At 65.1% G+C, this 51,375-nt stretch carries 77 protein-coding genes (2 of these 77 running past the window's edge); 51 read left to right on the top strand and 26 right to left on the bottom strand.

The genetic code is table 11. The features are described from left to right. From RCO38_RS13660 to RCO38_RS13765, 22 genes are all read right to left on the bottom strand, one after another. Nucleotides 1-73, bottom strand: partial view of a DUF4224 domain-containing protein gene (locus tag RCO38_RS13660; RefSeq protein ID WP_308328877.1) — the start only. 158 nt of this gene lie to the left of the window's left edge; only the first 73 of its 231 coding nucleotides appear in the window; the start codon lies at nucleotides 71-73; its stop codon lies beyond the left edge, outside the window. 13 nt (nucleotides 74-86) lie between these two features. Continuing rightward, nucleotides 87-368 carry a hypothetical protein gene (locus RCO38_RS13665; RefSeq protein ID WP_308328878.1) on the bottom strand — a complete coding sequence of 94 codons (282 nt, stop codon included), beginning with the start codon at nucleotides 366-368 and terminating at the stop codon, nucleotides 87-89. A 257-nt stretch (nucleotides 369-625) separates the two neighbouring features. After that, nucleotides 626-829: a hypothetical protein gene (locus RCO38_RS13670; protein WP_308328880.1), complete on the bottom strand. Its 204-nt coding sequence runs from the start codon at nucleotides 827-829 to the stop codon at nucleotides 626-628. Beyond that, nucleotides 826-1,098, bottom strand: coding sequence for a hypothetical protein (locus tag RCO38_RS13675; protein ID WP_308328881.1), 273 nt, complete (start codon nucleotides 1,096-1,098; stop codon nucleotides 826-828). The genes RCO38_RS13670 and RCO38_RS13675 overlap by 4 nt, the downstream gene beginning before the upstream one ends. 70 nt (nucleotides 1,099-1,168) lie before the next feature. Next, nucleotides 1,169-1,426: a hypothetical protein gene (locus RCO38_RS13680; protein WP_308328882.1), complete on the bottom strand. Its 258-nt coding sequence runs from the start codon at nucleotides 1,424-1,426 to the stop codon at nucleotides 1,169-1,171. After that, the gene (locus RCO38_RS13685) at nucleotides 1,423-1,695 is read right to left on the bottom strand and encodes a hypothetical protein (protein WP_308328883.1); all 273 of its coding nucleotides are present in this window, start codon (nucleotides 1,693-1,695) and stop codon (nucleotides 1,423-1,425) included. Before RCO38_RS13685 ends, RCO38_RS13680 begins: the two co-directional genes overlap by 4 nt. 451 nt (nucleotides 1,696-2,146) lie before the next feature. After that, on the bottom strand, nucleotides 2,147-2,716 hold the full coding sequence (locus tag RCO38_RS13690; RefSeq protein ID WP_308328884.1) for a J domain-containing protein: 570 nt from the start codon (nucleotides 2,714-2,716) through the stop codon (nucleotides 2,147-2,149). Further along, complete coding sequence (gene rdgC / locus RCO38_RS13695; RefSeq protein WP_308328885.1) at nucleotides 2,716-3,870, bottom strand: recombination-associated protein RdgC; 1,155 nt, start codon at nucleotides 3,868-3,870, stop codon at nucleotides 2,716-2,718. Before rdgC ends, RCO38_RS13690 begins: the two co-directional genes overlap by 1 nt. Before the next feature lie 11 nt (nucleotides 3,871-3,881). Further along, the gene (locus RCO38_RS13700; RefSeq protein WP_308328886.1) at nucleotides 3,882-4,586 is read right to left on the bottom strand and encodes a hypothetical protein; all 705 of its coding nucleotides are present in this window, start codon (nucleotides 4,584-4,586) and stop codon (nucleotides 3,882-3,884) included. 75 nt (nucleotides 4,587-4,661) lie between these two features. Next, the gene (locus RCO38_RS13705; RefSeq protein WP_308328887.1) at nucleotides 4,662-5,045 is read right to left on the bottom strand and encodes a DUF7694 domain-containing protein; all 384 of its coding nucleotides are present in this window, start codon (nucleotides 5,043-5,045) and stop codon (nucleotides 4,662-4,664) included. Beyond that, nucleotides 5,042-6,739, bottom strand: coding sequence for a DNA cytosine methyltransferase (locus tag RCO38_RS13710; RefSeq protein ID WP_308328888.1), 1,698 nt, complete (start codon nucleotides 6,737-6,739; stop codon nucleotides 5,042-5,044). Before RCO38_RS13710 ends, RCO38_RS13705 begins: the two co-directional genes overlap by 4 nt. Next, a complete protein-coding gene (locus RCO38_RS13715; protein ID WP_308328889.1) occupies nucleotides 6,733-6,939 on the bottom strand; it encodes a hypothetical protein in 207 nt (68 codons plus the stop codon). Before RCO38_RS13715 ends, RCO38_RS13710 begins: the two co-directional genes overlap by 7 nt. Further along, complete coding sequence (locus RCO38_RS13720) at nucleotides 6,939-7,631, bottom strand: hypothetical protein (protein WP_308328890.1); 693 nt, start codon at nucleotides 7,629-7,631, stop codon at nucleotides 6,939-6,941. The genes RCO38_RS13715 and RCO38_RS13720 overlap by 1 nt, the downstream gene beginning before the upstream one ends. After that, the gene (locus tag RCO38_RS13725; RefSeq protein ID WP_308328891.1) at nucleotides 7,628-9,346 is read right to left on the bottom strand and encodes a YqaJ viral recombinase family protein; all 1,719 of its coding nucleotides are present in this window, start codon (nucleotides 9,344-9,346) and stop codon (nucleotides 7,628-7,630) included. Before RCO38_RS13725 ends, RCO38_RS13720 begins: the two co-directional genes overlap by 4 nt. A 19-nt stretch (nucleotides 9,347-9,365) precedes the next feature. Next, complete coding sequence (locus RCO38_RS13730; RefSeq protein ID WP_308328892.1) at nucleotides 9,366-9,659, bottom strand: KTSC domain-containing protein; 294 nt, start codon at nucleotides 9,657-9,659, stop codon at nucleotides 9,366-9,368. Between the two features lie 24 nt (nucleotides 9,660-9,683). Further along, nucleotides 9,684-10,709, bottom strand: coding sequence for a hypothetical protein (locus tag RCO38_RS13735; protein WP_308328893.1), 1,026 nt, complete (start codon nucleotides 10,707-10,709; stop codon nucleotides 9,684-9,686). A 111-nt stretch (nucleotides 10,710-10,820) separates the two neighbouring features. Beyond that, nucleotides 10,821-11,078, bottom strand: a complete 258-nt coding sequence (locus RCO38_RS13740; protein WP_308328894.1) for a hypothetical protein — start codon at nucleotides 11,076-11,078, stop codon at nucleotides 10,821-10,823. Next, nucleotides 11,075-11,494 carry a hypothetical protein gene (locus RCO38_RS13745; protein WP_308328895.1) on the bottom strand — a complete coding sequence of 140 codons (420 nt, stop codon included), beginning with the start codon at nucleotides 11,492-11,494 and terminating at the stop codon, nucleotides 11,075-11,077. The genes RCO38_RS13740 and RCO38_RS13745 overlap by 4 nt, the downstream gene beginning before the upstream one ends. Nucleotides 11,495-11,680: 186 nt before the next feature. Continuing rightward, a complete protein-coding gene (locus tag RCO38_RS13750; RefSeq protein WP_308328896.1) occupies nucleotides 11,681-12,067 on the bottom strand; it encodes a DUF2335 domain-containing protein in 387 nt (128 codons plus the stop codon). A gap of 61 nt (nucleotides 12,068-12,128) precedes the next feature. Next, a complete protein-coding gene (locus RCO38_RS13755; protein ID WP_308328897.1) occupies nucleotides 12,129-12,365 on the bottom strand; it encodes a hypothetical protein in 237 nt (78 codons plus the stop codon). A gap of 223 nt (nucleotides 12,366-12,588) precedes the next feature. After that, nucleotides 12,589-13,146, bottom strand: a complete 558-nt coding sequence (locus RCO38_RS13760) for an OB-fold protein (protein WP_308328898.1) — start codon at nucleotides 13,144-13,146, stop codon at nucleotides 12,589-12,591. 30 nt (nucleotides 13,147-13,176) lie between these two features. After that, the gene (locus RCO38_RS13765) at nucleotides 13,177-13,863 is read right to left on the bottom strand and encodes a LexA family protein (protein WP_308328900.1); all 687 of its coding nucleotides are present in this window, start codon (nucleotides 13,861-13,863) and stop codon (nucleotides 13,177-13,179) included. A gap of 78 nt (nucleotides 13,864-13,941) precedes the next feature. On the opposite strand from RCO38_RS13765, the gene RCO38_RS13770 reads away from it, so the two are divergent. Next, on the top strand, nucleotides 13,942-14,202 hold the full coding sequence (locus tag RCO38_RS13770) for a transcriptional regulator (protein ID WP_308328901.1): 261 nt from the start codon (nucleotides 13,942-13,944) through the stop codon (nucleotides 14,200-14,202). Nucleotides 14,203-14,207: 5 nt separating this feature from the next. Here the strand turns inward: RCO38_RS13770 and RCO38_RS13775 are convergent, their stop codons facing one another. Then, on the bottom strand, nucleotides 14,208-14,408 hold the full coding sequence (locus RCO38_RS13775; RefSeq protein WP_308328902.1) for a hypothetical protein: 201 nt from the start codon (nucleotides 14,406-14,408) through the stop codon (nucleotides 14,208-14,210). A gap of 180 nt (nucleotides 14,409-14,588) precedes the next feature. On the opposite strand from RCO38_RS13775, the gene RCO38_RS13780 reads away from it, so the two are divergent. The 50 genes from RCO38_RS13780 (at nucleotide 14,589) to RCO38_RS14025 (ending at nucleotide 49,253) form a co-directional block, all read left to right on the top strand. Further along, nucleotides 14,589-14,960 (top strand): hypothetical protein, encoded by a 372-nt coding sequence (locus RCO38_RS13780; RefSeq protein WP_308328903.1) that lies wholly within the window; start codon nucleotides 14,589-14,591, stop codon nucleotides 14,958-14,960. Further along, on the top strand, nucleotides 14,957-15,667 hold the full coding sequence (locus RCO38_RS13785; protein WP_308328904.1) for an HNH endonuclease signature motif containing protein: 711 nt from the start codon (nucleotides 14,957-14,959) through the stop codon (nucleotides 15,665-15,667). Before RCO38_RS13780 ends, RCO38_RS13785 begins: the two co-directional genes overlap by 4 nt. A 27-nt stretch (nucleotides 15,668-15,694) precedes the next feature. Further along, entirely contained in the window at nucleotides 15,695-18,229 is a 2,535-nt protein-coding gene (locus RCO38_RS13790) for a DNA methyltransferase (RefSeq protein WP_308328905.1), read from the top strand. Further along, nucleotides 18,220-18,726 carry an HNH endonuclease gene (locus RCO38_RS13795; protein WP_308328906.1) on the top strand — a complete coding sequence of 169 codons (507 nt, stop codon included), beginning with the start codon at nucleotides 18,220-18,222 and terminating at the stop codon, nucleotides 18,724-18,726. The genes RCO38_RS13790 and RCO38_RS13795 overlap by 10 nt, the downstream gene beginning before the upstream one ends. Beyond that, nucleotides 18,726-19,556, top strand: a complete 831-nt coding sequence (locus tag RCO38_RS13800) for a hypothetical protein (protein ID WP_308328907.1) — start codon at nucleotides 18,726-18,728, stop codon at nucleotides 19,554-19,556. The genes RCO38_RS13795 and RCO38_RS13800 overlap by 1 nt, the downstream gene beginning before the upstream one ends. After that, a complete protein-coding gene (locus tag RCO38_RS13805) occupies nucleotides 19,553-20,023 on the top strand; it encodes a hypothetical protein (RefSeq protein ID WP_308328908.1) in 471 nt (156 codons plus the stop codon). Before RCO38_RS13800 ends, RCO38_RS13805 begins: the two co-directional genes overlap by 4 nt. A 324-nt stretch (nucleotides 20,024-20,347) precedes the next feature. Then, nucleotides 20,348-20,707: an endonuclease gene (locus tag RCO38_RS13810; RefSeq protein WP_308328909.1), complete on the top strand. Its 360-nt coding sequence runs from the start codon at nucleotides 20,348-20,350 to the stop codon at nucleotides 20,705-20,707. After that, the gene (locus tag RCO38_RS13815; protein ID WP_308328910.1) at nucleotides 20,704-21,198 is read left to right on the top strand and encodes a recombination protein NinB; all 495 of its coding nucleotides are present in this window, start codon (nucleotides 20,704-20,706) and stop codon (nucleotides 21,196-21,198) included. Before RCO38_RS13810 ends, RCO38_RS13815 begins: the two co-directional genes overlap by 4 nt. 37 nt (nucleotides 21,199-21,235) lie before the next feature. Then, nucleotides 21,236-21,817, top strand: coding sequence for a hypothetical protein (locus RCO38_RS13820; RefSeq protein WP_308328911.1), 582 nt, complete (start codon nucleotides 21,236-21,238; stop codon nucleotides 21,815-21,817). Between the two features lie 55 nt (nucleotides 21,818-21,872). Continuing rightward, nucleotides 21,873-22,082: a hypothetical protein gene (locus RCO38_RS13825; protein ID WP_308328912.1), complete on the top strand. Its 210-nt coding sequence runs from the start codon at nucleotides 21,873-21,875 to the stop codon at nucleotides 22,080-22,082. Nucleotides 22,083-22,204: 122 nt separating this feature from the next. Continuing rightward, a complete protein-coding gene (locus tag RCO38_RS13830; protein WP_308328913.1) occupies nucleotides 22,205-22,393 on the top strand; it encodes a hypothetical protein in 189 nt (62 codons plus the stop codon). A 9-nt stretch (nucleotides 22,394-22,402) separates the two neighbouring features. Then, nucleotides 22,403-22,960 carry a terminase small subunit gene (locus RCO38_RS13835; protein ID WP_308328914.1) on the top strand — a complete coding sequence of 186 codons (558 nt, stop codon included), beginning with the start codon at nucleotides 22,403-22,405 and terminating at the stop codon, nucleotides 22,958-22,960. Continuing rightward, the gene (gene terL / locus RCO38_RS13840) at nucleotides 22,911-24,446 is read left to right on the top strand and encodes a phage terminase large subunit (protein WP_308328915.1); all 1,536 of its coding nucleotides are present in this window, start codon (nucleotides 22,911-22,913) and stop codon (nucleotides 24,444-24,446) included. The genes RCO38_RS13835 and terL overlap by 50 nt, the downstream gene beginning before the upstream one ends. Nucleotides 24,447-24,451: 5 nt before the next feature. Next, nucleotides 24,452-25,873: a DUF1073 domain-containing protein gene (locus RCO38_RS13845; protein WP_308328916.1), complete on the top strand. Its 1,422-nt coding sequence runs from the start codon at nucleotides 24,452-24,454 to the stop codon at nucleotides 25,871-25,873. After that, on the top strand, nucleotides 25,870-26,700 hold the full coding sequence (locus RCO38_RS13850) for a phage head morphogenesis protein (RefSeq protein WP_308328917.1): 831 nt from the start codon (nucleotides 25,870-25,872) through the stop codon (nucleotides 26,698-26,700). Before RCO38_RS13845 ends, RCO38_RS13850 begins: the two co-directional genes overlap by 4 nt. Beyond that, nucleotides 26,697-27,866 carry a DUF2213 domain-containing protein gene (locus RCO38_RS13855; protein WP_308328918.1) on the top strand — a complete coding sequence of 390 codons (1,170 nt, stop codon included), beginning with the start codon at nucleotides 26,697-26,699 and terminating at the stop codon, nucleotides 27,864-27,866. The genes RCO38_RS13850 and RCO38_RS13855 overlap by 4 nt, the downstream gene beginning before the upstream one ends. 4 nt (nucleotides 27,867-27,870) lie before the next feature. After that, nucleotides 27,871-28,365 carry a structural cement protein Gp24 gene (locus RCO38_RS13860; RefSeq protein ID WP_308328919.1) on the top strand — a complete coding sequence of 165 codons (495 nt, stop codon included), beginning with the start codon at nucleotides 27,871-27,873 and terminating at the stop codon, nucleotides 28,363-28,365. A 2-nt stretch (nucleotides 28,366-28,367) separates the two neighbouring features. Next, on the top strand, nucleotides 28,368-29,402 hold the full coding sequence (locus RCO38_RS13865; RefSeq protein WP_308328920.1) for a DUF2184 domain-containing protein: 1,035 nt from the start codon (nucleotides 28,368-28,370) through the stop codon (nucleotides 29,400-29,402). A gap of 2 nt (nucleotides 29,403-29,404) precedes the next feature. Continuing rightward, on the top strand, nucleotides 29,405-29,674 hold the full coding sequence (locus tag RCO38_RS13870; protein WP_308328921.1) for a hypothetical protein: 270 nt from the start codon (nucleotides 29,405-29,407) through the stop codon (nucleotides 29,672-29,674). A 3-nt stretch (nucleotides 29,675-29,677) separates the two neighbouring features. Continuing rightward, entirely contained in the window at nucleotides 29,678-30,037 is a 360-nt protein-coding gene (locus tag RCO38_RS13875; RefSeq protein ID WP_308328922.1) for a DUF4054 domain-containing protein, read from the top strand. 1 nt (nucleotide 30,038) lies between these two features. Beyond that, complete coding sequence (locus RCO38_RS13880; RefSeq protein WP_308328923.1) at nucleotides 30,039-30,497, top strand: hypothetical protein; 459 nt, start codon at nucleotides 30,039-30,041, stop codon at nucleotides 30,495-30,497. Then, the gene (locus RCO38_RS13885; protein ID WP_308328924.1) at nucleotides 30,494-30,847 is read left to right on the top strand and encodes a hypothetical protein; all 354 of its coding nucleotides are present in this window, start codon (nucleotides 30,494-30,496) and stop codon (nucleotides 30,845-30,847) included. Before RCO38_RS13880 ends, RCO38_RS13885 begins: the two co-directional genes overlap by 4 nt. Then, complete coding sequence (locus RCO38_RS13890) at nucleotides 30,847-31,377, top strand: phage neck terminator protein (protein ID WP_308328925.1); 531 nt, start codon at nucleotides 30,847-30,849, stop codon at nucleotides 31,375-31,377. Before RCO38_RS13885 ends, RCO38_RS13890 begins: the two co-directional genes overlap by 1 nt. After that, nucleotides 31,374-32,849: a DUF3383 domain-containing protein gene (locus tag RCO38_RS13895; RefSeq protein ID WP_308328926.1), complete on the top strand. Its 1,476-nt coding sequence runs from the start codon at nucleotides 31,374-31,376 to the stop codon at nucleotides 32,847-32,849. The genes RCO38_RS13890 and RCO38_RS13895 overlap by 4 nt, the downstream gene beginning before the upstream one ends. A 15-nt stretch (nucleotides 32,850-32,864) precedes the next feature. After that, nucleotides 32,865-33,305, top strand: a complete 441-nt coding sequence (locus RCO38_RS13900) for a phage structural protein (protein WP_308328927.1) — start codon at nucleotides 32,865-32,867, stop codon at nucleotides 33,303-33,305. Further along, nucleotides 33,302-33,706: a phage tail assembly chaperone gene (locus RCO38_RS13905; RefSeq protein ID WP_308328928.1), complete on the top strand. Its 405-nt coding sequence runs from the start codon at nucleotides 33,302-33,304 to the stop codon at nucleotides 33,704-33,706. Before RCO38_RS13900 ends, RCO38_RS13905 begins: the two co-directional genes overlap by 4 nt. A gap of 47 nt (nucleotides 33,707-33,753) precedes the next feature. Continuing rightward, on the top strand, nucleotides 33,754-33,891 hold the full coding sequence (locus tag RCO38_RS13910) for a DUF6889 family protein (RefSeq protein ID WP_308328929.1): 138 nt from the start codon (nucleotides 33,754-33,756) through the stop codon (nucleotides 33,889-33,891). Further along, nucleotides 33,888-35,708: a hypothetical protein gene (locus tag RCO38_RS13915; protein WP_308328930.1), complete on the top strand. Its 1,821-nt coding sequence runs from the start codon at nucleotides 33,888-33,890 to the stop codon at nucleotides 35,706-35,708. Before RCO38_RS13910 ends, RCO38_RS13915 begins: the two co-directional genes overlap by 4 nt. Beyond that, on the top strand, nucleotides 35,708-36,304 hold the full coding sequence (locus RCO38_RS13920) for a phage baseplate protein (protein ID WP_308328931.1): 597 nt from the start codon (nucleotides 35,708-35,710) through the stop codon (nucleotides 36,302-36,304). The genes RCO38_RS13915 and RCO38_RS13920 overlap by 1 nt, the downstream gene beginning before the upstream one ends. Further along, nucleotides 36,301-36,615 carry a phage baseplate plug family protein gene (locus RCO38_RS13925; protein WP_308328932.1) on the top strand — a complete coding sequence of 105 codons (315 nt, stop codon included), beginning with the start codon at nucleotides 36,301-36,303 and terminating at the stop codon, nucleotides 36,613-36,615. Before RCO38_RS13920 ends, RCO38_RS13925 begins: the two co-directional genes overlap by 4 nt. A 1-nt stretch (nucleotide 36,616) precedes the next feature. Beyond that, nucleotides 36,617-37,489: a phage protein gene (locus RCO38_RS13930; RefSeq protein ID WP_308328933.1), complete on the top strand. Its 873-nt coding sequence runs from the start codon at nucleotides 36,617-36,619 to the stop codon at nucleotides 37,487-37,489. A 2-nt stretch (nucleotides 37,490-37,491) separates the two neighbouring features. Continuing rightward, on the top strand, nucleotides 37,492-38,169 hold the full coding sequence (locus RCO38_RS13935; protein ID WP_308328934.1) for a Gp138 family membrane-puncturing spike protein: 678 nt from the start codon (nucleotides 37,492-37,494) through the stop codon (nucleotides 38,167-38,169). 2 nt (nucleotides 38,170-38,171) lie between these two features. Beyond that, nucleotides 38,172-38,528, top strand: a complete 357-nt coding sequence (locus RCO38_RS13940) for a hypothetical protein (RefSeq protein WP_308328935.1) — start codon at nucleotides 38,172-38,174, stop codon at nucleotides 38,526-38,528. Beyond that, nucleotides 38,525-39,685, top strand: a complete 1,161-nt coding sequence (locus RCO38_RS13945) for a baseplate J/gp47 family protein (RefSeq protein ID WP_308328937.1) — start codon at nucleotides 38,525-38,527, stop codon at nucleotides 39,683-39,685. Before RCO38_RS13940 ends, RCO38_RS13945 begins: the two co-directional genes overlap by 4 nt. Continuing rightward, nucleotides 39,682-40,392, top strand: coding sequence for a DUF2612 domain-containing protein (locus RCO38_RS13950; protein WP_308328938.1), 711 nt, complete (start codon nucleotides 39,682-39,684; stop codon nucleotides 40,390-40,392). Before RCO38_RS13945 ends, RCO38_RS13950 begins: the two co-directional genes overlap by 4 nt. 77 nt (nucleotides 40,393-40,469) lie before the next feature. Continuing rightward, a complete protein-coding gene (locus tag RCO38_RS13955; RefSeq protein ID WP_308328939.1) occupies nucleotides 40,470-41,174 on the top strand; it encodes a hypothetical protein in 705 nt (234 codons plus the stop codon). A 12-nt stretch (nucleotides 41,175-41,186) separates the two neighbouring features. Then, nucleotides 41,187-41,624, top strand: coding sequence for a hypothetical protein (locus tag RCO38_RS13960; protein WP_308328940.1), 438 nt, complete (start codon nucleotides 41,187-41,189; stop codon nucleotides 41,622-41,624). A gap of 2 nt (nucleotides 41,625-41,626) precedes the next feature. Further along, the gene (locus RCO38_RS13965) at nucleotides 41,627-42,136 is read left to right on the top strand and encodes a hypothetical protein (protein ID WP_308328941.1); all 510 of its coding nucleotides are present in this window, start codon (nucleotides 41,627-41,629) and stop codon (nucleotides 42,134-42,136) included. Beyond that, nucleotides 42,133-42,402 (top strand): holin, encoded by a 270-nt coding sequence (locus RCO38_RS13970; protein ID WP_308328942.1) that lies wholly within the window; start codon nucleotides 42,133-42,135, stop codon nucleotides 42,400-42,402. Before RCO38_RS13965 ends, RCO38_RS13970 begins: the two co-directional genes overlap by 4 nt. After that, complete coding sequence (locus tag RCO38_RS13975) at nucleotides 42,395-42,577, top strand: hypothetical protein (protein ID WP_308328943.1); 183 nt, start codon at nucleotides 42,395-42,397, stop codon at nucleotides 42,575-42,577. Before RCO38_RS13970 ends, RCO38_RS13975 begins: the two co-directional genes overlap by 8 nt. Continuing rightward, nucleotides 42,574-42,783, top strand: coding sequence for a DUF7940 domain-containing protein (locus tag RCO38_RS13980; RefSeq protein WP_308328944.1), 210 nt, complete (start codon nucleotides 42,574-42,576; stop codon nucleotides 42,781-42,783). Before RCO38_RS13975 ends, RCO38_RS13980 begins: the two co-directional genes overlap by 4 nt. Further along, nucleotides 42,780-43,322, top strand: coding sequence for a lysozyme (locus RCO38_RS13985; protein WP_308328945.1), 543 nt, complete (start codon nucleotides 42,780-42,782; stop codon nucleotides 43,320-43,322). Before RCO38_RS13980 ends, RCO38_RS13985 begins: the two co-directional genes overlap by 4 nt. A gap of 1 nt (nucleotide 43,323) precedes the next feature. After that, nucleotides 43,324-43,653, top strand: a complete 330-nt coding sequence (locus tag RCO38_RS13990; RefSeq protein WP_308328946.1) for a hypothetical protein — start codon at nucleotides 43,324-43,326, stop codon at nucleotides 43,651-43,653. Continuing rightward, a complete protein-coding gene (locus RCO38_RS13995) occupies nucleotides 43,650-43,889 on the top strand; it encodes a hypothetical protein (RefSeq protein ID WP_308328947.1) in 240 nt (79 codons plus the stop codon). The genes RCO38_RS13990 and RCO38_RS13995 overlap by 4 nt, the downstream gene beginning before the upstream one ends. 5 nt (nucleotides 43,890-43,894) lie before the next feature. Then, nucleotides 43,895-44,362 (top strand): hypothetical protein, encoded by a 468-nt coding sequence (locus RCO38_RS14000; protein WP_308328948.1) that lies wholly within the window; start codon nucleotides 43,895-43,897, stop codon nucleotides 44,360-44,362. Beyond that, entirely contained in the window at nucleotides 44,359-46,272 is a 1,914-nt protein-coding gene (locus tag RCO38_RS14005; protein WP_308328949.1) for a hypothetical protein, read from the top strand. The genes RCO38_RS14000 and RCO38_RS14005 overlap by 4 nt, the downstream gene beginning before the upstream one ends. Next, a complete protein-coding gene (locus RCO38_RS14010; RefSeq protein WP_308328950.1) occupies nucleotides 46,273-47,721 on the top strand; it encodes a hypothetical protein in 1,449 nt (482 codons plus the stop codon). Nucleotides 47,722-47,726: 5 nt separating this feature from the next. Then, nucleotides 47,727-48,341, top strand: a complete 615-nt coding sequence (locus tag RCO38_RS14015; RefSeq protein ID WP_308328952.1) for a hypothetical protein — start codon at nucleotides 47,727-47,729, stop codon at nucleotides 48,339-48,341. A 16-nt stretch (nucleotides 48,342-48,357) separates the two neighbouring features. Then, nucleotides 48,358-48,906, top strand: a complete 549-nt coding sequence (locus RCO38_RS14020) for a hypothetical protein (RefSeq protein WP_308328954.1) — start codon at nucleotides 48,358-48,360, stop codon at nucleotides 48,904-48,906. 101 nt (nucleotides 48,907-49,007) lie between these two features. Beyond that, nucleotides 49,008-49,253: a hypothetical protein gene (locus tag RCO38_RS14025; protein ID WP_308328955.1), complete on the top strand. Its 246-nt coding sequence runs from the start codon at nucleotides 49,008-49,010 to the stop codon at nucleotides 49,251-49,253. 219 nt (nucleotides 49,254-49,472) lie between these two features. Here RCO38_RS14025 and RCO38_RS14030 read toward each other — a convergent pair whose 3' ends face one another. The 3 genes in view from RCO38_RS14030 to RCO38_RS14040 are tightly spaced (at most 52 nt apart) and all read right to left on the bottom strand, a layout consistent with a single transcriptional unit that may run on beyond the window. After that, nucleotides 49,473-50,378, bottom strand: coding sequence for a DMT family transporter (locus RCO38_RS14030; RefSeq protein WP_308328956.1), 906 nt, complete (start codon nucleotides 50,376-50,378; stop codon nucleotides 49,473-49,475). Nucleotides 50,379-50,430: 52 nt separating this feature from the next. Next, nucleotides 50,431-50,964, bottom strand: coding sequence for a methylated-DNA--[protein]-cysteine S-methyltransferase (locus RCO38_RS14035; protein WP_308328957.1), 534 nt, complete (start codon nucleotides 50,962-50,964; stop codon nucleotides 50,431-50,433). Beyond that, a protein-coding gene (locus RCO38_RS14040; protein WP_308328958.1) for a DNA-3-methyladenine glycosylase 2 family protein crosses the window boundary here: on the bottom strand, nucleotides 50,951-51,375 show its end. Its footprint extends 1,120 nt past the window's final position; 425 of the gene's 1,545 nt are visible here — the last part of the coding sequence; its start codon lies off the right edge, out of view; the stop codon is at nucleotides 50,951-50,953. The genes RCO38_RS14035 and RCO38_RS14040 overlap by 14 nt, the downstream gene beginning before the upstream one ends.

The following is a 51,375-nucleotide window of genomic DNA, read 5'->3' on the forward strand; positions in this document are numbered from 1 at the left end:
TCTGCAGCTGGCGCGACGGGGTGCGATAGCCCGTGATGGCTTCGATCTCTGAGTCGCTGAGTTGGGTTGTCATCGCGTTCCTTCGGTCATCGCAGGAGGCCTGCGAAGGGGTTGGCCATGCGGAATCGACCGCGCTTGCCGTTGCGGTAGGCCGACACCAGGGACTGGTCGACGCCGAGGTCCTTGCCGATGGACACCCCAGACTCCGTGCTGCCCATGATTCGCATGTAGGCGTCGTCGCTGATCTTCCCGAGCTTGCGGATCTGGGTGGCCGAGATCTTGGCGGCCCGCGCTGCCTGGTTGGTGTTCTTGCGCGACCGCTCCAGCATCTTGGCCTTCGGCAGCTCTTTGGTGTGCTCAGGGTTCACGCATGCTGTGTTCTCGCAGCTTGTGCTGGCGACGCGATTGGTGCGGGCAGGCTTGCCCTTCCATTCGAGGATCAGCGCACGCACAGGCCGGCGCTCGCCTCGATGGCGCATCATGGGCACCCCGCCGCTCGTGAATGGGCCGTGCCACTCCCAGCAGGCGCCACACTCTTTGCTCCTGGCCTTGATGGCTTCCAACAGGTAGGGTCCCGACAGCTTTTCGGGCGGCCCGATGAAGTCCTTCTTCCTTGGTCTTGCGCTCATTTCCTGTGCTCACATCCCGCGCACTGCGGGTCGTTGGGGTTGTGCTTCGTGTACTGGCAGTCGGTGGTCATGACGTGCGGGACCTTGACCATCCGAGGCGTGCGCGTGTCTGCGTCCGGACGGCTGGCGGTGTAGCCGTCCAGGGCCATGTGCCACTCGCGGAAGGGTGGGCGGTTGTGACAGCCGTGCGCCTTGCTCAAAACGGAACTCCGTCGCAGTCGTCGGCGCACTCGCCGCGCTTGCCGCAGGCCGGGCACGGCTTCGGGCGCCAGCTTTCCAGCAGCTTCCACTTGACCCACCGAAGGCGCTCGACCATCCGAAGGTGCCGTGTGTCGCCCACGCGGTCGGAGTAGGTCGTGTCAGGAGCTCCGCACCGCTCGCAGGGCATCGTCCCGCTGCCGTGGTGCTCGGCTTCGTAGATCGGACTGCACCCGAACCACCAGCAGATCGCCTTGGAAATCAGCTTCATTCGGTCCTCATCAACAGGTTGAGCGCCCAGTCCGCAGCCTTGCGGAAGCGCGGTTTCTCAGTCGGGTGGCTCATGCAGACTTGCATCTGCTTTCCCTCCAGTCCTTGACGCGCTGCCGGGCCTGCTGCATGCGTGCAAGAGCCTGCTCACCGTGGCCGAACAGCTCACACAGGCGCGACAGTTCTTCGATGGCGTCAAGCAACGGGCTTTCCGGTGGCGGCTGTAACCCCATGCGGCCGCGGTTGCTGTAGTTCACTTCCATCTTGTAGCCGTCGCTGCTGGTGTAGTTGATGGTCACGCTGCTGCGTTTGATGGTCGGATCGCTCATTCGCTCCACCTCGGTAGGTTCTTGGGCCAGAGGCCCATGCTCTCGACTTTGTGCCGCGTCCGCCGGGCGTATTCGGCCTCGATCTGGCGGCGTTGCTCTTTGGGGTAGATGCGCGCAGTCCCGATGTCGTGGTGGCACTGAGCGCACCCGGGCCAGCCCAGGCGGCAATCCGACTTGATGCCTGTCCCCTTGCCCTCGTCGGAGTGGCAGAACTGGCTGCGCGGCGGGTGGCCGCATCGCTCACACGGCAGGGACCGAACCACGTTCATGTACCCGGCGTGCTGGATCGGGCTTTCCTTCTCTACCGCCTCGCTCCCACCATCCGCCCGCGCGAAGCTGGCAGACCGGCGAAGGTGCGCAGGGACTGGCGTGTGCACCGTGGGCACCCGCTCCAGCTTAGGCTTTCTGAACGTGGAGCGGGTCAGCATGCGGCCTCCCTCGAACGCGAAAATCCACCGCAGTACCTTTTCACTGCTTCCTGTGACGATGCGCCTGCTGCCGCCGTTCGGAGCGCGCAGCGGACACTGAAAGGAACCAGGAAGTGCAGTTCATCGACAAGGGCAGATATGCCGACCCTCTCCCGCGATTCCGGCGCATAGCCGTGACCAAGCAAGGCCGTGCCAGGCTGCGCGAACTGCTCGCTGACCGAGAGACGCCGGCAGAAACGAGGGAGAAAGTGAGGCGGGCGCTCGCGCCTTGGGCTGGCGTGGTCTAACCGGTTCATGCCGCGGCCCTCAGACCTTCGTCACGCGCCTTGTTCACCGCGGCCATCGCTTCGGCGCTGCCGCCCTTATCCGGGTGGTTCTCGCTGGCCAGCTTGCGGTACGCGGCGTTGATCTCGTCCCGGCTGGCCTGCGGCGTCACGCCCAGGATCTCGAACCACTGCTTGCCGGGCGGCGCCGGCAGGGCCTTGAACCCGGTGAACGTGGCGCGCACCAGCGCCAGGGTGCCGTGCCGCAACTCCACGCGGCGCGCTTCGATGATGTGGTGGATCGCCTGCAGGTTGCTCTCGACGCTGGTGTAGCGGTCGACCGCGATGCAGATGCCCAGGCCGTCCCAGGTGAACCACACCGCAACGCCGGGGTCAGCCGGCTTCTGCGCGCCCAGTGTGACGTTGCTGCTGATCACCAGGTTCTCCAGCTTCTTGCCGCTGTCGCTGGCGAACAGGCGCAGGCTGTCCTGCACGTTCTTCAATGCGGCGGTGATGCTGGTCTTGAACCGGCCGGCCTCTCGGTACTTTGCGCGCGGGAACTGCTGCGGCCAGGTCAGCGGGTATGCGTTGATGGTCATCAGGCACCACCCTTCACCAGCACGTCGCGCAGGCCTGCAGCCGTCATGTGCGACACCACGCCCAGCGCTTCCAGGTCTTCCAGCAGTCGGGCGGCGCGGTTGTAGCCAATCTGCAGCTTGCGCTGGAGGTAGCTGATGCTTGCCCTGCCTTCTGCGACCACAATGGAGCGGGCCTGCTCCAGCAGCGGGTCGGGCTGGCCATCGGTGTAGGTGGTCACGCCGGAAGCCTCTGCTGGCGGCAGTGTTGCTCCCGGCTGGATCTCCCCACCCAGCGCCGACACCAGCGCCGGGATCAGCTTGGACAGTTCCCCGGTGGCCAGCACCACGTCGGTGTCGAATCCACTCTCTTCGTCGCTGGGACGGTCATTGAACACGCCTTCGAGGAAGGCCAGCTTCTTGAGCTGCATCGACTCGGTGAGCACGAAGCCGATGCGGCCTTCCCAGCTCATGGCGGCCCAGAGCGGCAACTTGCCCTCGGCGATGTGCTTGCGCACCTCGTCGGTCAGCAGGTGGTGGCGGTTGAACTTGACCACCGACTTCTCTTCGTCGGCGCTGCGCAGCTCGCAGGCGCGCTCGACGTTGAAGCCTTCGGGCCAGTCGGTTTCCGGCTCGGTGCTGGCCAGCCAGGCGGCCATCGCACCTTGCGGAGTCCTGGCGGTCTGCAGCAGCGTGAGTGACAGCCCGTCGAAGGCCCGGACCAGCGCTGTGATCACCTCGTCATTCTTGCCCTGGCTGCTGGCGTCGGTCATCAGCAGGCCGGCAGTGCGGTCGATCCAGACCAGCACCGCGGCCTGGCGGGGGAAAGCCTGGGGCAGCAGGGCGGCCAGCGCATCCTCGCGCAGCTCCTTCGTTTCCTTCTTGCCTGGCTTGCGGCCGGTGGTGGCCTCGATGTGGTCAGCGGCTTCCTGGGCCTTGGCCTTGACCGATGCGCTGGGCACGCTCTTCGTCTCGATCATCAGCTTGAGGATCAGTTGGCCTGCCACGGACTCAACCAGGGCGCCGTGCTCTTCGCCGCGCGGCGGCACCCAGCCGACCGACTTGTCTTGCGACGGGCTGCAGGGGACGAACTTGGCGGCGTCCAGCGCCTCTTCCATTGCGGTCAGTTCAGGCGTCCAGCCGGCGCCGATGCGGTAGATCGTGAGGTTCTTGAACATGGCGGCTCCGATCAGTCGTATTGCTCGGCAGACAGGCTTTCGAGGTCGTCGTCGTCCATGTCGATTTCCAGCGTCGTGCGGCCGACGTAGAAGGCCATGATGGTGGCGTCGAACCCACCCACCACGTTCGGCAGGGATGCTGGCGTCACGTTGGTGCCCTCGAAGCGCAGCGAGTAGACGCGGCCATCCTTGTCCACCGCCAAGCGATAGTCCGCCCGGTACTTCATTCCCTCGCGGTCTGTGTGGCGTGAGCTGCTGTTCGGCCGCTCCTCCTGGTCGAAGTAGATGTAGGTCGTTCCGTAATCCGTGGCTTCCATATAGGCATAGAACGGCTCGTGACGCTCCTTGTGCAGCCCGTCGCGCAGCGTTGCGGCGAACTCGGACAGCTTCATGCGCTCCGGGATGTTGGGCAGCAGGCTGCTGGTGGCGCGGTTGATGGCTGCACTGACGCTGGCGTTGTTCACATCGCCGACCAGCTTCTGGATGGCAGCGTTCAGGATGTGGGCGAACTTCATGGCCTCGTCTTCCCGCAAGCCGTGCGGGATCGCCGCCTTCAACTGCTCGGTCACGGCCTTGCGGAACTCGGACTTCCAGCCCGTGGCTTCCTCGATGGCGTCGCCGATGGCCTTTCCGATGTGCTTGTCCAGGATCGGGTTGATGGTTTCGGGCTGCAGGGCGCGCTGCAGTGCGCCTTCAAAGTCGATGGTGATGTTCATGATGTGTGTCGGTTGGGGTAGAAAAAGCGGCCCAGGGTCTGGTGTTCGGCTGGTTGGTGGCTGGGCCGGGGGAAGTCAGACCAGCGTCCCAATCTCTGGGATGCCGACCATGAGCTGGGGCGGTGTCGGGATGACCCGGCCGTCTGTTGGCCGCCAGAGGTGCAGACAAAAGCTGTGGTTGTTCACCCACTGAGAACGCGGCTGGTGAAGCTGCATCACACAGTCCTCGTCGTCCCAGAACAAGGACTTCACCTTGCACATCAGTTCCCAGCTCGGGCACTGGTCCGGCAGGCTCACGGAGACGTGTTCCCATCCGCCCATGTCGCTGGCGATGACACGCAACGGATCGCGCCCAGGCCGCGTCGGGATGAAGAACGCGCCGTTGTTGCCGTGCTGCTCTTGCGTCGTGCGGAACTGGCCGGTGGTGACGCGGTATTTCTCGGGGACTTTGAAGCTCATGCTGCTGCCCTCATGGCTTGCGCCTCGGTGTAGTTCGCTGCTACCAGCGCGCGGGCCAGTGGCGGGCACACGCTGTTGCCGCACATTCGCACCTGGGCGGTTTTTGTGAGCGGGCGGCCGTCGGCGCCCTTGTCGATGGCGTAGGACTCCGGGAAGCCCTGGGCGCGGTACAGCTCGCGCGGGGTGAGCATGCGCAGGCCTATGTCAACGATGGCGTAGGGCTCGCCCTTGACGGTGACGATCCCGAAGCGGTCCTTCGTGGTGACCGTGTGCAGCGGCTCGGCCAACTGCGGGTCCTGGTCGGTGCCGTAGTACTTCACGAGGAAGGCGCGCACATCGGCGTGGTGGGTGCCCTGCGCGCTGATGGTGTGCAGGGGTTCGTCGGTGCCGCTGCCCACGTTGTCGCCGCGCAGCTTGCACAGGTGGCTGGTGATGACGCCGGCCGGCACGCTGCTGGCGGTGACCGTGTTCAGCGGCGCGGCCACGTCCCGCGTGCCGTCGCTCCAGCGCTTCTTGCCCTTGCTGCACTGTTCGCCGTGGCCCATGTGCACCAGGTGCGCCGCCACCAAGCTGTGGTGGTCCACGCTGGTGACGGTGGCCATGGGGTCGTTCAGGTCGCTGCCGACGACGCCCGTGTAGTGCTTCGCCAGGAAGGCCTGCACCAGGGCGTGTTTCTGCCCGGCCACCACGGTGCCCAGCGGCTTGCCCAGGTCCAGCGCGCGGGGCGCCTGGCCTTCGCGTTCTCCGTAGCCGGTCTGCACAAGGGTGGGCGCGACCAGGGCGAAGTGGCCGCCCTTGACCTGGGCCACCTGGGTGCGCAGCGGCTCGTCGGCGGGGAACGTGCGCTGCGTGCTGGCGTTCGCGTGCTCAGTCAGGAACGGCGCGGCGCCGTGCACGATGAACGGCTCGGCCGCGTCCACCACGTACCGCATGATCCCCTTTGCAATGCGCCGGCACGTAGCATCGGCCAGCGGGCGCTCGCGCTCGAAGATGCTGGGCGCTGGCACGCTCCAGTCGATGCACTCGGCGGCCGTGCGCCAGGGCTTGAGCTTCTTCTGGCGCACCGGCAGGCTGTCGGGCGCGCCGTGCGTGGCCTCGGGCCAGACGATGGGCTGGCCGTCGCAGCGGGCCACCAGAAACAGGCGCTTTCGGATCGTCGGGGCGCCGTAGTCGCAGGCGCGCAGCTCGCGGTGCTCCACCACGTAGCCCATGCGCTCAAGCTGGCGTTTCCAGCGCTGGAAGGTCTGGCCCTTGCGCTGTGGGCACGGCCGGTTGTCCGGGCCCAGCGGTCCCCAGGTTTGGAACTCTTCGACGTTCTCAAGGCAGATGACGCGCGGGCGCACCGCGGCGGCCCACTTCACCACCACCCAGGCCAGGCTGCGGATCTTCTTGGACACGGGCTTGCCGCCCTTGGCCTTGCTGAAATGCTTGCAGTCCGGGCTGGCCCAGAGCAGGCCCACGGGCTGGTCGCCGCAGACCGCGTGCGGGTCCACCTCGAACACGTCGGACACGAAATGCCGGGTCTGCGGGTGATTCGCCTCGTGCAGGCTCACGGCCTCGGGGTCGTGGTTGATGGCGATGTCGACGTGGCGGCCGATGGCCAGCTCGATGCCGGTGCTGGCACCGCCACCGCCTGCGAACAGATCGACCACCAGCTCGTCGGCAATGCCGAGCAGGTACTGGGAACTCAGCATGCCGCGCCCCCTTCCGTGTCGTCTGCGGGGAGGTGCTGGACCTCGTGGTCAGCGCAGTGCGAAAACCCGCAGTCACCCGGGCCGAAGCTCTGACCGCACTGCGAGCAGGACACGCTTTTGAAGCGCGCCGCGATGCGCTCGTCCACCTGGGCCTCGCGCTGGTAGCGCTCCAGCAGCGTCTCGTCGTAGTGGGTGGGCATCACGCACCGCCTTTCTGGCCGGTGGCCTTGGCGTTGTCGTAGGTCTTGATGCCCCAAGCGATGGCGTAGCAGCACCACAGGAAGTGGAAGGTGTATTCCCGGCAGTTCCATTCCCAGCAGTCATGCATGTGGAAGCCAGGAACCCGGTCGCACTTGAACTCGCGTGCAGCGTCGTAGGAGCGAATATCTCCGTCGTCGGCGACGCTCAACACCTCGTCCTCCAAGGCAGACCAAAGCGTGTTCTTGTCGTCGTGGAACTGGTCGCGCTCGGATTCGGTGCTGTCCTCTTCGTCTGGCTGGCTGGTCTTCACCCAGTCGTCAAACGCTTCTTTGACGTGCTGGCGAAACGAGTCTGCGCTGTACTGTTCGGCATGCCGGCTGTTCGGGGCGCGCAGCTTCTCGCTCCAGTAGCCGGGATTGATGGCGAGCTTGGCGCCCTTGCTCTCAAGGTATTCCCGGTCAGTCCGGAAGAACTCGAACATGTCGTGCAAGCGACGGAACACGAAAGTGCCCATGTCACCGTCGATGCACAGTGTTCCGTCCCACGTGATCAGGTCGAACCAGTACGAGCTTCCGGACGGGCGACGGAATCGGATGTGGCGATTCACACCATCCTCTCGCATGACGATCATTTGGTGACCGGCCACATCGTTGAGGAATAGGTTTTCATCGCAGGCTCTGGTCTTGCTCATGCGGCCTCCGCGATCTGTTCAGCAGCGGCCAGGACGTGCTCGCTGATGGCGCGGCAGATGGCGCCGAAGTCGCACTCGCGGTACATGCGGGCGGCCTTGACCACCGCCACCGGCTCGAAGCCCAGGGTGGACAGGCCACCGACGGTGATGCTGATGGGCGCCAGTCGGTCGTTGATCTGGCCCAGCGTCAGGCGGGCGCCGCTGTCGGTGCTGATGGGTGCTGCTGCTGGTGCTGAAACCGGTGCGGATTCGACCGGAAGCCGCGTCTTTGCTTGCTCCGGGGCTGGTGCTGATGCCGCCGCGGACTGCGCTGCGCGCACTGCTTCATTGGCCTGCTCGCGGGCTTCCCGGGCCTTCTCTTCCGCCAGGATGCGCTCGCGCTCGGCTTCCTTGCGCTGCTGCTCGGCGGCCAGGCGCTGGGCGATGACCGCGGCCAGATCGTCGGGCTGCTTCAGCACCAGGGCCTGCATGTCGTAGGCGAACAGCATCGGGGCGTTCGCGGCGTCCAGCCGGCCGATGTTCGCGTGGATGCGGTTGGCGATCTCGCTGGCGGCGATCTTGGTCCGGGCCAGCTCGGTGTCGACCGCGTTGCGGATCGAATCGACCGTGCGCAGACCCTTGATGGCGCCACCGAAGTCAGCGGGCACCATGGGCATGAAGTCCTTGGGCATGGCCGCGTTCAGCTCGCGGATGTGCTTCGCCAGGGCGGCCACGCCACCGGCCACGATCTCGGACTTGATCGCTTCCTTGCGGGCCTTCACCAGCTTGTCCAGGTCGAGCCGTACGCGGCGCGCTTCGGCGCTGATGTCGTCGATGGTGCGGAACAGGGTGTCGATGCTCTCGGTCTGCGCCAGCGCGGATTCCTTCGCGGCGGACAGCCGGTCCTCGATGCCCTTGGCCCACTTCACCGTCGCCTCGGCGTTGGCAAAGTCGTCGTCGGTCTGCAGGTCGCGGTTGATGCCTTGGAACACCGCCAGCGCCTGGGCCTTGAACTCGGACAGGTTGGACGCGGTGACAGCTCCGGTCACCTCGATGCGCAGCGCTGGCAGGGATTCAGGGGCCTTGCCGGTGGGCTTCGGCGCTTCGGCTGCGAATGGCTTGAACTCGGCCAGGTCCTTGGCGAACTGCTCCCAGCCGGCCACGATCTTGGCGCGAAGTTCGGCGTCCGACTCGTACCAGCAGTGGCGCTCTTCGATCAGCGTCACGCTGTCGCTGTCCCACTTCGACGCCATGAACAGCACGCGCGCGGCACCGGACACCAGCATTTGCTGTTCCATCTGCACGCGGTACTGCAGGGGCAGCGCGCCGCCGACTTCGGAGTCGCCAATACCGAGGTCGCCTTCCGGTATGGCCCGGCGCAGATCGTCGTTCAGCGACTTGTGCTCGAAGGCGGTGGATCCGTCCAGCGTCAGGCCGTCGAAGCTGGCCGACAGCTCGCCGCGCGAGCCGGTCACCGGGTACAGGTCATCGCCGATGATCCTCTCAGCACGCGGCCGGGCCAGTGCCTCGAAGCGGTGGCCGTCATCGAAGCGGCGCTGCGTGGCTGCGTCCACCTCGGCGCTGATGCCGGTCTTCATCCTGGCCAGCAGTTCGGTGCGGGTCTGGTACGGGCTGCAGCCCATCATGGCCGGCGCGTCGCTGGCGTTGAAGTGGGTTGCGCGGTGCTGGTGCCACTCGGGCGAGCCCTGGGCGAAGTCGTGGAAGGTCATGTTCATGGTGTTCTCCGTGGGGTGGTCAGGCTTCGGCGGCCTTGTTCTGTGCATGGAACTTCTCGAACGGCAGAGCCTTGATGTGCTTGCCGAAGAACGTGCCCTTCGACTCAGCAGCCATGAACTCCTGGTGCGTCTTCTCTTCCACGTTCGGGTAGTGGTAGATGTGGCCGGGGCCGCGAGTAAAGGTGACGGCCAGCGTCTTGGTGGCAGCGTCGTAGCCGACGGCGGCAACTTGGTTGGACTGAACCGGCGTCATTGCGATGGGGGAGTACTGCTTGTCAGAAAAGCCAGCGGGGGTGGGGTAGGTCTTTGCCATTTCGTGTGCTCCAGTGGGTAGGGTTCAGTCGTTCCAAGGCAGATCGCCGTCGTCGGCGCCAGCGGTGGCAGGCTGCGGCGCGGGCGCATCGCCCTTGGGCTGTACGTCGGTCACGTCGGCGGCCGGCGCCTTCTTGAAGGCCTTGATCTGTGCTTCCTGCTCGGGCGTCAGTGCGCCCTTGCTGCGGGCCAGCGTCAGGATCTCGTCGGCGGTCTTGGAGCCCGCGGCGACAGCCTTCGCCCAGCGCTCGGCCTGGGGTGCAAAGTCGGCGTCAGTCCATGTCGGTGGCGTCGGCCTGCTGGGCGGCTGGCTTGTGGCCTCGTCGGAGAAGGCCTGCTCTGCAGTGGTGTCGCCGTCCTTGATCGCGGTGACGATCCCGCGGAGCACGACCAGGTGCTCCAAGGTGATGTCCTGTTCGCCAGCGACGCCCAGCTTTGCGAAGACACGGCCAGGCTGCACGCCGTAGCGCTGGAAAACGGCGAGGGCTTCCGCGCGGCGGTTCGCCAGCGTCTTGATGTCGCCCATGACCGTGCGGCGGGCGGACTCGTACATCTCGGACCAGAACGCCTTCGGGACACCCTTGAGGATGGCGTTTCTCAAGGCGATGGAGCACGCTGCATTCGCGGTCACGCCGATCATGTCGGGCTTGAATCGGCGGCCGTTCTTGTCAACGATCCGGCGCTGCACCTCGTAGGTGATGGCGACGTTGCGCTGCAGGTCGTGGAACACGCCCTGGGCTGTCACAAACTCGCCCTGGTCCGACACCACGCGAGCGCCGGCCCGGCTGTTGCCCCAGGCACTTGCGATGACCTCGGCGAAGCGGGCGCTGGGGCCCTCGATGGTCTTGCCGTCACGGGGCAGGGCGTAGATGCATTCCCCTGCGATCTGTTCGTTCAGGGTCACCATCTGCAGCACTTCGTTTCGGAAGTTGACGATGCTGCGCGGGTACTTGTGCGCCGTGGCGATCTGCATGTCGATCTCGCCGCGGGCGAGCATGGCGACAGTCCCGCTGTCAGCGGTCACGATCTCTGTTTCTCGTTCGTTGCTCATAGGTCGCTTTCGGTTTTCAGAAGCCGCGCGAGGCGGTCTTGATGGCTTTGCGGATGGCGGGGATCAGCGGCGTGCCGCTGCGCATGTAGAAGCGGGTGAGGCGGTAGACGATCACTTGAGGAAGCTCCAGATCAGGCCGCCCAGGTCGGGCGTGATGACCAGGGCCGTAAGGCCACCGGCAACGAACCAGACGACGACTTCAAGCACGGTCACGCCGTTCTGAAACTCGGTCTTGGTGGTGGTCTCGCGGTCGGTGCGGCAACCGCCGACGCTCACGCCATCGCGCGGGCCAAGGTCGGTGGTGTCCACGCGGTTCAGGAGGTTGCGGGCCACAGCCTGGGCACGCAGCTGCTTGACATCGGCGCTCACAGTTGCACCTCCACCCACTTGGCCGCGAGCTGGTCGCGCAGGGCCCCGGCCTGCATGGCGAGGTCCGTGTCACTGGAAGCGCAGGCGTTCAGCAGCAGCTGGATCAGCTGGGTCGAGGTTTCCGGGTAGCCGTCGACCGACTCCATCAGCACCTCGGCCAGGGTCTGCGCGCGGCGGGGCAGGGCGGTCGCAGTCTTGGGGTCCACCGGCTGGCGGCGCACGGCATCCCAGTCGGTCACGGTGGCGAAGCTGCACAGGCCGTTCGCGTCGCCCTTGGCGATCACGGCGCCCAGCTCCATAGCCAGGCCAATGCGGGCGGCCGAGGCTTCTGCTGCTTCAACGTCCGGCGCGTACTGGTCGGACGTCTTGTCCATCCAGGCGGGGCCAGCTTCCCGGCGTTCGATCAGTGCTTCCATCTGCGTCTCTCCTGTGGTTGGCCGCTTCGTTTGCGGCATGGAGAGACTGTAAGGCTCGGCCTTATTTATGTCAACAGGCAAAGCCTTATTTCAATGTGAGGCGCAGCCTTTCCGACGAACGGTCATTTCGTGGGCGCAAAAAAGCCCGCACGCGGCGGGCTTGTATGGAGTGCCGGTGTCCGGCTGCTACTTGTCGTTCTTGGAAGGAGTGAAGTTCCGAACGGCCTTGATGATGCCAACGACTGGCAGGCTCACGAACGCAATCGTGACTGTGGGATGGGCGTTGTAGAGCACGCTGACGATAGCTCCCGCCACACAACCGAGGGCGATTGCTCCGCCCAGCAACTGCCCTGCCATGTCGCTTCGGAAGACGCTCTTGGCATTCTTCTGCTGCGCTGCGATGACCTCGTTTCGATGCCTGTGATCAGCCTCCATGGCCTCCCTCTCCATGGATAGGCGATGGTTCTGCTCTCGCTCGGCCATCGTAATGATGCGCTCTGCGGTCCCTGGCAGAAGGTCGTCGTAACGCGCCAGATCTTCTGGAGCGGGTAAAGGCCCAGAGTGGGCCTTCATGGCTGTCGAGATAACGCGGGGGAGGGGTGCTGCGTTCTGAGCTGGCCGCAAGCGAGGCGGTTTAGCCATTTGCTGGTGCGTGCGCCTTGTAAGCTTCTCGGATCAAATGCCCAACGCGCAGCCAATCACCTTTGATGCCTGACGTCTTGGCCGCTGGGTTGGACACGGGCATGTACTGGGGTTCGAGTTCCTCAGGCAGGTCGTAGCTCGAATAGATCAAGACGGGCGCGCCGAGGCCGCGAGACAAACCGCGAGAAAAGGCGCGACGGGGTGTGCCTTTCAGGTCGAAGATTTGCATTGTTCGCTCGATCACGTGAGGGATTTGGAAGGTATAGCAGTCGCTATACCTTGGGCGAATTGTGACTCAGTAAATGGCTGGAAGTTCGCCGGTTATCGGATATCCGTCGCCTTTTACGGTTTTCGTCACACTGTTAAAAAACTCAGGATTGCGTACACCACCCCAACCACGGCCCAGAACACCCAGATCCAAGGCAGGTAACGGCGCCAGAAGCGGTGCATGGTCAGTTGCGCATGTCAGGCGGTAGGAAGTGGCAGTCCTGAAGCATGGGGGTTTTCACCACGTCCCCGCCGCCTTCGCACAGCACCGTGATCGTCATCCCCTTCTTGGCGGTCGAGATCGCCTGCAGATAGTCCTTGCTGAAGTGCAGCTGCGGGCCCAGGAACATGTTCACACCGGCCAGGACGATGTAGGGATTGCCGGTCACACCCGTGTTGATGTCCGTGATCTTTCCAGTCACCTTGAAGGACTTGCCCTTGTACTTCTGATCCGCCGCAACAGTGTTTGCCTCATAGTCGGCAGCGATCTCACGAGCGGAGTACTTCGGGAGCGTGGCGACAGACTGCTTGAACGACTCACGCTCAGCTGCGGCCTTGGCTTCGGCTTCCTTCTGCTTGGCCGCCTCGGCTGCTTGTTTGTCGGCGGCCCGCTGCGCTGCTTCGGCCGATCTCTTGGCCTCGATTTCGGCCTTTTCCTCGGGCGATCTGGTCGCCTCAACCACCTTTCCGAGCGCAGCCATGCCAACCAGGCCGATCAGCGTCCACTTTACCCACGGCTTCATCCTCATTCCCTCCCTGTTGAAAGCCTAATGCTACGGCAGCGACCCGATGGAGGCATCGACCACCACGCCACACCACACGTCCCCAGGCTGCAGAGCCAGGTACTTCAGTTCCCGCGGCCAGTCTGGGTTGATGGCTTCGAGGAAGGGCTTTCCCTCGATCAGCACATACCGCTTAAAGGTCGCCTCCTTCGTGGACTCCCGCCGCACGATCACGAATTGACCCGGCATGGGCTCCAGGTCCGGGTTGACGTGCAGGATCATCCCGTCCGGGAATGAGTAGCGGCCGCCCGGGTTCTCCATGGACTTCCCGTACACGCGCAGCATGTAGCCGCAGCGGCCGAGGTTCTTCGTGGACGCAATCCAATCCTCGGCGTCTCCCGTGTGGAAGTTGTCGCAGAGCTCGGCCCAATTGCCGGCGATCACGTCAGAGATCAGCGGGTATGGGCCGTTCTGGTTGGGGCCTTCCGACACGTTCTCGTGGACCCCGCCCATGTTGGCCATGTCCTTTTGAGAAATGCCCCAGTGGTCAGGGCCGACCACGTCAGCGAAGAAGGACCACAGCTCCGGCAGCTTCGCCTTGTCGATGGTCCCCCGCTTGATCCAGTCCTGAACTGACGGGGGCTTCACGCCAAAGTGCGCCGCGACGGAGCGCTGGCTGACGCCCTTGCGTTTGATGGCCTCGGCAATGGCCTGACCCAGTTTTTCACCAGTAAGCATTGCCTAATGCTGCCTTTCGTCGGGTGCGTTAGGCAATTCCTGTTGACGGACGTAAGGCGCGGCCTTATCATGCGCGCCATGACACAGAAGAGCCTTATCCAATCGGCATGCGACAAGGTGGGCGGGCAAGCATCCCTTGCGCGCCTTCTCGGTGTCGCCCCTCCAACCGTTCAGCAGTGGCGGACTGGCGAACGTCCCGTCCCGATTGAGCGCTGCGTGGCCATCGAGCGAGCAACAGGCGGAGCAGTCACTCGCCAGGAGCTGCGACCAGATGACTACTGGCTGATCTGGCCCGATCTGCCAGAGCCAAAGCGCCACAAGACCCTCAAAGCCGCCTGACCGGCTCAGTCGAGCTTTTCCGGCCCACGGAAGCGAACGGTCATCCCCATGCGCACGTCCAGCCTCTCTCCGGTCATCTCCAGGTTGTCCATGTGCACCTGGGCCTTGTGGCCGGTGAGTTCCGAGATCACGACCGAGAAGAACCGCTCCAGGTCCTGTTTCGTCCGGGGCTTGAGCGGGTGTGTCGCTGGCAGGTCCGCATACATCGGCGTCTCCGAGGTGGATGGTGGAGCTGCCCACTGTACCGGCTTGCGCCAGCAGCGTGGACAGCAGTTCAAGGGCGAGGTCGTGGATGTGTCGCATGACTCCACTGTGTTTTTTTTGGCCGCCGCTGAGATGGCAACAGACGGCAAGAGCCGTTGCGGTCACTTTCCAAGGAGTGCTTGATGAGCCAGCTGACGCTGAACTTTGAGCCGGCGCTGCCGGAGCGTTTCCAGACCTTGCGCGCGTTCGTGGCGCACCGCGCATCCGCCATGGTCACCAAGCCCATGAAGACGCAGGCGGCCGACATGGACATGGCGCCCAGCACGCTGAGCCGCAAACTCAACCCGGCCGAAGGCGACACGCAGCGCTTCAACCTGGACGACCTCGAATCCTGGCTGGTGAGCACTGGTGATGCCCCGGCTGTGATCGAGTACCTGGCCGCCAAGTACATGGACAGCGATGCAGCCCGGAATCAGCGTGTGGTTGCTAAGTTGGAAGCAATGCTGCCCGACCTGCTGCAGACCATCGCTCAGATCAAGGGGCAAGCAGCATGAGCGCCTCCATGAAGACCTGTTCGCACCCTGGTTGCGAGCGGAAACACCACTCTGGCGGCTACTGCCAGATGCACCTGTCCCGCGCGCGCCGTGGTGCCAACATGGACGCACCGCATCGCGCAGAGATCTCGCTCGCTGACCGTCTGTGGAGCAAGGTTCACAAACACCCAGGGGATGGATGCTGGGAATGGACAGCGGCGCATGACGGCCGTCGCGGGTACGGTCACATCAATGTCGGCGGCGTGATTCTCAAGGCGTACCGGGTCGCCTATGAGCTGGAGAACGGCCCGATCCCGGCTGGGGTTGAGATTTGCCACAAGTGCGACAACCCAAAGTGCGTGCGCCCGGGCCACCTGTTTGTCGGGACGCACCTCGAAAACATGCGAGACGGTGCTGAAAAAGGCCGCATGAACCCGGGCGAAAAGAACGGCATGGCGAAGCTCAAAGACAGCGACGTGATCGTTATTGCCCGGCGCCTTGCATCCGGTTCCGCGCAGATGGACTCACTGGCCGCTGCGTACGGGGTTTCCCGCACCTGCATCCATGACATCGCGACTGGCCGCCGCTGGTCGCGCATCACGGCTCCGATCTTCGGCGGGCACCAGATCGCCAAAAAGCACCTCGGCCACGGCCTCTACGAGTACCTGCTGGTGCGCCCGGAACCCCAGAAAAACGAAAGCCCGCTGGTGGAACAGCGGGCCTCCTAACCACGGTCAACACGAAAGGAACCGACCATGACTGCTGAAATTCTAGGCGAATACGAAGCCTTCTTGCGCAAAAAGATCAAGCTGGCCAGCTTCGACGGGTTCGACGTCCCCCTGGAGCAGATCAACCCGGCGCTGAAGCCCCACACGCGCGACATCGTGAAGTGGGCGGCCAAGGGCGGCAACCGGGCGATCTTCGCCAGCTTCGGCCTGCACAAGACGGCCACGCAGCTCGAGCTGATGCGCCAGATCGGAATTCGCCACCCGGACGCCTTCCGGCTGCAGGTCGCGCCGCTGGGCGTGCGCCAGGAGTTCACGCGCGAGGTGGAAGAGCGCTTCCGTGGCGACTGCTCCATGTCGCTGCGCTTCATCCGCTCGGACGCCGAGATCGATGACCCGGCTACCGTCTACATGACGAACTACGAGAGCGTGCGCGAGGGCAAGGTCACCCCGGGCCGCTTCCGGGCGACCAGCCTTGACGAGGCGAGCGTGCTGCGCAGCTACGGAAGCAAGACCTATCAGGAGTTCCTGCCGGCCTTCGCTGGCGTCGAGTTCAAGTTCGTGGCCACGGCCACCCCGAGCCCGAACCGGTTCAAAGAGCTGATCCACTACGCCGGCTACCTGGGCGTCATGGACACCGGCCAGGCCCTGACGCGCTTCTTCCAGCGCGACAGCGAGAAGGCTGGCAACTTGACGCTGTACCCGCACAAGGAACAGGAGTTCTGGCTGTGGGTGGCCAGCTGGGCGGTGTTCATCCAGCGCCCGAGCGACCTCGGCCACTCGGATGATGGCTACGTGCTTCCGGCCCTGGACGTCCGGTACCACGAGGTGCCCAGCGACTACGAAGCCGCCGGCAACGAGAAGAACGGGCAGGGGCTGCTGATTCCCGACGTCGCCCTGGGCCTGAGTGCTGCTGCGACCGAGAAGCGCAACAGCATGCCTGCGCGCGTCGAGAAGGTGCGCGAGCTGGTAGCCGAGGCGCCGGACGATCACTTCATTGTCTGGCACGACCTCGAGGACGAGCGGCACGCCATCCAGCAGGCGATCCCCGAGGCCCTGAGTGTGTGGGGCACGCAGGATCTGGACGAGCGCGAGCAGCGCATCGTGGACTTCAGCGACGGCAAGCACCGGATCCTGTCCACGAAGCCGATCATCGCCGGCAGCGGCTGCAACTTCCAGCGCCACTGCCACCGCGAGGTGTTCGCCGGCATCGGGTTCAAGTTCAACGACTTCATTCAGGCGATCCACCGGGTGCAGCGCTTCGGTCAGACCGAGGACGTGCGCATCGACATCGTGCACACCGAGGCCGAGCGCGAGGTGCTGGCCACCCTGAAGCAGAAGTGGGACCAGCACAACGAGATGCAGGCCAAGATGGCCGAGATCATCCGCACCTATGGCCTGTCGCAGCTGGCCATGCAGGACACGCTGGCGCGCACCATCGGCTGCACGCGCACCGCGGTCAAGGGCGAGCGCTTCGACGTGGCGCACAACGACTGCGTTGCCGAGGCCGCCGGCCGCCCCGAGAACTCGGTGGACCTGATCGTCACGTCCATCCCGTTCGCGAACCACTACGAGTACAGCCCCAGCTACAACGATTTCGGCCACACCGAGGACAACGCGCACTTCTGGGCCCAGATGGACTTCCTGACGCCCCAACTGCTGCGCATCCTCAAGCCCGGCCGGATCTACGCCTGCCACGTCAAGGACCGGATCAACTTCGGCAACGTGACCGGCGCCGGCATCCCGACCGTGAGCCCGTTTCACGCGGAAGCCCTGTTCCACGGCATCAAGCACGGGTTCGACTACATGGGCATGGTGACCGTGATCACCGACGTGGTGCGCGAGAACAACCAGACGTACCGCCTGGGCTACACGGAAATGTGCAAGGACGGCTCCAAGATGGGCGTGGGCTCGCCCGAGTACATCCTGCTGTTCCACAAGCCCCAGACCGATCGATCCCGCGGCTACGCCGACACGCCGATCCGCAAGGACAAGGCCGAGTACAGCCTGGCGCGCTGGCAGGTCGATGCGCACGCCTTCTGGCGCTCCAGCGGCAACCGCCTGCTGACCGCCGACGAGATGGCGGCCATGGGCCCGGCGAAGCTGGCCAAGTTCTTCACCGACGACAGCCTGCGCAACGTCTACGACTACGACAAGCACGTGAGCATCGGCGAGCAGCTGCTGGCCCGCAACGCGCTGCCGTCCACTTTCATGAGCCTGGCGCCCGGGTCGCACCACCCGGAGGTCTGGCACGACATCAACCGCATGCGCACGCTCAACGGCGAGCAGGCCAACCGCGCGGTCGAGAAGCACGTCTGCCCGCTGCAGTTCGACATCGTGGACCGCCTGATCGAGCGCTACAGCATGGCCGGCGAGGTGGTCTATGACCCGTTCCACGGCCTGGGCACGGTGGGCGTGCGCGCGATCAAGAAGGGTCGCCTGGCCGCCGGCTCCGAGCTCAACGCCGCGTACTTCAAGGACCAGGTGCACTACCTGCAGGCGGCCGAGCGCGAGTTCTCCATGCCGACGTTGTTTCAGTTCGAGGAGGTCGAAGAATGCCAGTGACAACACGCGCCGGACGCGTCTATGCGACGGGGACCCTGGCGGAGCGCATCGCCGCACATATCGCCGTTCAAGAGAACGGGTGCTGGAATTGGACCGGCTGTTTGAACAGCAATGGGTACGGACAAATTCGCGTCAGCGGCCGTTCTGTGCTGGCGCACCGAGCCTCTTTTGAGACAGCCGTCCGCAAGCTGAGTCGGGACGAGCAGGTTCTTCACCGCTGCGACAACCCCCTGTGCTGCAACCCTGACCACCTGTTCACTGGAGACCCCGCCGCGAACTCTGATGACAAGGTGTCGAAGCGTCGTCAGGCGAAAGGCTTCAGGCTTCCACACACGAAGTTGACGCCAGAGCAGGTCATTGAGATCCGTGAGTCAAACGAAACGCAAAGCGTCATTGCGCAGCGGTACGGCATCGCCCAATCGAATGTCAGTCGTATCCGAAGCGGATTGCGGCGCACCGACCTGGACGAGCCGGAATATATGAGGGAGGCCGCCTGATGGCGCGAATTCGCACGATCAAGCCAGAGTTTCCACAGTCGGAAAGCATGGGCAATGTGTCGCGAGATGCGCGGCTCTGCTTCGTGATGCTCTGGACGATTGCCGACGACTCGGGGAGGCTTCGCGGGAATTCGCGAATGCTCGCGAGCCTTCTTTTCCCCTACGACGACGACGCGCCCGGACTGATCGGTGGCTGGCTGGAAGAGTTGGAGCGCGAGGGCTGCATCGCCCGCTACATGGTGGACGGCGCTGCATACGTGGAAATCGCCAAGTGGTTGTCACATCAGAAGATTGACAAGCCGACGCCGTCCAAATTGCCATCTATCGATGAAGGCTCGCGAATCCTCGCGAATCCTCGCGAATCCTCCCCGTTGGATATGGACCAAGGACCAAAGGATCAAGGAAGGGAATTGGACCTTGGACCAGTTGCGCCTTCGGCGCTTGTCGGATCGCCTGCCGGCGATGCCGACGCGAAGCCGGCCCAGGTGGTCGATCTGAAATCCCATCGCATCCCGTGCCCAGCAGTCGAGCTGGTCGAGGTGTTTCACGCTGAGTGCCCGACGCTGCCCCGCGTCATGTCGCTGAACGACACCCGACGCAAGCACCTGACGGCCCGCTGGCGCGAGGTCGATGCCGATTCCAAGTTCAAGGACCAGGCGGACGGCGTCGAGCTCTTCCGGGCCTTCTTCCAGCGCGTGAACGCTTCCGACTTCCTGTCCGGCCGCAACGGCAAGTGGCAGTCGTGCAACTTCGACTGGCTGTTCCTGCCGACCAACTTCCTCAAGGTCTGGGAAGGCAACTACGACAACGACCGGAGGGCCGCCAAATGAGCGAGGGATTCCGCCGCACGGCGTACAAGCGCCGCGACGAGCCGCAGGAAGCGGCGGCCGACAAGGACCCGACGCGCTGCGGCGCCTACGGCTGCAAGTGCAGGGCCACGATCAACAACGCGGGCACCGGCTGGCTGTGCTTTGCCCACGCCTTCGCGCCGGCAGACCGGTGGCAGCACATCACCCAGGGCCTGCACGGGCATGACTGGCTGCTGATGCTAGTGCAGGACGTGCGGAAGATGGACGCGGCGAACCAGGACTGGCGCGGGTTCGCGGCCAAGTTCTGGGAAGAGGCCGACACCTTCTGCCAGCCCCAGGCCTTCGAGAACGCACAGCCCTACGCCGACCGCATGCTGCTGGAGCTGCTGCACCGCATCGGTGAGCGCAAGCAGCGGCCGGAGCCGCGCGGGCCGGCACCTGTGAAGCCTTCCGGGCGCTTCGCCCAGCGTCAACCGGTGGAGGCATGACATGCGAATGCTGTACCGCTGCGAAGGAATCGCCGGATCACCGGATGTACGACCCGGCATGCCTGTGGTGTGGGGCGAGGTTGATCCGCAACCTGCGCCGGCACCCGATCACGCCGGATCAACTCACTGCACGCCGGCAGACTGTGCTGTCCGACTGGATGCGGTATGGCCACGCCGAGGCGGATCTCCGCGCGTGGGCGAAGCGGGACGACTGCTTCGATCCTGGCCCGGAATGTGGGCCGGAGTCCGAGCCCCGGAAGCCGACGAAACGCCGTTGAGCGAGTCCGAAGTGCTGTACCTGATGCCGTCTTGGGGAGTTCGCGCGTGACCGAAATCACCCTTCCGTGGCCGCCGGCCGAGCTGAACCCGAACCGGAAAACGCACTGGCGCCGTGCCGCTCCGATCAAGGCCAAGTACCGGGACGCCTGCTACATCCTGACGAAGCAGTCGCGCGCCGCCATCGACTGGGATGGGGATGTGCACGTCTGGATCGACTTCTACCCGCCAGACCGCCGCGCGCGCGACGACGACAACCTGATCGCGGCCTTCAAGAGTGGACGGGATGGCATCGCCGAGGCCCTGGGCGTCAACGACAAGCGCTTCCGCATCCACCCCTACGTCAAGGGCGAGATCGGCGGCATGGTTAAGGTGCGGTTCACCCGCGGTCCGGAGGTCCAAGCATGACCGCTGCCACCTTCCACCTGTCCGCAAACCCGGTCGAGGCTCACAAGGGCGTCGTCGGCCAGGTCTGGCAGCAGATCAAGGCCCTGGCCGTGGCCGGGCACGCAACCGTGGTCGAAGTTCGCACCGCCGAGGATGTCAAGACAGACAAGCAGCGCCGGTACCTGCACGGGTACGTGCTGCTGACCATCGCCCGGGAGGCGCGCGTGAACGGCCAGCAGTTCGACATGAAGACCTGGAAGGAGTGGTATCGCGCCACCTTCCTGGGCTGGAAGGTCGTCACCTTCAAGGACCCGTTCAGCGGCAAGAAGGTGCGCCGCCGCCAGCGCGTGAGCACCGAAGACCTGGGGGTCAAGGGCTACAGCGAATACATCGAGCGCGTGACCGCCCACGCCGCCAGCGAGCTGGGCGTGGAGTTCCGGGAGGAATGGATAGACCCCGACACCGGGGAGGTCCTGACCCTCACGGCCATGAAGTCGAGGAAGCCCGCATGAACCACCACACCACCACCACAGACCAACAGGAGCAACCGTGACCCAAGCCGTTTTCAAGAGCACCAGCCAGGCGCTGCACTTCTCCTACCTGATCGAGTTCGAGCCGGCCGCCGGCAAGAGCATCATGCAGGCGATGTACGAAGAGCACCTGAAGGCGACCGGGAAGTGGGTGACGATCCCCGCCGAGGAACGAACGATCGATTTCGGCGGCCTCTCCCCGCTGGAGATCCGCGGGCAGTGCGCCATGGTCCGGGCGTCGGCCGAGCACCGGCTGGTGTACCCGGAGGCGAACGCGGTGCGGGCCCACTACGGCATGCAGACCACCAAGGCGGCCGGCATCCGTGGGCTGGTGGAGTACGTGGCGCCCATGCTGACGATCCAGAACGACATGACGAAGCTGGCCATGGCCTGGGGCCACCTGGGCACGATCAAGCAGCGCAAGGGCCTGACGCAGATCCAGATCGCCGAGTATTACGGCGTGCCGGTGGCGACCGTGCAGCGCGACCAGAAGCGGATCGCAGAGGTGGGGCGCCAGCTTCTCAAGCGCGCCATCGACGGGCTGGACGTGCACTTCAAGCGGACCGAACTGGTTTTGGACGAAGCCTTACAAAACGATTGACGGCCTGATTTTTTTTGGTTATAAATCCGGCACGCTACCAAAACTGGGTTCATAAATGGCACTGCAGTCTTGTCTGTCCATCTATTCTCCGTTCGCGAAGAAGCTGGAGATGGCCCGACAGATCAAAGCCAGTCGGCCCAGAAAAGAAATGACCGAGGAAGCGAAGCTGCGGCAACGTGCCAAGCAAAAGGCGTGGCACGAGAAGCGCCGGTCCGAAAACCTCGCTCAACGCGCACTGATCGAGAGCAAGCTCCAAGCCGCCTGATCTCCCAAACACCACCGAAGCCCGCCACTGTGCGGGCTTTTTCGTTTCTGGCATGTCCATCCGCCAGACCCGGCGCCGCGTGCGCAGTGCGGATGGCTTGCCGACCTCATTCGAGGCGCCCAATGGACAAGATCACCATCACGCGCGACCAGCTTCTGGCGATCTTCGTCCAGTGGGAAATCGACTCCAGAAACGGGCAGTGCGTGCCGCGCGAGGAAATCGAAGCGCTCACCGTCGAAGAGGCGGGCGCCCGGGTGACCGAGGTGTTTCTGGAGCGACTGAACGACACCATTGCCCAAGAGGCAATCTGAAAGAACACCATGGCGCTGAACGCAAAACAGCGCCGCTTCGTGGAAGAGTACCTGACGGACCTGAACGCCACGCAAGCGGCTATCCGGGCCGGGTACAGCCAGAAGACCGCCAGAGCGATAGGCGCGCGGCTGTTGACAAATGTTGACATCCAGCAGGCTATCCAGGTCGCGATGCAGGACCGCTCAGAGCAGACGGGGATCACCGCTGCGAGGGTGCTGTCCGAGATCGGCCGCCTGGCCTTCGCGGACATCCGCAAGATCTTTACGGAAGACGGCCAGCTTCGCCCGGTGCACGAGTTGCCGGAAGAGGTGGCCGCCTCGATCTCCAGCGTGGAGGTCGTGACCAGCAGGGTGCCCGGCGGTGAGCCGACCGAGGTGGAATACACCTCCAAGATCAAGTTTTGGGACAAGCGAGGTTCGCTCGAGCTGCTGGGCAAGCATCTGAAGCTCTTCACCGACAAGACCGAAGTGACCGGGCCCGGGGGTGGACCCATCGAGCACAGGACAACGGTTGTCGATGAAAAAGCAGTCAAAGCCGCCGTCTCCAAGCTCGCGGGGGAGTACTGAGGTCACACCGGAGGTCGAGCGCGCCGCGGCGAAGGCGATGTGCGAGCAGTCGCACCTGTTCTTCACGCGGTACTTCTTCAAGCACCGCCAGGGCATCAAGTTCCGGGTCAACTGGCACCACCACCTGATCTGCGACACGGTCCAGCGGGTGATGGACGGCGAGCTGAAGAACGTCGTCATCAACGTCCCGCCCGGGTCCTCCAAGACCGAGATCGTCGCCATCAACCTGATGGCCCGGGGCCTGGCGATCAACCCGCGGGCCCGGTTCCTGCACATCAGCTACTCGGATGACCTGGCGCTGCTGAACAGCCAGATCGCCCGCGACATCGTCGTCTCGGACGAGTTCCAAGAGCTTTGGCCCCTGAAGGTGGCCGACGACGCGAAGTCGAAGAAGCGCTGGAACGTCGAGCACGAGGGGAAGAAGGCCGGCGGCGTGTACGCGGTCAGCCTGGGCGGCCAGATCACCGGCTTTCGTGCTGGTCACATGGCCGAGGGCTGGCAGGGCGCGATCATCATCGACGACCCGCTGAAGGTGGAAGACGCCTACAGCAAGACGAAGCGCGCCGCGGCCAACCGCAAGCTGGTGTCCACGGTCAAGAGCCGGAAGGCCAGCCCGGACACGCCGATCATCGTGATCATGCAGCGGCTGGCCGAGGAAGACCCGACCGGCTTCATCAAGGCCGGCAACGTGCCGGGTGACTGGGAGTTCATCACCATCCCGGCGCTGGTGGACGACACCTACCAGGTGGACGACCGGTACCGCGCGGAGATGGACGACAGCGAGCGTGATGCCGCTGGCCGCTTCTCCTACTGGCCGTACAAGGAGCCGCTGAAAGACCTGCTGGAGCTTGAGCAGAAGGATTCCTTCGTGTTCGGCGGCCAGTACCAGCAACGCCCGAAGCTGCTGGGCGGCAACATCATCAAGGGCGAGCACTTCCGACGCTATTCGGTTGTGCCGCCGCTGCGCTACCGCGTCATGTACGCGGACACGGCCCAGAAGACGGCCGAGCGCAACGACTATTCCGTGTTCCAGTGTTGGGGCATGGGCGAGGACGGGCGCATCTACCTGCTGGACCAGATCCGCGGGAAGTGGGAGGCGCCCGAGCTCAAGCGTCGCGCGAAGGCCTTCTGGTCCAAGCACAAAGCCTGGGAAGAAACCGACCCGCACGCCCCGACGCTGCGCCGGCTGAAGGTGGAGGACAAGGCGTCCGGTACTGGCCTGATCCAGGACCTGCGAACGGAAGCATCCATTCCGGTGGACGGCATCCAGCGCGGAACCGACAAGCTGACCCGCGTCATGGACGTGGTGAGCTACATCGAATCCGGCTACGTGTGCATCCCAGAGGGCGCTCCGTGGGTGTCCGACTTCGTGGACGAGTGCGAGAGCTTCACCGCCGACGACACGCACGCGCATGACGACCAGGTGGACCCGCTCTGCGACGCGATTTCCGAGATGCTGGGCAAGCGCAAGAGCCTTTACGACTGATCGACATGAAGCGAAACGTGAAAACAGCCTCGGCCGCCCTCGCGCGCACCACGCGCCCGGTGGTTGCCGATGGCCTGGAAAACGTGGTCGCAGGCCTTGGTACCGAGCGCGACAAGCGCAGCTTCACGCAATACGGCTTCGCCCGCCACCTCTCCCGCATCGAGCTGGAGAACATGTACCGGACTTCCTGGCTCGCCAAGAAGATCGTGAACGTAGTGGCCGACGACATGACGCGCGCGTGGCGCCGGCATGTGTTCGATGACGAGTCTGGCGAGATGATGTTCGCCGTCGAGCAGGTCGAGAAGGCGCTGTTCGTGCGGGCGAAGGTCAACGAGGCGCTGCGCTGGGCCCGCCTGTACGGTGGCGCCCTGATCGTGATCGGCGTCAACGGCGAATCGCCGGCCACCCCACTGAATTTGGACACCATCCGCCTGGGGTCGCTGCGCTGGCTCCATGTTCTGGACCGGCACCGTGTGTCTGCCAGTGGTGTGCTGACCACCGACCTAGAGAGCCCGAACTTCGGCAAGCCGGAGGCCTACACCGTGGCCGAGTCCTCGGTGGTGGTGCATCACACCCGGGTTCTGCGCTTCGATGGCCAGCCGCTTCCCTACTTCGCGTGGGAGAAGAACGAGCGCTGGGGCGACAGCGAGTTGCAGCACCTTTTCGATTCGCTGTCCAACGCCGACACATCCACCGCTGCAGTGGCCTCGATGCTGTTCGAGGCGAACGTGGATGTGGTCAAGGCCGAGGGCCTGGCCGATCTGGTGAGCACGCGCGGTGGCGAGGAAAAGCTGATCAAGCGCTTCCAGACCGCGGCGATGCTCAAGAGCTTCAACCGCATGCTGCTGCTGGACGGTCAGGAGAGCTACGAGAAGAAGGGCAACAACTTCTCGGGCCTGGACAAGGTCATGCAGCAGTTCATGCAGGACGTGAGCGGCGCGGCCGACATCCCGGTGACGCGCCTGTATGGCCAGGTGCCTGGCGGCCTGAACGCCTCGGGCGATTCGGAGATCCGGAACTACTACGACAGCATCAAGGCCAAGCAGGAGGCGATCCTGTGCCCGCAGCTGGACCTGCTGGACGAGATCCTGATCCGCTCGGCGCTGGGCCGCATGCCCGACGACTACCGGTACGAGCTGGGATCGCTCTGGCAGATGTCGGACAAAGAGAAGTCCGAGATCGAGAAGAACCGGGCCGAGCGCGACGCCAAGTACCTGGAGATGGGTGTGATCACCGAGGGCGTGATCGCCGCCGACCTCAAGGAAGCCGGCACGTACAAGAACCTGACCGACGAAGAAGTCGAGCTGGCCTATGAGCTGGCCGAGAAGGTGGACGACGAGGACCCTCCAGACCCGGAGAACCCGGACGACAAGGATCCTGGGAAGAAGCCTGAACCAGACGACGAAGACCCGGCAGAGCAGAAATGATCGAACTCGCTCAACTGATCAGGCACGCGCCTGGTCTGCGAAAGCGAGTGCGCAAGCTGCGGCCGGTCAAGCCGTCGAAGGCCACGGAAGCGTGGTACCGGGTCGAGCTTCTGCAGCTGGTGGACCAGTTGGACCGCATTGCACGCGCCGAACTGCTGCCGCTGCTGCAGACGCCGGCCGTCGACCGGGTGGCGCGGGCCGAAATCAGCACCTCTTTTCAGGTGCCCAGGTTGCTCGAGCGCATCGCCCAGCTGGCCCGATCGTTCGGTGGTCTGCAGGCGCAGGCCGACCGCATGGCCGCCCAGGTGGCGAGCCGCGCGCTGGGGGATGTGGACAAGCGTCTGTCGGACGGCATCCGGCGATCCACGAAGGTGGATGTGACCGGCCTGCTGGCGCGCAGTGAGCGGATCAACGCAACCGTGCAGGCCGCGGCCAAGGCCAACGTCGACCTGATCACCAGCATCCCGGTGCAGCACTTCCAGCGCCTGGCTGTGAAGGTGGAGAAGGGCTTCGCCCAAGGCATGCGCTCGGCGCAGCTGGCCAAGCTGGTGCAGGAGCAGACGGGCGTAACCAAGAGCCGCGCCAAGCTGATCGCCCGGGACCAGATCGGGAAGATGAACTCGGACTTTTCGCGGGTTCGCCAGCAGGACCTCGGCATCACCCACTACATCTGGCGCACAGCTCAGGATGAGCGCGTGCGCGACGAACACGCGGATCTGGACGGCCGGACCTTCGCATGGTCTGACCCTCCGAGCGAAGGGCACCCCGGCATGCCGATCCAGTGCCGGTGCATCGCCGAACCGGTGTTCAACCTGGACCCATCATGAAGACGATCACAGCCGCCGACCGCATCGAGGTCACGGACGGGGAAGACTCGCCCGAGGGCTTCCTGATCAAGACCGGGAACATCGCCCGGACCGGCGTGCAGGAGTACCTGGCCAGCGAGCTGGGCCTGGACGGTCTGGACCCCATGAAGGTGGTGCGCCTGTATCGGCCCGCTGACGAGGTCTTCCGGCCCGAGAGCATGGCCAGCTTCGACGGCAAGCCCGTCACGGTGGACCACCCGCCCGTGCTGGTCACGCGCGACAACTGGAAGACCTACGCAGTCGGCGACGTGTGCAACGTGCGCCGGTCCGGCGACTTCATGGCCGCCAAGATCGTCCTCAAGGACAGCGCGGCGATCAACGCCCTCAAGGCCGGAAAGCACGAGCTTTCCAACGGCTACACGTTCACTCTGGACATGACGCCAGGCGTTGCCCCGGACGGGCAAGGCTACGACGGCGTCCAACGAAACATCCGCGGCAACCACCTTGCACTGGTGGAAGCCGCGCGGTGTGGCTCGGCCTGCCGAGTCCTTGACCACAACCCCTCCATTCAAGGAAACAACCCGATGACTACCCGCAAAGTCGTAGTCGATGGCATCCCTGTCGAAGTGTCCGACACGGCGGCGGGAGCCATCGAGAAGCTGCTGAAAGACCGTGACGACGCCCTGAAACTGGCTGTCGACGCGGACACGAAACACAAGGCCGACCAGTCGGCCGCCGCTGCTGCCCACGCTGCCGCACTCGCCGCCAAGGATGCGGAGATCGCCGCCCTGAAAAAGGACGTGATCACCCCCGAAGCGCGCGACGCCCTGGTCGCCGACTGGGCCAAGCTGATCGCCGACGCCAAGCGCCTGGTGCCCACCCTGGCCACCGACGGCAAGACCTGCGCGCAGATCCGCCGCGAGGTGATCGGCGAGCTGGTCAAGACCAACGACACCGCCAAGGCCGTGGCCGGCGCGGTGCTGGCTGGCAAGGAACTGGCCACCGCTGACGCGGACGCGCTGCGCGCTGCGTTCAACGCTGTCTCCGCTGCCATCCCGGCCGGCGCCTCCGAGCAGCAATCCGGCAATGACAGCGCCCTGGGCGCCGCGCTGCTGGGCAAGACCGAACCCACCCAGGCCATGGACGCCCATGCCCTGTTCGTCGCCAACATGACCCAAGGAGCCTGAAGCCATGGAAGACATCCTGAACAACCCCGGCGGGCGCACCCTCTCGCGCGGCTACGCCGGCAACTGGGCCGACACCAGCACCCACATCGCTGTCACGCGCAAGAACGAGAACGCTGCCGTCATCGACTACGGCATTGCCGTCGCCCGCGGCGCGGCCAACGACACCTGCAAGGTGATCACCGCCGACGCCGACAAGGTGGCCGGCATCTCGGTGCGCCACGTCACGGCCCCGTACAACCCGACCACGGGTGAGGTGGCCTACCGCCAGTACGACACGGTGCCTCTGGCCCGCTTCGGTCGCATTCTGGTGACCGCGCTGGAGAACGCCACCGAGGGCGACCAGGTGCTGTTCATCACCGCCCAGGGCGGCAAGCTGGGCTCCACCACTGGCGGCGCTGCTGGCGCTGGCCGCGTGGCGGTGCCCGGCGCACGCTGGGCTGAAACCGTGGTCGCTGGCGCCGTTGGCGTCATCGAAATCAACATGCTGGGAGCAAACTGATCATGAAGTTCGACAAAACCGCAATCGACGCCGCCGTCAAGTCGTACGTCGCCTCGCGCACCGCCGCGCTGCAGCCGTACATCGGCGACGTGGCCCGCGCCATGGGCCAGGCTCCAGGCGGCTTCACCGCCAACGACGCCCAGCAGGGCATGGCCTTCTTCGTCAGCCAGCTGGCCTACACCGAAGCCGGTGTGTTCACCCGCCAGTACGAGCCGATGCAGTACCAGTCCCTGGTGCCCATCAGCACCGAGGCCGGCGAGTGGGCCGACTCGATCCGCTACGAGACCAGCGACATCGCTGCCATGGGCAAGCGTGTCAACGGCCGCGGCGACGACATCCCGTACGTGGACGTGCAACAGGCTGAAAAGTCGTTCAGCGTGGCGCCGGCCGGTATCGGCTACCACTACACCCAGCAGGAGATCATCCAGTCGGCCTACTTCCGCCGCCCGCTGTCCAGCGCGCGCATGGTGGCCGCCATGGAAGGCTTCCAGCGCCACATGAACAAGGTGGCCCTGTTCGGTGAGGGTGAGTTCAACGGTCTGTTCGCCCACGCCAGCGTGCCCAAGGGCAACCGCCCCAGCGGCGCGGCCTGGGCTGGCGCGACGCCGGACACCATCCTGTCCGACCTGAACGCCGGCATGCTGACGGTGTTCAACAGCTCCAGCAAGAACGACGTGCCCAACGTCATCGTGCTGCCGTCGGACCAGTACACCAAGATCGCCACCACGCCCCGCAGCGCGAACAGCGACACCACCATCCTGGAGTACTTCCTCGCGAACAACCTGCGCAAGGCCATGCGCGGCGACAACGTCCAGGTGGTCCCGGGCTACGGTCTGGAGACTGCCGGCACTGGCGGCATCACCCGCGCGGTGTTCTACGTCAAGTCGCCCGAGCGTCTGGTGATGCACATCCCGCAGATGCTGCGCTTCCTGGCGCCCCAGGCCGAGAACCTGGCGATCAAGGTGCCCGGCACCTACCGCTATGCCGGTCTGGAAGTCCGCTACCTGAAGTCGGCCTACTACATGGAGGGCATCTGATCATGGGCGCGATCCGCAACACCTCCAAGGGTGACATCCAGGTCACCACCGAAGCCGGGAAGTTCGTCTTCCCGGCGGGCAAGGCCAAGGGCGACCTCGCAGCCGAGCGCATCGCCGAGATCGAGAAGGCCGGCGCCGTCTATTTCTCCGTGGGCGAGCTGGTGACCGAGGGCGACGAGGAAGCCGAAGCCGCCGCCAAGGCCAAGGCCGAGGCAGAAGCGAAGGCCAAGGCGGAAGCCGAAGCCGCCGCCAAGGCCGCGAAAAAGAAGTAAGCCATGACCCCCGAGCAGTTCAAAGCCCGATACCCGCAGTTCTCAACCGAGGGGGTCGCTCGCGTCCAGATGTTCCTGGACGAGGCGGCCACCGAGATGGACGAGGCGCGGTGGGGTGAGCACTTCGCTCGGGGGCATGGCCTGCTGACGGCCCACAACCTGACGCTGGCGAACTCCCAGGCAGCGACCGCCAACGGCGCGGTCGCTGATCTGACCACCCAGAAGAAGGTCGGCGACGTGAGCGTGAGCCGATCCGAAGCGATGCTCCAGGCGCAGGCGGATGACCCGCTGATGCGCACGACCTACGGTCAAGAATTCAAGCGCCTGCGCCGGCTTGTCGGCGTGGGAGCATGGGCGGTCTGAAATGGCCGCCCGCATCATCAAGGACTTCGACGGGAAGTTCCTCAAGCGCCTGCAGCGCGCCCTGTCGGGCAAGTCCAAGAAGGTGGTGCACGTCGGGTTCCCGGAAGGCGGACCCGAGAAGGAAAACGGGATCTCTGTCGCTGGCGTGGCTGCTGTCCACGAGTTCGGCGGCGGCAACGTCCCGGAGCGCCCGTTCGTGCGCACCGGCATCCGCCGCGGCATCCCCGAGCAGATGGCGCTGAACAAGGCCAATCTGAAGGCGGTGGTGCACGGCACCCTGACAGTGCCCCAGGCGCTTGGTCAGCTGGGCCTGATGGCCGCCGGCCACGTGCAGCAAGAGATCACCGAGGGCACCTTCGAGCCGCTGCAGGAAGCGACGATCAACCGCAAGGGATCGTCCAAGCCCCTGATCGACACCGGCCAGATGCGCCAGTCCGTTACCTACGAGATACCCGAATGATCGACCTGTCCGAACTGATGTCCGATCCGGACTTCACGCAGGCGTTCATCCTGCGCCGCCGAACCGGCGGATTCGCCAACGAGGGCGAGTTCACCCAGGCCGCGCCGATCGATATCCCAATGGTGGGGGCAATCCAGCCGGCAAGCCCGGCCGACGTCGTTCGATTCCAGGCCGAAGGCGAGCGCCGGCAGGCCATCATCCGCGTGTGGTCATCCACCCAGATGAACACCAGCGACGGGCAGGGCCAGCAGCCTGACGAAATCGTCTGGCGCGGCAGCGTGTACCGCGTGATCGAGTGCGTGCCGTGGGTTGACAACGGCTTCTGGAAAGTCTTCGCCGAGGCGCAATGATGGACATGCAGATCCTGGGCCGGCAGCTTCGAGAGCTGATCCGGACGGCGTTGGGCATGCCCGCGAACTCTGTCCGGCCGGCGAACCAGCACGGGCCCGCAGACGACGGCAACCCGTTCGCGACCGTGCTGCTGACCCCCCTCACGCCGACCGGTGTCGAGGACGAGCGGTATGTGAACGAGGTCACCGGCAACAACGTGACCGAAACCATCGTCGGGCAGCGCTCGGTGCTGGCAAGCGTCCAGTTCTTCCGCGGCGACGCCATGACGAAGGCCGGGCGCCTGTGGCAGGTCCTGAGCTTGTCGGCCAACCTGGAGAAGCTGCAGAACCTGGGCATCGGGCTTTCGCGGGCGAGCAACCCGCGTGACCTGTCTGCCGTCGAGAACACGCGCTGGGAGAGCAGGGCGCAGATCGACGTCGAGTTCCACCTGATCGCCAAGGAATCCACCAGCACCGCCACCTTCGGCACCTTCCCGGTCCAGATCGCGACCGAAACCCTGACATCCACCAACGAGGTACACGAGCCATGAGCATCCCCGTTTCCAAAATCGTGAAGGTCAACATCTTCACGAGCCCGACCTTCCCGAAGCGCAAGGGGTTCGGCCTGCTGAACATCATCGGACGCAGCCCCCGCCTTCCGCTGGCCGAGCGCATCCGCTTCTACTCCGACATGGATGGCGTGGCCCAGGACTTCGCCGCCACCGACGAGGAATACCTGGCCGCCCAGGTCTTCTTCAGCCAGTCGCCCGCGCCGCGCGAACTGGCGATCAGCCGCCGCTTCGAGACGGCCGTGGGTGGCCAGCTCATGGGCTCGGTGTCGATCGATCAGGCCATCGCTGGCTTCAACGCCGTGAGCAATGGCGGCTTCGACATCGTCATCGACGGCGTCAACCGCCAGGTGACCACGCTGGACTTCTCCGCGGCCGCGAACCTGAATGCGGTGGCCGCCGCAGTCCAGGCCCGCCTGGCCCTGCTGCTGCCGGGCACCACGTGCGTGTGGTCTGGCAAGCGCTTCATCATCACCAGCGGCACCACGGGCGCCACCTCGACGGTGACCTATGCGACCGCGCCGACCGGCTCCGGCGACCCTGTGGATGTGTCCGGACTGTTGGGCCTGCGTGCTGTCGACCAGGGCATCTACTCTGCCGGATCCGCAGCCGAAACCACCATGGGCGCCACGCTGGACGCCCTGCAGGCGTTCGACCCGAGCTGGTATGGCTTCGTGATGACCAAGGAAGCCACGGAAGACCAGCTCAAGCAGTGTGCAGCCTGGGCCGAGTCGCGCGTGAAGATCTTCGGCTACAGCACGCGCGCCAGCAACGTGCAGGACGCCTCGGTCACCGCCGACATCGCCAGCTTCTGCAAGACGAACCTGTACCGCCGCACCATCGGCGTGTGGGACGACAACGACGATTACCCGGTGGTGTCGGCGCTCTCGCGCGGCTTCGTGGTCAACTTCGATGAGTACAACTCGACGCTGACCCTCAAGTTCAAGCAGCTGCCCGGCATCTCCCCGGTGACGATCAGCGAGAGCCAGCGCCTGGCTCTGACCGGCAAGAACATCAACTACTACTCCAAGTACGGCGACAGCGCCATGCTGGCTGAGGGTGTGATGGCATCGGGCACCTTCTTCGATGAGGTGCACGGTCTGGACTGGCTGCAGAACGCGGTCGAAACCGAGGTGTTCGGCTACCTCTACACCCGCACCACCAAGGTGCAACAGACCGACAAGGGCGTGGCCGCGCTGGTGCAACAGGTCGACGTGGCCATGCGCCAGGGCGTGAACAACGGTCTTCTGGCCCCGGGCTACTGGAACGGCATGGACCTGGGCGAAGTGAAGTCCGGCGACTTCCTGCCCAAGGGCTTCTACACCTACGCCCAGCCGGTGCGCCTGCAGAGCCAGAGCGACCGCCAGGCCCGCAAGGCGCCGCCCATCCAGGTGATCGCCAAGGGCGCGGGCGCCATCCACTCGGTCGACGTGTCGATCACCTTCGAGCGTTAATCAGGAGCACACCACATGCGCGCGTACAGCTTCAAAAACACGGTCCTGCTGGTCAACGGCGTGGCCATCACCGGCTTCTCCGAGGGCGACGACGTCATCAAGATCAGCCGCCGCAGTGACAGCGCCACCGACAAGGTGGGCGCCGACGGCAAGATGATGATGAGCCTGTCCTCGGACCGGTCGGGCGAGATCACCTTCAAGCTGCAGCAGACCAGCAGCTCCAACCGCTTCCTGTCCCAGCAGGCCGCCCTGCAGGACGGCGGCACGGACACCTTCCAGGCCGTGGCCGTGAAGTTCCAGGACACCTACCGCAACGACGTGGCCGACGGCTCCGTGGGCTACATCAAGAAGCACGCCGAGCTCACGCGCGGCGCTGCTGCCGGTGACCAGGAATGGACCATCGTCGTGGAAGACCTGGACATGCTGCTGGGTGATCAGTCGGATGTGACCGCATGAACAACCAGAAGATCATCAACGGCCGGCAGTACAGCTTCAGCACCCTGAGCGCCACCGATGCGGTGGGCGTCGAGGTAGCAGTGGCCAGGGTGATCGGTGAGCCGCTGTTCAAGGCGTTCACCGCGGCCAAGGACGGCGACCAGGATGCCCAGGCGGCCGGTGCTGCTGCCATCGGTCTGCTGGCCTCCAAGATGGACGCCAAAGACCTGCTGGCTACCATGCAGACGGTCTTCAAGGCCGTGAGCGTGGACGGTCGGCCCATCAACGGCGACATCGACACCCACTTCACCGGGCGCAACCGCGAGCTGTGGCAGGCGTTCATCGCCGCCCTGCAGTTCAACTTCGCCGATTTTTTTCCCGAAGGCCTCTTGGGTTCCGCCCGCGAAAAGCTGGGGATGTAGAGCCCATCGAGGACGCGAACATCAGTTGGTACCTGTGGCGCCCGGTCATGCGTGACCCGCCACTGTGCCGGCTGCGCGAACTCCAGGACGGCACCTACAGCATCAACGACCTGGCCGACTTCCATGAGGCCATGGATGTCGAAGAAGAGTACCGGCGCCGGTACGAAGAGAAAGCACCGAAATGATCATCGACAGCCTTCTGGTCGCGCTCGGCTTCGACGTCGACAAAGAAGGCATCGCCGAGTTCGAGAAGCGCGTGGAGGAAGCGCGCGAGACTGTTACCACGCTGGTGACCGCGGTCGGCGCCATGGCTGCTGCTGTCGGTGCGTTCGTGTACTCGGTGGCCGACAACATCGACGAGCTGGGCGACTTCGCTGAGCTCAATCAGGTCACGGTCGCCGGACTGGAAGAGCTGGGGTATGCCGCCGAGATGAACGGCGCGAGCCTTGACGCGGTCAAGTCCTCGGTACAGGGCCTGAACAGCGTCATGGGTCAGGTGATCAACGGCGTGGGCCGCGGCGCCAAGGTGTTCGAGCAGTTCGGCTTCAAGGTGAAGAACGCCGACGGCACGGTCAAGACCTTCGACCAGATGCTGGGAGAGGTTGCCGACCGAATGACTGGCATGGACCGCAAGGCGGCGATGGCCATGGCGGAAAAGCTGGGCATCGACGCCAGCCTGGTGCCCATGCTGCAGAAGGGGCGCAAGGAGATCGAGAAGCTGCGCGCCGAGGCCCAGGCCTTTGGTGTCACCAGTGAGGACAACGCCCAGGCCGCCAGCAACTTCATGGACGCCCTAGCTGGCATCCTGTTCTTGGCCCGTGCGCTGGCCAATGCGCTGGCCTTCGAGATCATGCCGCGCGTTACTGCGGTAATCGATCGGTTCAAGGCCTGGTACATGGCGAACCGGGACATCATCAAGCAGCGGCTGGAGGTGGCCCTCGGACTGATCACGAGCGCTCTCGGCATCCTGTGGGGCGCCTTCTATGCGGTGACCTCCATGGTGTTCAGCGCTGTCAACGCCCTGTCCAATTTCCGGGCGGTGGTGTGGGCGTCTGTCGCTGCGATCTCTGCACTGGTGGCGATCCAGATCGGAAAGTACTTCCACGCCCTGAACATCCTTCTGACCGGCGCCATCGCGAAGATGATGGCCTTCAACTTCGCCGCGCTGCTGATCCCCATGGCCATCGGCGCGGTGATCCTGGCGCTGGGCCTGCTGATCGAAGACTTCATGGTCTTCCGCCGCGGTGGCGAGTCGGTCATCGGCGATCTGGTGAAGAAGTTCCCGGAGCTGGCCGGCGTGATCGAGGAAATCGGCGCGACGGTCGATTCGGTGGTGTCCTGGTTCAAGGCCCAATGGGCGACGCTCGCGGGGCCGCTGACAGAAGCCGGTGGGCACTTCCGCAAGCTGGCCGCCATCCTGATGACCGCGCTGTGGCCGGTGGTCAAGTTCATCTTCGGCAAGTGGGCGGACCTGATGTCCTTCCTGCTGCCGATCATCGTGTCGGTGGTTTCGTGGGTGCTGGAGCTGGCGGTCCTGATGGCCGGCGGCGTGGTCGAGGCGTTCAACTTCGCCGCGGCCGCCATCGAGTTCGTGGCAGAGAAGATCAGCGCGTTCATCGACGGTGTGAAGGATGCCATCGACTGGGTGGCCAGGCTGCTGGGGCTGAGTGGCAGCGCAGGTCTGGAGGTGAAGACCTCAGGATCGACCGGATCGGCTCCTGTGGACATCGCCCCACCGCCAACGCTGGAAATGATCTCGCAGTCGCCAGCAATGACCGGGCAGCAGCAGGCGCCCGCGGGCTTCGGTCCGCGCGCTCCGGCTGGCACCCTGGGGGCAGTGAACACCAGCACGGTGCAGAACACCACCACCAACCTGACCACCAACGTGGCGAAGATCGAGATCGTGAGCACGGATCCGGCCAAGGCCGGCGAGTCCGTGAGGCGCGAGCTTGAGCGGACCAACAAGACGGGCATCCGAAACGGACAGGCGGGGTACCTCTGATGCCGCGAGTGACAGTGTTCAGGGCCATCGGCGAGATGGAGTTCGACGCCACGTTCATGGAGGATCACACCTCCGATCTGGAGGTGACCGACAACCCCATCGAAACCGGCGCCCTGGTCAGCGACCATGCCTTCATGAGGCCGTTGCGGGTGGAGATCACGGCCGGCGTGTCGGACATCCTCACTCCCAGCGGGAACCCGGCATACGGCGGTGGATCCGGCCGGGCTCAGACGGCATACCAGCTGCTGACCGAGCTGCAGAAGTCGGCCGAGCCGTTCATCGTTCAGACGGGCCTCAAGGTCTACGAGAACATGGTGTGCGAGTCCATCCGGACCGCGCAGGACGCCACCAGCGCCCACATCCTGTACTTCGTGGCCAGCCTGCGCGAGGTGCTGATCGTCGAGACGGAATCGACCACCTACCCGCCGCGCGCGGCAGGCGCCACCACGCAGCAGGCCAGCAAGCAGGTCAACCGTGGGGAGACGCAGGGCAAACAGGTCGGCTCCAGTGAGGGGCAGAACCCGAACAACGGCACCCAGTCTGGTCAGGGCGCAGACGCGAGCATCGCCAAAAGGATCTTTGGGGCTGTCAAATGATCGTCTCACTGCCATTGACCAGCGACCCCGCGCAATCTTTCACCGTCCAGCTGGGCCGGTCGAAGTACCTCTTCGACGTGAAGTTCAACAGCCGATCCGGCGTGTGGACGTTCGATCTGTTCGATGCGGCCACCAAGGTCGCGATGCTCGCCAGCATCCCCATCGCGCTGGGTGTGGACATGCTGTGGCCCTACAACCTCGGGATCGGCCGACTGATCGCTGGTGACTCCAGCAACCGGGGCCGCGATGCCGGATCTGACGACCTGGGGCAGCGGTTGAAGGTGTTCTGGTTCTCCCCAGAGGAAGGGTGATATGACGCGCCAGTGGAAACGACAGGCCGAGGTGATCGTCGGCGCTGGCGGGTCCGGGCTGTCCATCAAGGACCTGCGCATCCAGTTCGAGGTCATCAAGACCGCCGACAAGGAGCCGAACAAGGCGAACATCAGGATCTACAACCTGAACCCTGACAACGAAGCCCGGGTGAAGGAAGAGTTCGATGAAGTGCTGGTGAATGCCGGCTACCCGGACGCCGTGGGCCTGATCTTCCGCGGCAACATCATGCACGTGTACCGGTACCGGGAAGGCCCGGACCTGGTGATCGAGATCGAGGCGTCCGACGGTGACAAGGACTACCGCAAGGCGACCGTGAATCGATCGTTCGCCGCCGGGTCCACCAACACCGACGTGCTGGAGCAGTGCCTGGCCAGCTTCGAGGGCGTGGGCAACACCATCGAGGGCACCATCCTGATGCCAGAGCGCAGCTACCTGCGCGGCAAGGTGGTGGCCGGCGCCACGCGCCACGCTCTGGACTTTTTGGCACGCGAGGCCGGCGCGAACTGGTCCATCCAGGACGGCGAGCTGACCATGGTGGGTGTGCTGGAGACGCTGCCCGACGAGGTCCAGGTGATCAACAAGGACACCGGGATGATCGGATCGCCGGAGGTCAACGAGAAGGGCGTGACGGTCCGCTGCCTGCTGAACAACAAGCTCAAGGTCAACGGACAGATCGAGCTGGACATGGCCAGCATCAACGAACGGCCGACCAGCCCCATGGCCAACGACCCCCAGCCTGGTGTCGAGCGCAAGCCGGCGACGGGTCGATTCAAGATCCTGACGATCAAACACACCGGGGACAACCGGGGCGCCGACTGGATCAGCGAGGTCGGCTGCGTGCTGCTGGACTGACGATGGACCACGAAAAATACGACAAGCTCCAGCGCGACCAGCAGATCGGAAACACCCCCGACGCTCTCTTAGCCGCCGCGGTGGAGAACCGTCTGAAGGACGTGCACACCGCGCTGCCCGGGATCGTCCAGAGCTTCGACCCTGAGCGGCAGACCGCCCAGGTCCAGCCGGCGATCAAACGCATCTACACGACGGCGGGTGCGGTGGACCTGCCGCTGTGCCTGGATGTGCCTGTGCACTTCCCGCGCGGCGGCGACTTCTGCATCACCTGGCCGGTGGCCGAGGGCGATGAGTGCCTGCTGATCTTCTCCGAGCGCTGCATTGACCGCTGGTTCGTGCAAGGCAACACCCAGGAGCCTGACGAATACCGGATGCACGATCTGTCGGACGCCTTCGCCATCGTCGGCTTCAACAGCGTGCCCAGGGTGATCGAGGACTTCCAGACCGACGGCATCGACATCCGCGGCCCGAACCGGGTCACGTTCGCGCACGTCACCGAGGCAGAGATCCACATCAAGGCGCCGACCATCCGGCTGTCTGGCAACGTGATCGCGGAGGAAGGCAGCTTCCACAAAGCCGGCGGGACGATGGACCACGACGGAATCAACGTCGGCAAGACGCACATCCACCCGGGCGTGATGAACGGGCCTTCTGTCACCGCGCCTCCGACGCCGATCTGACCATGCTTGTACGCCGACTTGACGACGCCCATGACATGACCTTCGGCTACGGCCTGGGGTGCATTGCGGAACGCAGCGAGGCCTGCGCTCAGAACGTGAAGACGCGCCTGCTGCTGCTTCAGGGCGAGTGGTTCCTGGACCTGAATGCCGGCGTCCCCTGGCTGCAGAAGATCCTGATCAAGCCGGCCAGGGTGCTGCTGGCCAACACCATCATCCGGCGGCGCATCGCGACCACCCCAGACGTGGCCGAGATCGTCAGCTACGAATCGAACTTCGCGAGCGAGTCGCGAAAACTGACCGTCTCCGTCACCGTGCGAACGGTCTACGGCGATGTGGTCGACATCAAGGTGAGCAAATGACCCAACTGACCGGCGCCGGCTTCACCCGGACCCGCCTGGATGAGCGCCTTGCCACCCTGCAGGCCGCCATGCGCGGCATCTTCGGGCAGGACATCGACCTGGACCCGGACACCATCGACGGGCAGACGCTGGGCATCTTCGCGGAGAGCATCAGCAACATCGACCAGCTGGCCGAGGACGTCTATCACTCGTTCAACCCGAACTCGGCCACCAGCCGCGCGCTGTCCCGGCTGGTGATGCTCAACGGCATCAAGCGGATCGAGGGCACTTATTCGGTGGTCGACGTGATCTGCGTCGGCCAGTACGGCACGGTGATCCCGGCCGGTAGCCTGGTCCGCAGCACCGCCACGCGTGCCCAGTTCCGGACGCTGACCTCGGTCACGATCCCGGCCGAGGGGCAGATCACCGTCGGGTGCCAGGCGGTGGTGAAGGGCGCCCAGATCGGACCGGCCAACACGATCACGAAGATCGACACGCCGATCTACGGCTGGCAGACGGTGAACAACCCGCTGTCCGCCACGGTCGGGCGCGCTGAAGAGACGGACGAGCAGCTGCGCCTGCGCCGCGCGCGCAGCACCAGCACGCCCGCCCAGTCCATCATTGACTCGCTGTACGGCGCCATCGCCAACATCCCCGAGGTGGTGCAGTGCGAGGTCTGGGAGAACCCGACCGGATCGATCGATGCCAACGGCCTGCCGCCCCATAGCATCAACGCGGTGGTGGAGGGTGGGCTGACGGCAGACATCGCGGCCCAGATCTACGCCCGCAAGAGCATGGGCGCCCAGCTTGTCGGCTCCGTCACATCGACCGTCAACGACTCGCGCGGCAACCCGCACGTGATCCGATTCGACCGGCCCGTCAACGTCCCGATCTATGTCGTCCTGAACGTGCTGGCCATGCCCGGGTGGCCGACCGACGGCGCCGACCGCTTGAAAACGCAGCTGCTGACCTGGACGCTGGCGAACCAGCGCATCGGCAAGCCGGTGATCCACAGCCGCCTCTATGACACGCTGAACACCGTGCCCGCGCACAGCATCACGACGATGTTCATCGGCACGGCCGCGGCGCCGACGCTGGAGAACGACATCCCCATCGCGTTCAACGCGCTGCCCCGTTTCGACGCGGCGCGCATCACCGTGAATGTGACAGGCCCATGAGCGCCGACACGATCAATCACACCGAAATCGGGCTCTCGCGGGTTGCACTGCAATACCAAGAGAGCCCGAAGTTTTTGGCGTGGCTGCGCGCACTGCTCGCCTACTCGGACGAGATCGAAACGCTGTTTCAGAAGATGGCGCTGCAGGTCGACATCGACCAGGCTGAGGGCGTCAACCTGGACGTGATCGGCGTGATCGTCGGCCGCAGCCGGATCATCGAATCCTCGATCCCCGTCGGGTTTTTCGGTTTCGAGGACCAACCGGGGGTCTTGAGCTACGGCGAAGAAGGGTTCCCAGGGATCGGTGGGCGATTCCGCGACGAGACGGAACCAGCGTTTGCATCCAGCGTGCTGGCCGACCCGGAGTACCGGCTGCTGCTCAAGGCCAAGATCATCAAGAACCACAGCCACGGGTACACCGAAGAGGTGCTCGATGGCCTGTCGACGCTCATTCCTGGCGCCCCGGTGGTTGCTGACGACAACGGCCTGATGTTGATGCAGGTCGGCATCGGGCGAGAGCTTCGCTTCTGGGAACAGGTGCTGATCAAGGAAGAGGACCTGTTGAGCCGCCCAGCTGGCGTGCTGATCAACAGCTACACGCACTGGGACGGCAGCGCCTATTTCGGATTTGAGGGCCAGCCCGGCGCGCTCGGGTTTGGCGAAGAAGGAAACCCCGCCATCGGCGGAAAACTCGCAGAGGAATTCTGACCATGCCATTGACTCGACCGCAGGTTCTGACCCCATGGGCAGATTCGGGGGACAAGACCGCACCAACGACGCCGGAGGTGTCCGCCGGATGGCCGGTGACCAACATCCCGCCCAGCCGCCAGCGGTTCAACTGGATCCTGAACCTGCTGCACAACGGCGTGCGCTACCTCACGCGGCGAGGCCTTCCGGATTGGTCCGCGTCTGAAGCCTACGAGGTGGGGGACCGCTGCCTTGCCGCCAACGGTCTGACCTACCGATGCATCCTGGCCAACACCAACGTGGAGCCGAGCTCCGACGCGTTGCGATGGGAGCGTTGGGGCTACTCGCGGTCGGAACTGCAGGCCGAGCTTCCCAACGTCGGCGCGGTGATCAACAACACGTACATCGGACCGGACCCGGTCAAGCAGCGTGCATTTACGGCCAACGTGGTGCTGTCCGACATGTCGGCGGCTGAGACGCTGTACACGCTGCAAACGCTCACGTTCACCGCTGCACGGCGCGCGCGCGTCACTGGGCACGCATCGTTCAAGAACACGAACGCCAGCACTTCGGTGGGCGTCAACCTGGAGATGCGGCTGAACGGCTCCAACGTCTTCGGCGGCCACTACCTCGGTGCGGTCCTGCCTCCCGGTGGCACCACGCAGATCCCCATCTCGATCTCTGACTTCCTGGCCGGACTGACGCCTGGAACCACCTACACGCTGACCCTGATGGGCAAGAAGAACACGGCCGTTGGGCCTGTTCAGGTGCTGGACACCTACCTCGACATTGAGTACGTCTGACGGAGCTGAAGCATGTCGTTTTACTACCGGAACACAGCCACTGGCGCAGCGGTGCAATCGTCCATCGAACTGGACCAGCAAGACCTGGTTGCGATCACCGAGGAAGAGCACCAGCTGCTGGTCAATCCGCCCCCTGCGCAGCAGCCTGAAGAGACGCAGTTCGACCGGGACGTGTCGCGCTACAAGCGCCGTGCTGCGGCAAAGGACATGCTCCTGGCGGAAATGGCCGCGGAGAACATGGCCCGCGTCCGCGCCGGAGTCTGGACCGTGCAGGACCTGACCGCGCTCATGAATGACCCGCTCGCGAAGCAGGTGATGGAGCTGGTCAACGCGCTGTCCTTCGAGATGGCCGCAGATCTGCTCTCCACCGCCACCAATCCCATGATCACCCCGGAGATCCGGGACGGCTGGGTGGCCAAGTTGCAGGCGCACCTCTACCTGACGCCCTGACCATGATCGTCCTCGGCTACACCCACAACCACAAGGGCGAGGGGTTTCGCCGCCGTGCTGGGCGTGAGCTGATTCGCCTGGGCCAGATTCACCACACCTTCCGCCGCGTCACGCACACCGAGATGCTGCTGGACGGCACGTGGGACCGGGCTGACATCGCGTCGGCGTCGCTCATGGACGGCGGTGTGCGCATCAGGCAGGACGTGCGGCTGAACCCGGCGCACTGGATCGCCATCGACGTGCCCACCTGGGACGCGAGGCAGTCCGCCGCCTGGTTCTTCCAGCACCTGGGCGAGCCCTACGACACGCGCGGCGCCATCGGATCCGTGCTGTACGGATTCGGCAGCAGCGCTGGCTGGTTCTGCAACGAGGCGTGCGGGGCCAGCGTCGGCCAGATCGACCCTCAGACCATGCCGCCGGCCGGATTCATCGCCCTGGCACTGCGCCAGCCCGGCGCCCGGATCGTGACCGCTGAATTTTTCTCCACCACAAGAACAGGAACCGCCGCATGACTCGGGATGCAATCGAAGCTACAGCAATCACCCTCGGAAACAAGGCGGCAGTCGGCGGTGGTGTAACTGCAACGGCCGGAGGGTTGACCGCAAATGAATGGCTTGCTGTCACCGGTACCGTCGTCGCCATTCTTGGCTACCTGACGAGTCTCTACTTCCAGCATCGCAAGGACCAGCGAGAGGCGCGTGCGGCACAGATGGACGAGATCGAGCACCAGCGCCGCATGGCGCAGATGGCCAGCCGACCGGGCGACCTCCATGAATGACCAGATCGCAGCCATCGCCCGCCAGCGCGGGAAGGTGGTGGCCCTGCTGGTGATTTGCGGCACCGCTGTCGCCTTGGTCCACAAGGAAGCGGCCGCCGCGATCTTCGCAGCGGTCGCTGTGCCGGTGGGTGCGCTGGCCGCCATGGAAGCCTGGGCGGCGAAAGGGTCCTCATGAAGCTGATCGACAACTGGCGCGACGTGCTGCGCAAGGCGTGGTCCCTGCGCCTGATGCTGCTGGCCGCGCTGCTCTCGGGAGCCGAGATTGTTCTGCCTCTTTTTTCTGAGGCCCTTCCTCGGGGCCTCTTTGCTGTCCTGTCTTTTCTCACCGTGGCCGGGGCGTTCGTGGCCCGGCTCGTCGCACAAAAGGGGCTCTCGGAATGAAGCCGATCAAGATGCCGAAGATCTCCCCGGGCCTCGCCCGTAAGGGGGCCATTCCTGCCGCGTTCCTGGCAGCTCTGACCGGCCCGCTGGCGCTGGACATGCTGGTGCGCTGGGAGGGTGACATCCACAAGGTGTACGCCGACAAGCTGGCCCAGGGCATCCCGACGTTCTGCGCCGGACGCACCGACTGGACGGCAAAGCCCGGCACGCTGCTGGCCAGCGACTTCTGCGCCGAGGTCAACAAGGTGACGCTGGTCGAGTATGGCTATGCGGTGCTCGAGTGCGCGAACTGGGACCACCTGAGCCCGACACGCCTTGTCGCCCTGACGATCTTCGCGGTCAACGTCGGCAAGGAAGGCGCCTGCAAGTCGCAGGCCATGGTGAACATCAATCGCGGCCGGATCGTTGAGGGCTGCACGCTGTTGGCCTACAAGCCGACCGGCGCGCCGAACTGGTCCATCGCCGACGGCAAGTTCGTGCAGGGGCTGCACAACCGGCGCAAGGCCGAGATGACGCTGTGCCTGAAAGGTCTGGTCTGACATGCAAGAAGTCACCTTGAAGGCGGGCTCCACGTTCTCGTGGACCTACGAAATCCCGGATTCCTACGTCGACGGCTACTTCGCTTCCGGCTGGACCATGCACAGCCAGGCCATCGACGCCGACTCTGGCGCCGTGGTCGCCGACCTTGACCCGCAGTGGGTTGACGAGGTGACCACGCGCGCGGTGCAGGTCGTGGAGCACGACACGGACACCTGGCCCCGGGCGGTGCTGGTCGACGTGCTGTTCAGGCGGACGGAAGACGGCCTGAAGCTGACCACCGAGACCGTCTCGGTGAAGTTGGAGCGGCAAGTAAGCCGGGTGATGCCATGAGCTTTCGACCGACATTCCCCGACCTGCGTGTCCAGGTGTCGCGCCCGTCCCCGGCCCCCGGAGCATTCGTTCCGTCGCTTCCTGGGCCGCCAGCTGGCCAATCGCAGATCAACGACGCCGCCCCGTCGCCCGCGACCGTGTACAGCAGCGCCAAAACCGAATCCCGGATCGCCGAGAAGGTGACCGAGCAGGCCTACGACTTCGAGGCCCTTGTCGCAACCAACCTCAACGTGTAACCACCATGTCCCAGCAATCCAACCTCGCCGCCGCCTTCCTCCGTGTCTCCAATGCCATCATGGCCCTGCACGGCCGGATCGGCACGCTGGCATCGCTGCCGACCACGAACAAGACCAGCCTTGTCGCTGCGCTGACCGAGTTGCATGGCCTGATCGGCGGTGCCGGTGCTGTGATTGACGACGGTGCGACCGCCACGGGCACGGTGTGGAGTTCGACCCGCACACAGAACGCGATCACCAGCGCCATCACGGCGCTGATCTCCGGCGCTCCCAGCGCCCAGGACACGCTCGGCGAGATCGCCGCGCAGATCACGGCGCTGCAAGCGGTCGACGCCAAGCTGCTGAGCGTGGGCGGGGCCCAGGCGTTCACGACCGCCGAGCAGCTGCAGGGCTGTCAGAACCTCGGCATCGGGGACCCTGAGCACAACTACACCACCGCCATCAACACGGCGCTGACGGGGTCCGGCCTGTGAGCCTGCAATCCATGGTCGCGGCGGGCTTTGCTCGCCTGACGACGGCCGTCCTGGCACTCAACACCAAGGTCGACTCGGCCACGCCTATCGAAACCATGGTGGCGCCGACGGCAGGCGACATCCTGATCGTCAAGCGCGGATCGGCCTTCTACCTGGCACTGGTGGACACACTGCTGGGTGGTGGAGGTGGTGCAGCGTTGCCCGTCGACGTGGTAGCCCCGGCCGCTGGCCAGGAGATCTATGGCGTGCTCGACGGGGTGCCAAAGCGCATCCCCATCGCGCAGCTGATCAACGACGCATACCCGCAGCCGCTGGGCCTGTGGGACCACTGGACGGACTGGCGCGCCGGCAGCGGCAACGCCAACGCCTCGGACATCTTCACCGGCACGGCCGTCAGCAGCGGCACCAACACCACGGCGCTGCCGACCGGTGGCATGGCTGGGTACAACGACCACGGCGTGTTCCTGCGCAGTTCGACCACGGCCAACGGTGGATACCGCTACCAGACCACCAGCCTGGTGGGCATGTATTTCAGTGGTGTGGCGCGCAAATACCGCTGCCAGTTCCTGTGGCGCACGTCGTTCACGGGCGTGACGGTCCGAACTGGTTTCCACGACACGAACACCAACGCCGACGCAGTGGACGGCGCGTATTTCGAGATCTCCGGTTCGACCTGCAGCGCCAAGACAGCGAACAACAGCACGCGCACCACGCACGCGACCACGATCACGCTGTCACTCGACGTGGCTTACACCTTTGACATCGAGGTCAACGCCGCGGCCTCGGAAGCACGCTTCCGCGTCTGGGCCGGGAACAACTACGACGCGGCGGTGATGGACGTGACCATCACGACCAACATCCCCAGCACCAGCGCACGCACCTTCGGCGCCGGCATCGTTGCCACTGAGGCCAGCACGACGGCGATGGACATCGGCGTCCTGTACAGCCTGGGCGTCGGCACGCCGGCCGGTTTCGCCCGCATGTACGGCGTCTACAGCACCCCGGTGGTGCGGCCGTCGGCGTTCGCTGATGGCAACTGGTCGGCCACGCCTGTGGCTGGCGGCATCGAGCTCAACATCGGCCCCATGCCGGCCTCTGGCAGCGCGGCCGTCACGGCCCTGCGCTACCGCCTGGACGGTGGCGCGCCTGTCACCCTCTCGGGAACCGGTACGGGAGTCCGAACCCTCACCCTGACGCCTGGCCAAGAGTACGCGCTGCAACTGCAGCAAGTGACCGCGGCCGGCGAAAGCGATTGGAGCGACACCAAGCGGCGCACGCCGCTGGCTTCTGGTGGTGGTGGCGGCGGCACTCTTGCCGTGGTGCAGTCGCCGGCGCCGGTCGAGCAGTCCTGGGGGACTACAGCCGAGCAAACCATGGCGGCGGTCGGGTCCGGAAACTCGATTGTTGTGGTGGTGCATGCGCCGACGGCCGCTGGGGTGCCCACGATCAGCGACAGCGCGGGGGGGGCCTGGGGGGCTCCGATGCGCACCTACACCGAGGGCGCAACCGCCACCTATTACTGGGTCCGAAACAACGTGACGGGTGGCCCGACCTGGGTGCGGGCCACCATCGCGGCGAACAACGGTTTCCACATCAAGGCCTACGAGGTGAGCGGGTCTGGTGCCGGTCTGGTGGAGGATGCGTTCGGGTCCGGGTTGCAGACGGGCTCCGACACCTGGAGCATGCCGTTCACTTCGACGGTTGCAAACGTGCTGCTGGTGGCCATGCTCAGTGTGGAAAACGGCAACACGCCAACGGGGACAGCGCCGCTGACGGCCGTCAGTGCCACGGGTGGCTACCAGACGTGGGCACACGGCATTTTCCCGACCGCTGGCAGCAACACGGCCACTGTCACGCTCAGCGCTGCATGGGCAGGTTCGCGGTCGTGGCTGGCGCTCAAGGGGTCTTGAATGCGCTGGCAGATCGACGGCCTGGTGGTGACTCTGGCGGCGGATGGCGGCGTGCGTGTGCGCGCTGCGGGTTCGCCACCGCCACCACCACCGCCACCGCCCAGCGGCGACATCACGGTGGCATTGGTGGCTTCGCGCATCAGCGGCCCGGCGCCGCTTGCGGTGCGTTTCTCAGCCGTCGGCACCACCACCAGCATTGCGGGCGTGACGGACACTTTCCGCCAGCTTCTCTACACCTTCGACTATGGCGACCCGGGCTCAGGCACCTGGCCGATTTCCGGGGGATCGAAAAACAGCGATGCCAGCGGGCCGCTGGGGGCGCACATCTTCGACACGCCTGGCACCTACGTTGTGCGCTGCACGGGCGGCCGTGGCGGCTCGTCGGGCTACGGGGAAGTCACGATCACCGTCACCGACCCGGCCACGGTCTTCCCCGGCACCGCCACGGTATACATCAGCCCGTCTGCGAACTATTCCGGAGCGCCAGCAGGGGCCGAGTTGCGCACCACCATGCCCGTCATCTCGAGCAACAAACGCTACATGCTGGCGCGCGGCGAGAGCCACGGCGCGCTGCTCATCCCGGGCGGTGTGACCGGGACGCAGGTGGTGGCGGGTGGGAGCGGTGCGAAACCGCTGGTGTCCACGATCAAGGTGGGTGATGAGCTGGTTCCTCCAGGAACGCTGTTCCCGGACGACATCACCATCGAGGGCCTGCAGTGCTCTGGGGAGATCGTGCAGACCGCCTACGTTCGCCGATTGCTGCTCAAAGACATTGACCAGCCGAGCCACTCGAAGATTGATCTGGGCGCCGCGAGCGACTACTGGTCTGAAAACCTTGGTGACCGGTATGGACCAACACTGCCGGTAGCGCGCGATCTGTTCGTAGTTGGCTGCTACTCGCGCGGCACCAATCTCACGTTCGGCATCACCGGGCACTTGATTGAGGCCGCCGTGCTCGGATGCGACTTCAAGGGCTCGGCGCAGCACACGCTGCGGGCATGGAGTGCTTACCACGCTGTCATTTCGCACAACGCGCTGCGCGGCGGGTCGGCTGACGGCATCAGGCACGCGCTGAAGATGCATTCCAGTGGCGTGGCCACGTTCACGCCCGGGCAGGCCTATGGCAGCGGCGCTGCGTGGGCCACGAGCAAGGTGGTGGTGTACCGCAACCTGTTCTCCGACGCCACGGACAACAACGCGTTTGCCGCGGTGTTCGGGCCTCAGAACGACGGGAGCGCCGAGCCGCTTGAGGATGTGATCGTCGAGGGCAATGTGTTCGCGCGTGGGTCGAATTTTGTGTCCGACCTGCAGTTGGCCGGGCGGCGCATGACCTACATCGGCAACACGCTGGCGGTGGGTGGCGGCGCGGCGGATGTGACCGCTCCGGGCTTGCACGCCGTCGGCCTGCCGGTGGACTGGCAAGGCCCCTACTTCAACAGTCGGGACTGACCGCCATGGGCCTGATCGAAATCCCTGTCGCCGCCGGCATGGTGGCAATCATCTGGAGGTGCTTTGCAATGAGCGCATGGAAGTGGATCAAGACCGCCGCGAGCGTCGGAACGGGCGGCATGTCCTCGCTGTACCTGTACGGCGGGCTGCTGCTGTTCGGCGCGGCGCTGGCCGGTGGCGCTGTCTGGTGGCACGCCGGCAAGGTGGACGCGGTGCGTGATGCCGCGTTCAAGGCTGGTCGCATGGAGGTCGAGAGCGAGCAACTGCGCGAGACGCAGCGGGAGCTGGCCCGCGTGGTCGGCATCACCAACAACCTGAACGAGGTGTACCGTGAACAAGTCAGCACGATTGATCGCATGTCTGATCGCCTTCGCGCTCTCGGCCTGCGCGTCACAAAAGCAGACCGAGACGCCGCCATCACCGCAGCCTCTGCCGAGGCCGTCCGTGGATATGCCACCACCGCCGCAGACCATTTTGCAGCGTGTCGAGACGAATACGTCGACCTGGGACGCGGCTATGCACGATGCGCTGCAGCGGCTCAAAGCCTCGATTCCTACGCCAGCGAAGTAAGCGGCCGACCGAGCCGACCGACACCCCCAACCCCTCCCGCAAAACCCTGAACCGGAGCACATCACCATGCGAATCATCATCACCCTGGCCCTGGCCGCCCTTCTGGCCGCGTGCAGCACCACTGCCAGCCTCAACCCCCAGACCGGAGAAATCAAGGGCCTGGACAGCCATGACGTGGCCAACATCGTCACGAACCGCGACTACGTGAACGCCAAGGTCAACGCGCCCCAGAAGGCCATTGTCAGTATCAAGGCGCACCCGGGTCAGCAGATCACGATCAATGCCGCCGAGTTCACCGTCTGGCAACCCACCAGCCCGGCCGACGACATCAAGGCCCCGGCTCAGGCGAAGAGCGCATTCGAGCGCAACACCGCTGCCGTTGGTGCGCTGGTGCGCGACGTGACGCCGGCCCTGGCCATCGGTGCAGCCTTGAGCGACCGCAAGGATGCCCGCGCCGCCGCGACCGAGCAATCTCGCATCGAGGCCGAAACCGAGCGCGCGCGCGATGCCGCCCAGGCGGCGCAGGCCGGCGAGTTGATCGAGGCGCTGCGCGAGAAGCCGCAGTTCTTCGTGCTGCCTGCCGGCGCCGCACCCGTGGCTGCCCCGACCGAATAGACCCCCGCAGTTGTCTCCGCTGGGGGCTCCCCCAGTTTTGCCCGTCATCCCGCGAGGGGTGGCGGGTTTTTTCGTCGTTTGTGGAGTGGCATCATGTCCACATGCAAGACGAACCCAACGGCATCCTGCCGCTGCTGCAGGGGGCCCTGATCGGCCAGGCCTCGCGCGAGCTGCTGCCAACGCCCGGCGCTAGCCAGCCTGCCGAGCAGGTGGTGGAGGTCGACACCGGCCGCCCTCACGGTCTGGTGCGGATCAAGTACCGGCTGATGAGGCACCGGCACGGAAAGTCGGAGAACTGGTTCTGGACGGCCGTGCACGCGGAAAAGGTGTCCGAATCTTTGGAATAGGCCCGCTGCAGACCGCATAAATCCGTGGCACTCGCGGCGCGTTTTTGGAATATCGAAACAGGCCGCATCCCGCGCCGCTGCTGGGTTTTGGTGCCGGCCTGTCACGCCGGGGGTCGCGGGTTCGAGCCCCGTCCACTCCGCCAGTTTTGAAAAGCCGTTCAGACTTCTGGTCCGAACGGCTTTTTCATTTTCACGCACAGCATGGCTGTGTGTCCGTTCTCACGAGCTGCCGACCCGCGGCACCCGCTTCACCAGTCCCGTCGACAGCGCGGTGCCCACCATGATGACGAGGCCGCAGCCGATCATCCAGGGCGTGATCACTTCGTTGAGGAAAATGCGGCCGTAGATCAGTGCGAACACCGGGACCAGAAAGGTCACGGTGAGCGCCTTGCTCGGCCCGGCCTTGGCAATGATGCGGAAAAACAGGATGTAGGCGAGCGAGGTGCACAGCAGGGCCACGGCGACCATCGCACCCCACGCGCCGGTGCTCGCCGGCTGGCCCGGCCACAGCCAGAGCGTGGGCAGCGCAAGTCCCAGGGCGGCGCCGATCTGGCTGCCCGAAGCGGTGGCCAGCGGATGGACGCCGGTGAGATGGCGTTTGGTGAAACTGGCCGCAAGGCCGTAGCAGAACGTCGCGACGAGGCAGGCCAGCATCGCCAGCAGGGCCTGTCCCGAAGAAGCGGCCCCCGGTGCGAGGCTGAAACCGGACTTGCCGATGACCAGCAGGCAGACCCCCACGAAGCCAATGGCCAGGCCGGTGGCGCGCCAGGCATCGGGCCGGTCCTTCAGCCATGCCCATGCCACCAGCGCACCCGTCAGCGGCACCGTGGCGTTCAGGATAGAGGTCAGGCCGGTGCTGATGTGCATGACCGCGTAAGCGAACAGGGCGAAGGGAATGCCTGAGTTGAGCAGCCCGACGAACAGGATGTGGCCCGCACGCCGCCGGAAATCGCTCCACACACCCGTAACCAGAAACACGGGCAACAGGAACAGCGCCGCCAGCGCCACCCGCAGGCCCGCTGTGGGCAAGGCCCCGAAATCCGCCGCGCCCAAGCGCATGAAGAGGAACGAGGAACCCCAGAGGGCTGCGAGCACGAGAAATTCCAGAACGAGTGTGGGCGACATGGCTTCAGTGTGCCGGCAAAGGCAGTGTGCCTCGCCGCTTCGTTGATGATGTTCACTTGGCCCATTGATGCGCTTTGTCGATCAATGCGCCTTCAAGTCGCAGCAGGGCATGTTTGCGGTCCAGTCCGCCGGCGTAGCCCGTCAGTGAACCGTTGCTGCCGACCACCCGGTGGCATGGCACCACGACGCACAGAGGATTGCGACCGACGGCGGCGCCCACGGCGCGCACGGCAAGGGGGCGCCCCAGGTCGGCCGCCAGAACGCCGTAGCTCGTGGTGGTGCCGGCCGGAATCTTCATCAAGGCGCGCCAGACGGCCTGCTGGAAAGCGGTGCCTTGCCCGAGATCGAGGGGCAGGTCGAAGCCCTGGCGCTGCCCCCGGAAGTAGCCGTCCAGCTGCTGCACCGCAGCGTCGAGCACCGGATGGGACGACACGGTGGGCCACGCGGCCAGCCGTTCGGCGGTTGGTTCATGGCGTTGCCCTTCCACGAACCAGAGGCCCGCCAGTCCGTCGGGGCTGGCCACCAGGCGCAGATCGCCCAGCGGGCTGCTCACGATGGTCTGGACGCGGGAGTCAAGAGCGGTCATGGGACATCTCCTCGGAAGCCTCGAAATTCGGGGGCGTGGTCCAGGCGCGGATCACGGCGTAGCTGCGCCAGGGCCGCCAGCGCCGGGCGATGCGCTCGGCCTCTCTGCGGGCGGCGGGGGCGGGCAGATTCCGCACGCCCAGCGCGTGCAGAAGCACCACGTCGCCGCTGGGCCAGGCATCAGGCCAGCGCAGCGCCCGCATCGCGATGTACTGGGCGGTCCAGGGGCCGATGCCGGGCAGGGCTTCGAGGCTGCTCAGTGTGGACGCGGGGTCGGCGCGGCCATCCAGCACCAGCCGGCCCTCCGCCACCGCCCGGGCCAGGGCGCGGATCGCCTGCTGCCGCTGGCGCACGATGCCGATCTCGCCCAGCACCTGCCCGTCCAGGTCGGCGAGTACCTCGGGCGGCGGGA

The organism is Hydrogenophaga pseudoflava (assembly GCF_031020795.1).
GTDB lineage: Bacteria > Pseudomonadota > Gammaproteobacteria > Burkholderiales > Burkholderiaceae_C > Hydrogenophaga > Hydrogenophaga pseudoflava_A.

Coding starts and splice junctions, on each gene's coding strand:
- RCO38_RS13675 (WP_308328881.1), bottom strand. CDS start 1,098: ATGAAGCTGATTTCCAAGGCGATCTGCTGGTGGTTCGGGTGCAGTCCG.
- RCO38_RS13680 (WP_308328882.1), bottom strand. CDS start 1,426: ATGAGCGATCCGACCATCAAACGCAGCAGCGTGACCATCAACTACACC.
- RCO38_RS13685 (WP_308328883.1), bottom strand. CDS start 1,695: ATGAACGTGGTTCGGTCCCTGCCGTGTGAGCGATGCGGCCACCCGCCG.
- RCO38_RS13690 (WP_308328884.1), bottom strand. CDS start 2,716: ATGACCATCAACGCATACCCGCTGACCTGGCCGCAGCAGTTCCCGCGC.
- rdgC (WP_308328885.1), bottom strand. CDS start 3,870: ATGTTCAAGAACCTCACGATCTACCGCATCGGCGCCGGCTGGACGCCT.
- RCO38_RS13700 (WP_308328886.1), bottom strand. CDS start 4,586: ATGAACATCACCATCGACTTTGAAGGCGCACTGCAGCGCGCCCTGCAG.
- RCO38_RS13705 (WP_308328887.1), bottom strand. CDS start 5,045: ATGAGCTTCAAAGTCCCCGAGAAATACCGCGTCACCACCGGCCAGTTC.
- RCO38_RS13710 (WP_308328888.1), bottom strand. CDS start 6,739: ATGCTGAGTTCCCAGTACCTGCTCGGCATTGCCGACGAGCTGGTGGTC.
- RCO38_RS13715 (WP_308328889.1), bottom strand. CDS start 6,939: ATGCCCACCCACTACGACGAGACGCTGCTGGAGCGCTACCAGCGCGAG.
- RCO38_RS13720 (WP_308328890.1), bottom strand. CDS start 7,631: ATGAGCAAGACCAGAGCCTGCGATGAAAACCTATTCCTCAACGATGTG.
- RCO38_RS13725 (WP_308328891.1), bottom strand. CDS start 9,346: ATGAACATGACCTTCCACGACTTCGCCCAGGGCTCGCCCGAGTGGCAC.
- RCO38_RS13730 (WP_308328892.1), bottom strand. CDS start 9,659: ATGGCAAAGACCTACCCCACCCCCGCTGGCTTTTCTGACAAGCAGTAC.
- RCO38_RS13735 (WP_308328893.1), bottom strand. CDS start 10,709: ATGAGCAACGAACGAGAAACAGAGATCGTGACCGCTGACAGCGGGACT.
- RCO38_RS13745 (WP_308328895.1), bottom strand. CDS start 11,494: ATGGAAGCACTGATCGAACGCCGGGAAGCTGGCCCCGCCTGGATGGAC.
- RCO38_RS13750 (WP_308328896.1), bottom strand. CDS start 12,067: ATGAAGGCCCACTCTGGGCCTTTACCCGCTCCAGAAGATCTGGCGCGT.
- RCO38_RS13755 (WP_308328897.1), bottom strand. CDS start 12,365: ATGCAAATCTTCGACCTGAAAGGCACACCCCGTCGCGCCTTTTCTCGC.
- RCO38_RS13760 (WP_308328898.1), bottom strand. CDS start 13,146: ATGAAGCCGTGGGTAAAGTGGACGCTGATCGGCCTGGTTGGCATGGCT.
- RCO38_RS13765 (WP_308328900.1), bottom strand. CDS start 13,863: ATGCTTACTGGTGAAAAACTGGGTCAGGCCATTGCCGAGGCCATCAAA.
- RCO38_RS13770 (WP_308328901.1), top strand. CDS start 13,942: ATGACACAGAAGAGCCTTATCCAATCGGCATGCGACAAGGTGGGCGGG.
- RCO38_RS13775 (WP_308328902.1), bottom strand. CDS start 14,408: ATGTATGCGGACCTGCCAGCGACACACCCGCTCAAGCCCCGGACGAAA.
- RCO38_RS13780 (WP_308328903.1), top strand. CDS start 14,589: ATGAGCCAGCTGACGCTGAACTTTGAGCCGGCGCTGCCGGAGCGTTTC.
- RCO38_RS13785 (WP_308328904.1), top strand. CDS start 14,957: ATGAGCGCCTCCATGAAGACCTGTTCGCACCCTGGTTGCGAGCGGAAA.
- RCO38_RS13790 (WP_308328905.1), top strand. CDS start 15,695: ATGACTGCTGAAATTCTAGGCGAATACGAAGCCTTCTTGCGCAAAAAG.
- RCO38_RS13795 (WP_308328906.1), top strand. CDS start 18,220: ATGCCAGTGACAACACGCGCCGGACGCGTCTATGCGACGGGGACCCTG.
- RCO38_RS13800 (WP_308328907.1), top strand. CDS start 18,726: ATGGCGCGAATTCGCACGATCAAGCCAGAGTTTCCACAGTCGGAAAGC.
- RCO38_RS13805 (WP_308328908.1), top strand. CDS start 19,553: ATGAGCGAGGGATTCCGCCGCACGGCGTACAAGCGCCGCGACGAGCCG.
- RCO38_RS13815 (WP_308328910.1), top strand. CDS start 20,704: ATGACCGCTGCCACCTTCCACCTGTCCGCAAACCCGGTCGAGGCTCAC.
- RCO38_RS13825 (WP_308328912.1), top strand. CDS start 21,873: ATGGCACTGCAGTCTTGTCTGTCCATCTATTCTCCGTTCGCGAAGAAG.
- RCO38_RS13830 (WP_308328913.1), top strand. CDS start 22,205: ATGGACAAGATCACCATCACGCGCGACCAGCTTCTGGCGATCTTCGTC.
- RCO38_RS13835 (WP_308328914.1), top strand. CDS start 22,403: ATGGCGCTGAACGCAAAACAGCGCCGCTTCGTGGAAGAGTACCTGACG.
- terL (WP_308328915.1), top strand. CDS start 22,911: ATGAAAAAGCAGTCAAAGCCGCCGTCTCCAAGCTCGCGGGGGAGTACT.
- RCO38_RS13845 (WP_308328916.1), top strand. CDS start 24,452: ATGAAGCGAAACGTGAAAACAGCCTCGGCCGCCCTCGCGCGCACCACG.
- RCO38_RS13850 (WP_308328917.1), top strand. CDS start 25,870: ATGATCGAACTCGCTCAACTGATCAGGCACGCGCCTGGTCTGCGAAAG.
- RCO38_RS13855 (WP_308328918.1), top strand. CDS start 26,697: ATGAAGACGATCACAGCCGCCGACCGCATCGAGGTCACGGACGGGGAA.
- RCO38_RS13860 (WP_308328919.1), top strand. CDS start 27,871: ATGGAAGACATCCTGAACAACCCCGGCGGGCGCACCCTCTCGCGCGGC.
- RCO38_RS13865 (WP_308328920.1), top strand. CDS start 28,368: ATGAAGTTCGACAAAACCGCAATCGACGCCGCCGTCAAGTCGTACGTC.
- RCO38_RS13870 (WP_308328921.1), top strand. CDS start 29,405: ATGGGCGCGATCCGCAACACCTCCAAGGGTGACATCCAGGTCACCACC.
- RCO38_RS13875 (WP_308328922.1), top strand. CDS start 29,678: ATGACCCCCGAGCAGTTCAAAGCCCGATACCCGCAGTTCTCAACCGAG.
- RCO38_RS13880 (WP_308328923.1), top strand. CDS start 30,039: ATGGCCGCCCGCATCATCAAGGACTTCGACGGGAAGTTCCTCAAGCGC.
- RCO38_RS13885 (WP_308328924.1), top strand. CDS start 30,494: ATGATCGACCTGTCCGAACTGATGTCCGATCCGGACTTCACGCAGGCG.
- RCO38_RS13890 (WP_308328925.1), top strand. CDS start 30,847: ATGGACATGCAGATCCTGGGCCGGCAGCTTCGAGAGCTGATCCGGACG.
- RCO38_RS13895 (WP_308328926.1), top strand. CDS start 31,374: ATGAGCATCCCCGTTTCCAAAATCGTGAAGGTCAACATCTTCACGAGC.
- RCO38_RS13900 (WP_308328927.1), top strand. CDS start 32,865: ATGCGCGCGTACAGCTTCAAAAACACGGTCCTGCTGGTCAACGGCGTG.
- RCO38_RS13905 (WP_308328928.1), top strand. CDS start 33,302: ATGAACAACCAGAAGATCATCAACGGCCGGCAGTACAGCTTCAGCACC.
- RCO38_RS13910 (WP_308328929.1), top strand. CDS start 33,754: ATGCGTGACCCGCCACTGTGCCGGCTGCGCGAACTCCAGGACGGCACC.
- RCO38_RS13915 (WP_308328930.1), top strand. CDS start 33,888: ATGATCATCGACAGCCTTCTGGTCGCGCTCGGCTTCGACGTCGACAAA.
- RCO38_RS13920 (WP_308328931.1), top strand. CDS start 35,708: ATGCCGCGAGTGACAGTGTTCAGGGCCATCGGCGAGATGGAGTTCGAC.
- RCO38_RS13925 (WP_308328932.1), top strand. CDS start 36,301: ATGATCGTCTCACTGCCATTGACCAGCGACCCCGCGCAATCTTTCACC.
- RCO38_RS13930 (WP_308328933.1), top strand. CDS start 36,617: ATGACGCGCCAGTGGAAACGACAGGCCGAGGTGATCGTCGGCGCTGGC.
- RCO38_RS13935 (WP_308328934.1), top strand. CDS start 37,492: ATGGACCACGAAAAATACGACAAGCTCCAGCGCGACCAGCAGATCGGA.
- RCO38_RS13940 (WP_308328935.1), top strand. CDS start 38,172: ATGCTTGTACGCCGACTTGACGACGCCCATGACATGACCTTCGGCTAC.
- RCO38_RS13945 (WP_308328937.1), top strand. CDS start 38,525: ATGACCCAACTGACCGGCGCCGGCTTCACCCGGACCCGCCTGGATGAG.
- RCO38_RS13950 (WP_308328938.1), top strand. CDS start 39,682: ATGAGCGCCGACACGATCAATCACACCGAAATCGGGCTCTCGCGGGTT.
- RCO38_RS13960 (WP_308328940.1), top strand. CDS start 41,187: ATGTCGTTTTACTACCGGAACACAGCCACTGGCGCAGCGGTGCAATCG.
- RCO38_RS13965 (WP_308328941.1), top strand. CDS start 41,627: ATGATCGTCCTCGGCTACACCCACAACCACAAGGGCGAGGGGTTTCGC.
- RCO38_RS13970 (WP_308328942.1), top strand. CDS start 42,133: ATGACTCGGGATGCAATCGAAGCTACAGCAATCACCCTCGGAAACAAG.
- RCO38_RS13975 (WP_308328943.1), top strand. CDS start 42,395: ATGAATGACCAGATCGCAGCCATCGCCCGCCAGCGCGGGAAGGTGGTG.
- RCO38_RS13980 (WP_308328944.1), top strand. CDS start 42,574: ATGAAGCTGATCGACAACTGGCGCGACGTGCTGCGCAAGGCGTGGTCC.
- RCO38_RS13985 (WP_308328945.1), top strand. CDS start 42,780: ATGAAGCCGATCAAGATGCCGAAGATCTCCCCGGGCCTCGCCCGTAAG.
- RCO38_RS13990 (WP_308328946.1), top strand. CDS start 43,324: ATGCAAGAAGTCACCTTGAAGGCGGGCTCCACGTTCTCGTGGACCTAC.
- RCO38_RS13995 (WP_308328947.1), top strand. CDS start 43,650: ATGAGCTTTCGACCGACATTCCCCGACCTGCGTGTCCAGGTGTCGCGC.
- RCO38_RS14000 (WP_308328948.1), top strand. CDS start 43,895: ATGTCCCAGCAATCCAACCTCGCCGCCGCCTTCCTCCGTGTCTCCAAT.
- RCO38_RS14010 (WP_308328950.1), top strand. CDS start 46,273: ATGCGCTGGCAGATCGACGGCCTGGTGGTGACTCTGGCGGCGGATGGC.
- RCO38_RS14015 (WP_308328952.1), top strand. CDS start 47,727: ATGGGCCTGATCGAAATCCCTGTCGCCGCCGGCATGGTGGCAATCATC.
- RCO38_RS14020 (WP_308328954.1), top strand. CDS start 48,358: ATGCGAATCATCATCACCCTGGCCCTGGCCGCCCTTCTGGCCGCGTGC.
- RCO38_RS14025 (WP_308328955.1), top strand. CDS start 49,008: ATGCAAGACGAACCCAACGGCATCCTGCCGCTGCTGCAGGGGGCCCTG.
- RCO38_RS14030 (WP_308328956.1), bottom strand. CDS start 50,378: ATGTCGCCCACACTCGTTCTGGAATTTCTCGTGCTCGCAGCCCTCTGG.
- RCO38_RS14035 (WP_308328957.1), bottom strand. CDS start 50,964: ATGACCGCTCTTGACTCCCGCGTCCAGACCATCGTGAGCAGCCCGCTG.